The organism is Allosphingosinicella sp. (genome assembly GCF_036570505.1).
In the GTDB taxonomy this organism is placed as follows: Bacteria; Pseudomonadota; Alphaproteobacteria; order Sphingomonadales; family Sphingomonadaceae; genus Allosphingosinicella.
Map to the genome: position 1 here is coordinate 1 of NZ_DATCYB010000031.1, position 56,292 is coordinate 56,292.

52 protein-coding genes (1 of these 52 only partly in view) are annotated in these 56,292 nt (G+C 66.2%); 24 read left to right on the top strand and 28 right to left on the bottom strand.

Annotated elements, in window-relative coordinates; translation table 11 throughout:
* The 3 genes from VIR62_RS02225 to VIR62_RS02235 form a co-directional block, all read right to left on the bottom strand.
* The coding region (locus VIR62_RS02225) for a beta strand repeat-containing protein (RefSeq protein ID WP_431868321.1) at positions 1-4,236 on the bottom strand (4,236 nt) is incomplete at its 3' end.
* Complete coding sequence (locus VIR62_RS02230; protein ID WP_431868323.1) at positions 4,236-6,134, bottom strand: ShlB/FhaC/HecB family hemolysin secretion/activation protein; 1,899 nt, start codon at positions 6,132-6,134, stop codon at positions 4,236-4,238. The genes VIR62_RS02230 and VIR62_RS02225, both read right to left, overlap by 1 nt.
* A gap of 335 nt (positions 6,135-6,469) precedes the next feature.
* The gene (locus tag VIR62_RS02235) at positions 6,470-6,703 is read right to left on the bottom strand and encodes a hypothetical protein (RefSeq protein ID WP_431868324.1); all 234 of its coding nucleotides are present in this window, start codon (positions 6,701-6,703) and stop codon (positions 6,470-6,472) included.
* 276 nt (positions 6,704-6,979) lie between these two features.
* Here VIR62_RS02235 and VIR62_RS02240 point away from each other — a divergent pair, with 276 nt between their 5' ends.
* The 3 genes from VIR62_RS02240 to VIR62_RS02250 all read left to right on the top strand — a co-directional run bounded on the left by VIR62_RS02240 (position 6,980) and on the right by VIR62_RS02250 (position 9,837).
* Positions 6,980-7,978, top strand: coding sequence for a GDP-mannose 4,6-dehydratase (locus VIR62_RS02240; RefSeq protein WP_431868326.1), 999 nt, complete (start codon positions 6,980-6,982; stop codon positions 7,976-7,978).
* A gap of 457 nt (positions 7,979-8,435) precedes the next feature.
* Positions 8,436-8,663: a hypothetical protein gene (locus tag VIR62_RS02245; protein ID WP_431868327.1), complete on the top strand. Its 228-nt coding sequence runs from the start codon at positions 8,436-8,438 to the stop codon at positions 8,661-8,663.
* A 127-nt stretch (positions 8,664-8,790) separates the two neighbouring features.
* On the top strand, positions 8,791-9,837 hold the full coding sequence (locus VIR62_RS02250; RefSeq protein ID WP_431868329.1) for a M48 family metalloprotease: 1,047 nt from the start codon (positions 8,791-8,793) through the stop codon (positions 9,835-9,837).
* On the opposite strand, the gene VIR62_RS02255 is transcribed toward VIR62_RS02250, so the two are convergent.
* Positions 9,781-10,581 (bottom strand): tryptophan 2,3-dioxygenase, encoded by an 801-nt coding sequence (locus tag VIR62_RS02255; RefSeq protein WP_431868331.1) that lies wholly within the window; start codon positions 10,579-10,581, stop codon positions 9,781-9,783. The genes VIR62_RS02250 and VIR62_RS02255 overlap by 57 nt on opposite strands.
* A gap of 97 nt (positions 10,582-10,678) precedes the next feature.
* Here VIR62_RS02255 and VIR62_RS02260 point away from each other — a divergent pair, with 97 nt between their 5' ends.
* Positions 10,679-12,205 carry a PQQ-dependent sugar dehydrogenase gene (locus VIR62_RS02260; protein WP_431868333.1) on the top strand — a complete coding sequence of 509 codons (1,527 nt, stop codon included), beginning with the start codon at positions 10,679-10,681 and terminating at the stop codon, positions 12,203-12,205.
* A gap of 4 nt (positions 12,206-12,209) precedes the next feature.
* Here the strand turns inward: VIR62_RS02260 and VIR62_RS02265 are convergent, their stop codons facing one another.
* The 4 genes from VIR62_RS02265 to VIR62_RS02280 are packed head-to-tail and all read right to left on the bottom strand — an operon-like array spanning position 12,210 to position 15,117.
* Complete coding sequence (locus tag VIR62_RS02265; RefSeq protein ID WP_431868421.1) at positions 12,210-12,434, bottom strand: DUF411 domain-containing protein; 225 nt, start codon at positions 12,432-12,434, stop codon at positions 12,210-12,212.
* Entirely contained in the window at positions 12,374-12,682 is a 309-nt protein-coding gene (locus tag VIR62_RS02270; protein WP_431868423.1) for a DUF411 domain-containing protein, read from the bottom strand. The genes VIR62_RS02265 and VIR62_RS02270 overlap by 61 nt, the downstream gene beginning before the upstream one ends.
* Before the next feature lie 11 nt (positions 12,683-12,693).
* Positions 12,694-14,781 (bottom strand): RelA/SpoT family protein, encoded by a 2,088-nt coding sequence (locus tag VIR62_RS02275; RefSeq protein ID WP_431868335.1) that lies wholly within the window; start codon positions 14,779-14,781, stop codon positions 12,694-12,696.
* A 45-nt stretch (positions 14,782-14,826) separates the two neighbouring features.
* The gene (locus VIR62_RS02280) at positions 14,827-15,117 is read right to left on the bottom strand and encodes a CC_3452 family protein (protein WP_431868337.1); all 291 of its coding nucleotides are present in this window, start codon (positions 15,115-15,117) and stop codon (positions 14,827-14,829) included.
* 119 nt (positions 15,118-15,236) lie between these two features.
* Here VIR62_RS02280 and VIR62_RS02285 point away from each other — a divergent pair, with 119 nt between their 5' ends.
* A complete protein-coding gene (locus tag VIR62_RS02285; protein WP_431868339.1) occupies positions 15,237-15,698 on the top strand; it encodes a winged helix-turn-helix transcriptional regulator in 462 nt (153 codons plus the stop codon).
* Here the strand turns inward: VIR62_RS02285 and VIR62_RS02290 are convergent.
* Positions 15,695-16,267, bottom strand: a complete 573-nt coding sequence (locus VIR62_RS02290) for a methylated-DNA--[protein]-cysteine S-methyltransferase (RefSeq protein ID WP_431868341.1) — start codon at positions 16,265-16,267, stop codon at positions 15,695-15,697. The two genes, VIR62_RS02285 and VIR62_RS02290, sit on opposite strands and share 4 nt — an antisense overlap.
* 19 nt (positions 16,268-16,286) lie before the next feature.
* Positions 16,287-16,628 (bottom strand): DNA-directed RNA polymerase subunit omega, encoded by a 342-nt coding sequence (gene rpoZ, locus VIR62_RS02295; RefSeq protein ID WP_431868343.1) that lies wholly within the window; start codon positions 16,626-16,628, stop codon positions 16,287-16,289.
* A 118-nt stretch (positions 16,629-16,746) separates the two neighbouring features.
* On the opposite strand from rpoZ, the gene VIR62_RS02300 reads away from it, so the two are divergent.
* Entirely contained in the window at positions 16,747-17,928 is a 1,182-nt protein-coding gene (locus VIR62_RS02300; protein ID WP_431868345.1) for a phospholipase D-like domain-containing protein, read from the top strand.
* Here VIR62_RS02300 and VIR62_RS02305 read toward each other — a convergent pair.
* Positions 17,925-18,542 (bottom strand): class I SAM-dependent methyltransferase, encoded by a 618-nt coding sequence (locus VIR62_RS02305; protein ID WP_431868347.1) that lies wholly within the window; start codon positions 18,540-18,542, stop codon positions 17,925-17,927. The two genes, VIR62_RS02300 and VIR62_RS02305, sit on opposite strands and share 4 nt — an antisense overlap.
* A 173-nt stretch (positions 18,543-18,715) precedes the next feature.
* Here VIR62_RS02305 and VIR62_RS02310 point away from each other — a divergent pair, with 173 nt between their 5' ends.
* The gene (locus tag VIR62_RS02310; protein WP_431868349.1) at positions 18,716-20,017 is read left to right on the top strand and encodes an MFS transporter; all 1,302 of its coding nucleotides are present in this window, start codon (positions 18,716-18,718) and stop codon (positions 20,015-20,017) included.
* Here VIR62_RS02310 and VIR62_RS02315 read toward each other — a convergent pair.
* The gene (locus VIR62_RS02315; protein ID WP_431868351.1) at positions 19,980-22,286 is read right to left on the bottom strand and encodes a CDC48 family AAA ATPase; all 2,307 of its coding nucleotides are present in this window, start codon (positions 22,284-22,286) and stop codon (positions 19,980-19,982) included. The two genes, VIR62_RS02310 and VIR62_RS02315, sit on opposite strands and share 38 nt — an antisense overlap.
* A 405-nt stretch (positions 22,287-22,691) precedes the next feature.
* On the opposite strand from VIR62_RS02315, the gene VIR62_RS02320 reads away from it, so the two are divergent.
* The 4 genes from VIR62_RS02320 to VIR62_RS02335 all read left to right on the top strand — a co-directional run bounded on the left by VIR62_RS02320 (position 22,692) and on the right by VIR62_RS02335 (position 26,180).
* Positions 22,692-23,606 carry a LysR substrate-binding domain-containing protein gene (locus tag VIR62_RS02320; RefSeq protein ID WP_431868353.1) on the top strand — a complete coding sequence of 305 codons (915 nt, stop codon included), beginning with the start codon at positions 22,692-22,694 and terminating at the stop codon, positions 23,604-23,606.
* Positions 23,607-23,711: 105 nt separating this feature from the next.
* Positions 23,712-24,350 (top strand): glutathione S-transferase family protein, encoded by a 639-nt coding sequence (locus VIR62_RS02325; RefSeq protein ID WP_431868355.1) that lies wholly within the window; start codon positions 23,712-23,714, stop codon positions 24,348-24,350.
* A 122-nt stretch (positions 24,351-24,472) separates the two neighbouring features.
* The gene (locus VIR62_RS02330; protein ID WP_431868357.1) at positions 24,473-24,931 is read left to right on the top strand and encodes a hypothetical protein; all 459 of its coding nucleotides are present in this window, start codon (positions 24,473-24,475) and stop codon (positions 24,929-24,931) included.
* Positions 24,932-25,100: 169 nt separating this feature from the next.
* On the top strand, positions 25,101-26,180 hold the full coding sequence (locus VIR62_RS02335) for a DUF5694 domain-containing protein (RefSeq protein ID WP_431868359.1): 1,080 nt from the start codon (positions 25,101-25,103) through the stop codon (positions 26,178-26,180).
* A 13-nt stretch (positions 26,181-26,193) separates the two neighbouring features.
* Here the strand turns inward: VIR62_RS02335 and VIR62_RS02340 are convergent, their stop codons facing one another.
* The gene (locus VIR62_RS02340) at positions 26,194-26,655 is read right to left on the bottom strand and encodes a peptidylprolyl isomerase (RefSeq protein ID WP_431868361.1); all 462 of its coding nucleotides are present in this window, start codon (positions 26,653-26,655) and stop codon (positions 26,194-26,196) included.
* A gap of 139 nt (positions 26,656-26,794) precedes the next feature.
* Between VIR62_RS02340 and mgtE the strand changes: the two genes are divergently transcribed.
* Together mgtE and VIR62_RS02350 are read left to right on the top strand one after the other, a co-directional pair.
* On the top strand, positions 26,795-28,210 hold the full coding sequence (gene mgtE, locus VIR62_RS02345) for a magnesium transporter (RefSeq protein ID WP_431868363.1): 1,416 nt from the start codon (positions 26,795-26,797) through the stop codon (positions 28,208-28,210).
* Between the two features lie 40 nt (positions 28,211-28,250).
* Positions 28,251-28,655 carry a DUF1489 domain-containing protein gene (locus VIR62_RS02350; RefSeq protein WP_431868365.1) on the top strand — a complete coding sequence of 135 codons (405 nt, stop codon included), beginning with the start codon at positions 28,251-28,253 and terminating at the stop codon, positions 28,653-28,655.
* Positions 28,656-28,688: 33 nt separating this feature from the next.
* Here the strand turns inward: VIR62_RS02350 and VIR62_RS02355 are convergent, their stop codons facing one another.
* From VIR62_RS02355 to fdxA, 4 genes are all read right to left on the bottom strand, one after another.
* Entirely contained in the window at positions 28,689-29,384 is a 696-nt protein-coding gene (locus tag VIR62_RS02355; protein ID WP_431868367.1) for a head GIN domain-containing protein, read from the bottom strand.
* A gap of 46 nt (positions 29,385-29,430) precedes the next feature.
* The gene (locus VIR62_RS02360) at positions 29,431-30,168 is read right to left on the bottom strand and encodes a head GIN domain-containing protein (RefSeq protein WP_431868369.1); all 738 of its coding nucleotides are present in this window, start codon (positions 30,166-30,168) and stop codon (positions 29,431-29,433) included.
* 116 nt (positions 30,169-30,284) lie between these two features.
* A complete protein-coding gene (locus VIR62_RS02365) occupies positions 30,285-30,821 on the bottom strand; it encodes a CarD family transcriptional regulator (protein ID WP_431868370.1) in 537 nt (178 codons plus the stop codon).
* Positions 30,822-31,077: 256 nt separating this feature from the next.
* The gene (gene fdxA, locus VIR62_RS02370) at positions 31,078-31,416 is read right to left on the bottom strand and encodes a ferredoxin FdxA (RefSeq protein ID WP_431868372.1); all 339 of its coding nucleotides are present in this window, start codon (positions 31,414-31,416) and stop codon (positions 31,078-31,080) included.
* 142 nt (positions 31,417-31,558) lie between these two features.
* Here fdxA and VIR62_RS02375 point away from each other — a divergent pair, with 142 nt between their 5' ends.
* A complete protein-coding gene (locus VIR62_RS02375) occupies positions 31,559-32,479 on the top strand; it encodes a DUF2268 domain-containing putative Zn-dependent protease (RefSeq protein WP_431868374.1) in 921 nt (306 codons plus the stop codon).
* 7 nt (positions 32,480-32,486) lie between these two features.
* Here the strand turns inward: VIR62_RS02375 and VIR62_RS02380 are convergent, their stop codons facing one another.
* Together VIR62_RS02380 and VIR62_RS02385 are read right to left on the bottom strand one after the other, a co-directional pair.
* The gene (locus VIR62_RS02380) at positions 32,487-32,783 is read right to left on the bottom strand and encodes an RNA-binding S4 domain-containing protein (RefSeq protein WP_431868376.1); all 297 of its coding nucleotides are present in this window, start codon (positions 32,781-32,783) and stop codon (positions 32,487-32,489) included.
* A complete protein-coding gene (locus tag VIR62_RS02385) occupies positions 32,776-35,292 on the bottom strand; it encodes a helicase-related protein (protein WP_431868378.1) in 2,517 nt (838 codons plus the stop codon). The genes VIR62_RS02380 and VIR62_RS02385 overlap by 8 nt, the downstream gene beginning before the upstream one ends.
* A gap of 202 nt (positions 35,293-35,494) precedes the next feature.
* Between VIR62_RS02385 and VIR62_RS02390 the strand changes: the two genes are divergently transcribed.
* Positions 35,495-37,030, top strand: a complete 1,536-nt coding sequence (locus VIR62_RS02390) for a M23 family metallopeptidase (protein WP_431868380.1) — start codon at positions 35,495-35,497, stop codon at positions 37,028-37,030.
* 61 nt (positions 37,031-37,091) lie between these two features.
* Here VIR62_RS02390 and VIR62_RS02395 read toward each other — a convergent pair whose 3' ends face one another.
* The 3 genes from VIR62_RS02395 to VIR62_RS02405 all read right to left on the bottom strand — a co-directional run bounded on the left by VIR62_RS02395 (position 37,092) and on the right by VIR62_RS02405 (position 40,559).
* Positions 37,092-38,795 carry an ATP-binding protein gene (locus VIR62_RS02395; protein ID WP_431868382.1) on the bottom strand — a complete coding sequence of 568 codons (1,704 nt, stop codon included), beginning with the start codon at positions 38,793-38,795 and terminating at the stop codon, positions 37,092-37,094.
* Between the two features lie 91 nt (positions 38,796-38,886).
* Positions 38,887-39,642, bottom strand: a complete 756-nt coding sequence (locus VIR62_RS02400) for a TIGR02186 family protein (RefSeq protein ID WP_431868384.1) — start codon at positions 39,640-39,642, stop codon at positions 38,887-38,889.
* 2 nt (positions 39,643-39,644) lie between these two features.
* A complete protein-coding gene (locus tag VIR62_RS02405) occupies positions 39,645-40,559 on the bottom strand; it encodes a sulfite exporter TauE/SafE family protein (protein WP_431868385.1) in 915 nt (304 codons plus the stop codon).
* A gap of 507 nt (positions 40,560-41,066) precedes the next feature.
* Between VIR62_RS02405 and VIR62_RS02410 the strand changes: the two genes are divergently transcribed.
* Entirely contained in the window at positions 41,067-42,593 is a 1,527-nt protein-coding gene (locus VIR62_RS02410) for an FAD-dependent oxidoreductase (RefSeq protein WP_431868387.1), read from the top strand.
* Here VIR62_RS02410 and VIR62_RS02415 read toward each other — a convergent pair.
* Together VIR62_RS02415 and polA are read right to left on the bottom strand one after the other, a co-directional pair.
* Positions 42,553-44,085, bottom strand: a complete 1,533-nt coding sequence (locus tag VIR62_RS02415; protein WP_431868388.1) for a lipopolysaccharide biosynthesis protein — start codon at positions 44,083-44,085, stop codon at positions 42,553-42,555. The genes VIR62_RS02410 and VIR62_RS02415 overlap by 41 nt on opposite strands.
* Positions 44,082-46,862, bottom strand: a complete 2,781-nt coding sequence (gene polA / locus VIR62_RS02420; protein WP_431868390.1) for a DNA polymerase I — start codon at positions 46,860-46,862, stop codon at positions 44,082-44,084. Before polA ends, VIR62_RS02415 begins: the two co-directional genes overlap by 4 nt.
* A 176-nt stretch (positions 46,863-47,038) precedes the next feature.
* Here polA and VIR62_RS02425 point away from each other — a divergent pair, with 176 nt between their 5' ends.
* Complete coding sequence (locus tag VIR62_RS02425; protein WP_431868392.1) at positions 47,039-47,896, top strand: alpha/beta fold hydrolase; 858 nt, start codon at positions 47,039-47,041, stop codon at positions 47,894-47,896.
* A gap of 63 nt (positions 47,897-47,959) precedes the next feature.
* Entirely contained in the window at positions 47,960-48,847 is an 888-nt protein-coding gene (locus tag VIR62_RS02430) for an alpha/beta fold hydrolase (protein WP_431868394.1), read from the top strand.
* 3 nt (positions 48,848-48,850) lie between these two features.
* Here VIR62_RS02430 and nadB read toward each other — a convergent pair whose 3' ends face one another.
* The gene (gene nadB / locus VIR62_RS02435) at positions 48,851-50,461 is read right to left on the bottom strand and encodes an L-aspartate oxidase (RefSeq protein WP_431868396.1); all 1,611 of its coding nucleotides are present in this window, start codon (positions 50,459-50,461) and stop codon (positions 48,851-48,853) included.
* Complete coding sequence (locus VIR62_RS02440; protein ID WP_431868397.1) at positions 50,454-51,389, bottom strand: ABC transporter ATP-binding protein; 936 nt, start codon at positions 51,387-51,389, stop codon at positions 50,454-50,456. Before VIR62_RS02440 ends, nadB begins: the two co-directional genes overlap by 8 nt.
* 148 nt (positions 51,390-51,537) lie before the next feature.
* Here VIR62_RS02440 and VIR62_RS02445 point away from each other — a divergent pair, with 148 nt between their 5' ends.
* From VIR62_RS02445 to VIR62_RS02470, 6 genes are read left to right on the top strand one after another with little or no spacing between them, the layout of a single operon-like run.
* The gene (locus VIR62_RS02445; RefSeq protein WP_431868399.1) at positions 51,538-52,440 is read left to right on the top strand and encodes a hypothetical protein; all 903 of its coding nucleotides are present in this window, start codon (positions 51,538-51,540) and stop codon (positions 52,438-52,440) included.
* A gap of 44 nt (positions 52,441-52,484) precedes the next feature.
* On the top strand, positions 52,485-52,691 hold the full coding sequence (locus tag VIR62_RS02450; protein WP_431868401.1) for a zinc-finger domain-containing protein: 207 nt from the start codon (positions 52,485-52,487) through the stop codon (positions 52,689-52,691).
* A 19-nt stretch (positions 52,692-52,710) separates the two neighbouring features.
* On the top strand, positions 52,711-54,138 hold the full coding sequence (gene tldD, locus VIR62_RS02455) for a metalloprotease TldD (RefSeq protein WP_431868403.1): 1,428 nt from the start codon (positions 52,711-52,713) through the stop codon (positions 54,136-54,138).
* A complete protein-coding gene (locus VIR62_RS02460) occupies positions 54,135-55,091 on the top strand; it encodes a PLP-dependent cysteine synthase family protein (protein ID WP_431868404.1) in 957 nt (318 codons plus the stop codon). The genes tldD and VIR62_RS02460 overlap by 4 nt, the downstream gene beginning before the upstream one ends.
* A complete protein-coding gene (locus tag VIR62_RS02465) occupies positions 55,088-55,627 on the top strand; it encodes a DUF924 family protein (RefSeq protein WP_431868406.1) in 540 nt (179 codons plus the stop codon). The genes VIR62_RS02460 and VIR62_RS02465 overlap by 4 nt, the downstream gene beginning before the upstream one ends.
* Positions 55,627-55,836 (top strand): DUF2007 domain-containing protein, encoded by a 210-nt coding sequence (locus tag VIR62_RS02470; protein WP_431868407.1) that lies wholly within the window; start codon positions 55,627-55,629, stop codon positions 55,834-55,836. Before VIR62_RS02465 ends, VIR62_RS02470 begins: the two co-directional genes overlap by 1 nt.
* Here VIR62_RS02470 and VIR62_RS02475 read toward each other — a convergent pair.
* The gene (locus VIR62_RS02475; protein ID WP_431868409.1) at positions 55,808-56,221 is read right to left on the bottom strand and encodes a TIGR01244 family sulfur transferase; all 414 of its coding nucleotides are present in this window, start codon (positions 56,219-56,221) and stop codon (positions 55,808-55,810) included. The genes VIR62_RS02470 and VIR62_RS02475 overlap by 29 nt on opposite strands.
* A 2-nt stretch (positions 56,222-56,223) precedes the next feature.
* Positions 56,224-56,292, bottom strand: partial view of a DNA helicase RecQ gene (recQ, locus tag VIR62_RS02480; protein WP_431868411.1) — the final stretch only. The gene runs 1,695 nt beyond the window's last position; only the last 69 of its 1,764 coding nucleotides appear in the window; its start codon lies beyond the right edge, outside the window; the stop codon is at positions 56,224-56,226.

Below are 56,292 nucleotides of genomic sequence, written 5' to 3' on the forward strand. Positions count from 1 at the left end.
CGCGCCGCCGACCCCCGTCGCGGCCACCGTGGTGACGGCGCCGACGGTGACGCCGCCCGTGCCATTGGCATACAGGAGCGCCGTTCCGCCTTGACCCGAGCCGCCCGCCGTCGCGGCGCTGGAGCCGGCCCCGATGCCGCCGGCTTCGACGATGAGGTTGCCGCTTACATTCAACTGGCCCGCCGCCGCGGAAGCAGATGCCAGCCCGCCGATGCCGGCACCGCCGGTTGCGGTTCCCGCGCCGCCATGACCGTCAGCCTCGACGGTTACCGATATTTGGGTGCTCGTGCCGCCAAGAGCGGTGATCGAGCCGCTATCGGCGGCGAGGATCGCGCGACCGCCCGTGCCGCTGCCGCCGATCGTGCCGCTGCCGCCAAAAGCGGCGGAATCCACATAGGCATAGTCCAGAGACACCTGCCCACCCGTCGTCTGCAGCAGGGCTTCGCCCCCTGTGCCGGCCCCGCCGTCACCGCCGGCACCGTTGCCGCCGGGACCGGTTCCGCCATCGCCGCCCGCGCCTCCCGTGGCTCCGGCGTAGAGCCACAGGTCCGAGAAATTGGCCGAGCCGCCGACAATAACCTGTATCAAGCCGCCCGTGCCGATGCCCCCGTCGCCGCCAATGCCACCGGCGCCGCTCGGGCTGTCGGCGCCCGCGCCGCCGCTGCGGCCGATGCCGTCCGCAAAAGCGTCGAGAGTCCCGATTGCGAGCGTGTTGCCGCTGTCGACCATGATGGAGACGGTGCCGCCCGTGCCGTCGCCGCCGCTCCCCCCCGTCGCAACCGAGCCGGCATGATTGCTGGAGCCGAAGCCGCCGAAGCCTTCGGCGATGACTAGCGCGCTGGCCGCACCTATCTGGGACGGCGCTGAGCCGCTCCGGGTCGCGACCTCCGCGAGGCCGCCCGTGCCCGTGCCGCCGACCAGTGATCCGGCGCCGCCGGCGCCTTCGGCGATAAGGAAAAGATCGTTCGTGGCGGAAATGCTACCGCCGTTCACCGCAGAAACCGACGCGGTTCCGCCGAAACCAGCGCCACCCGTATTACCGTCCCCGCCGCTCGACAGCGCCTGGAGCGATGCGCGCAGGAGGTTGATCGAGCCGCCATCCGCCGCCAGGCGCGCCGAACCGCCCGTGGCGGCGCCTCCGGTGCCGGCGCCCCCCGCATTGCCGCCAAAGGCGTCCGCTGTGATGCTGGCGCCACCCGTGACGGTGAGCGAGCCGCCGTTGTTCGCGAAGAGAGTCGAAGCGCCCCCCATCACGACACCGCCATCCGCATCGATACTGTCGTTGAAGTTCGTATCGGCGAAGCTCGTCGTATTGGCCTGCGCATCGCCACCGATGGAAACCGTACCTCCATCGGCTCCGATGGACGCGCTTCCGCCGAAGGCGCCGCCGCCCGCCGTTCCGGTGTCGAGACCGCCGCCATAGCCGGAGGCAAGCACCTCCGCATCGCCCGATATCGACAGGATGCTACCGGCTTCGGCTAGGATCGAGCCCGACCCGCCCGTGCCGGTGCCGCTCGCGCCGGAGGTTCCGATATTGTCGCCACCGAAGCCGTCGCTGGCGAGGAAGGCGGAAGCCAGCGTAAGAGCCCCGCCTCCGGTCGCCAGCATCTCGGCCGTGCCGCCCGTGGCGTTCCCGCCGTTGTCGCCCGCGCCGCCAAAGCCATAGGCGGTCATATCCACGCTGGTCGCGTCGACGGAAACACCCCGTGCCGTCAGGAAGGCCGCGCCACCCGTGGCGGCTCCGCCATCGCTGCTGCCTGTGCCGATGCCTGAGCCGCGGTTGCCGCCTTCGGCATCCGAGCTGAGATCAAGGGTTCCAAAGCTCGCGCTGCCCGCCAGCGTCAAACCATCACCGTCGCCCAGAAAGGAGCCCGCCTGGGTTGTGCCGCCGAAGGCCGCGCCGCCCGGGCCGCCGACCTGCCCTGTCCCGCCGATGCCGCCCGAGCCGCCGATTCCCTCGGCCAGCAGCATGACGTTGCCAAGGGTGAGGGTACCCCGATCCGATTGCGTCAGAGCGAAGGCGCCGCCGGAGCCGTTCTGTCCGTCGAACAGTCCGCCGGTCCCTACGCCGCCCGCGCCGCCCGCGCCGCCGCCTGTCCCGCCGATTCCCGACGCATCGATGGTTGCATCGCCGCCGGTGATGGTGCCGCCCGCCGTCGCCGTCTGCCGCGCCTCGATATAGGCGACCCCGCCCGTGCCGGCGCCGCCGGCGCCGGCAAATTCCAGGGACGCATGGCCGCCGGTGCCGACCGCGGAAATATCGGCGGAGGTGAGATTGACGGTCCCGGCATAGGCCGTGATGCCGGCATTGCCGCCTTGTCCCGCGCCGCCGTCCTGGCCGAATCCGCCCAATCCGTCCGCATCGAGGGTCGTTGGTCCGGCGATGTCGATCTGGCCTGCGAAGCTTGTCACGCTCGCGAAACCGCCGGTGCCGGCCCCGCCGGTGCCGCCACCGCCCGGCGCGATGTTCCCGCCGCGGCCTTCGGCCCGCGCCACCAGATCGCCGTTGATGGTGATCGTGCCGCCGGCGATGGCGGAATCGAAGTCGCCGGTCGAAAGGGTCGCCTCGCCGCCCAGGGCTGGGGCAGCCACGGTCGTCGAACCGCCGAACAGGTCGGTCGAAATCCCGCTCGCGTCCAGCCCCGCATTGGCCTGAACGGTGACCGCCCCGCCGCCGTGCGCGAATATACGCGCGAAGCCGCCGGTTCCGTCCCCACCCTGCGCGGGAAGGCCCTCGGAGAAGCCGCCGCGCCCGATGGCCGTCACATCGGCACTCTGGCCTATGTCGACGGCGCCGTTCCCGGTCGCGTAGATGAACGCGCTTCCGCCGGTTCCGCTGCCGGCGGTGTTGGTTTCGAAGTCGATGCCGCCGGTTGCGTCGGCGGTGACCAGGGCGCTGCCCGTCACCGTCAGCGCGCCGCCACCGTCCGCATAGAGAAGCGCCTCGCCGGCAAGGGCGTTCAAATCCAGCGGATCGCTCGAAAAGCTGTTGTCGCGGTTGGCGTCGACCCAGACGTCGCCGCCGATTGTCACGGCCTGGCCGTTGACCGCACCGACATGCGCCCGCGCCCCGCCACTCAGAGTCAGGTCGCCCGCGAAGGACAAAGGACCAGCGCCGCTCGTCGCGAAGGCGTCCGTCGCGGCCCGGCCGAGCACGTCGGACGTCCAGTTACCGCTATTGATATTCAGGTTTGAGTCGCCCGCGGCGAACGCCTGGTCGGAAATGAAGTCGCCGAACACGTCGTGGCCGGCCGACAGGACGATCTGCCCGTTATCGATCGTCACATCGGTCGCGGTGTCGAAACCGACATTGCCCTCCAGCAACATGGTGAGCGCCTGATTCTTCGGCACGGCGACCATGTAGACGCGGTGATTGTCGCCGACACCGGTGCTGGCGGGACCGCCCGTCGAGCCGGTATGAACGACGCCGTTGGCATCAGTCGTTCCGGCGGAAATGAAGATGTCGAAAAGCCCCTGGTTGATCGACAGATCCACAGCCTCGGCGGCGACGTAGGCGGCGGCTCCGTTCACCGTGACCGTGCCGCCCTGCTCGATGCGGGGCGCCGCCATGGCGACATAGCTGCCTTCGTTCAGAGCATTGATCTGGGCTCCGGGAAGGATCGCGATCGTGGAACCTGGAGTGACCGCTTGGGTCAACCTGTAGGTGTTGTTGGCGAAGAACTCGCCGGTCTGCGGGTCGAAAGCCGGGTCGAGGGTCGTCAGAAGCAGATTGCCGACGTCGAAGGTGGCGTTCGCGCCGATAATGAGGCCCCCTGGCGTGTAAAAGGCCACGGTGCCGCCCCTGACTGCTCCCGCCTGCGTCTGCAGCTGGCTGACTACGGCACCATTAAGCTCGACAATCCGGCCAGTGTCCGATGGAAGAATTCGATTGAGGACGGAGAAATCCGTTAGGCTGCTGTCGCCATTCTCGAACGTGGCGGTATTTCCCACCGGAAGGAAGTCTATGTTGCCGGTCCCCTCACTGTCGTTCGGCGTCCAATTGATGACGACGCTGTCGCTGAAGAGCTGAATTGTTTCTGTGTTCGTGTCCGTGATGCGCTCGTAGCTTCCGCCTGCCGGCATATCCGTGCCCTGGAACGCCTGCGCGTCCGCCCGCTCCACGGGAGCCGCGAGAGCGAGGGCCGCTCCACAGGCGCTGCCCAGAAGGAGGTTTCGCCGCCGTGACCTGAGAAGAGGGGCGGAAGACCTGTCGAGCGCAATGCACTGAGCCGTCATCAGAAGCTCCATGGCCATAATGTGGTGGTAAGCGACACGAGCAGCCGGACATCCGGCTTTTCCGTCATCAGCAGGCCGGCGCGCTCGAGCGGCACCGCCAGCGCGACGTCGAACTGCGCTTTGTCGCCGTAGATGGCGCGGACGCCGCCGCCGATCGAAGTCAGATTCTGCCGCACATCGCGGGCATTCAGACGGTCCTCGTTCCAGACCCAGGCCTTATCGACGAAGAGATAGGGCTGGGCGGAAAGGCTGTCGCGCGTCCGGGGGACGATGCTGCCGAAGCGCAACTCGGCCTGGAAGCCCAGGCCGTTGTCGCCGAGCAGGGTGCCGGGATCGTAGCCGCGGCCGACCGTATAGTTGCCGACCGAATATTCCTCGAAGCTCAACAGCGGGTCGCGCGTCGCCTGCCCCTTCATGCCGAGCGCGAAGGTGATGTTCGGCACCGGCCGATACTCGCCATAAGCGTCGAAGCGGAAGACGGTGGCGGTCGGATCGCCTTCGAGCCGGCTGATCGGCACGGCGCCGGCCGCGCGGCAGCGCGTCAAGGCAGGACCGCAATCCTCGCTTGCGTCGAGGAGGTCGAGACCCTGGCGAAGCTCCAGCCCGCCGAGAAAGCGCCAGCGCGGCTCGGCGACGGAATAGCCGCCGATGCGGCCGATGCTGTCCGGATCGAACGCCTCGAGGTCGAGCCGGGCGTAGGCGACACGAAGATGGTCCCTGGTCAGCGGGAGCGCGTTGAAGCGCACGTTCTGGTTGATGAGGTCGAGGCCGAAGGCGCCCCGCAGGGTCTGCGTCTGGGTGCGGATGAAGGGATAGGATGCCTCGGCGGTCGCCAGCAGCGTCCGTGCCTTGACGTCGAATCGCGGGTCGCCGAGGTCCGGATCGGCCCAGGAATAGGTGAATTGGCCCGACAGCGTCAGGCCTTCGCTGCCGAGGCGGAAGTCATGGCCCAGCTGCAGCGTTTGCTGCTCCTCGAAATCGGCGGTGCTGAAGACCGCGATCGTGGTGCGGTCGCCAAGCCCGGTGAGGCCATAGAATTGACCGCGCAGCAGCCCGCCCCAGCGACCGAGATCCTTCGATCCGAAATTCTGGACGTTGAAATCGATTTGGCCGGGGGTCCGGATGACCGCCACCTCGCCGATCACTTCTCCCGGCCCCGCCTCGGCCGACCGAAGCGCCAGTCGGACATCGTAGCCCGGAAGGTCGCCAGCGAGCAGCAGGTAGCGTTCGGCGTCGTATCGGTTGAACACTTCCTCTTCGGTCAGCCGCTCCAGATAGCCGGCGATGGTGCGCTCAGCCCTGCCGGCATCGCCGCGTACGCGTACGCCGACCAGCTTCGCCATCAGGACCTGGAAGCGCACCGACCCTTCGGCGATCCGCTGCTCCGGGATTTCGACCGCAGCTATGTAGCCGGCGTCGCGCAGGATCGTGGCCGCCCGGTCACGGATGTCGCAGACTACGGCGATGGGTTGGGTGGTGCCGATATATTCGGCATAGGCCGGCCGCAGCATGGCCGGCGAAACCGCGCGCAGATCCTCGAACACGACCTCGTTCACCGTGAAGGTCACGTCGCGATAGGCGGGAGCGGACAGCGCACAGGGCGCTCGCTCGATGCCCCCCTCGACCGTCAGCCGCGGCGCCGTCTCCACCGGCGGCGCGAGCGGCGCGCGCTCCACCTCTTCGCGAGTCGGCGTGATCTGCCCGACGGGCACGTCCTGAGCCCCCGCGGGCGCCGGCACAATCGAGGCCATGGCGACGCAAAATACCGCCGATCTTGCATATTCGCGGATTGCGGCCCGTCCAAGACGACCTTCCTTGGCCGTGTTGGACGCAACGCCCGCCTCGCCCGCGCCCTGAAGATCAGGACGCCGGACGGCTCCCCCTTTTGCTTTGCCCATATCCACCCTGCAAAGAATTCCCCCTCCCGTTATCGATCCGTATCGACGACGAGAGTCGCGACCATAACGCCTTCGGCGGAATGGCAAAAGGAATTTTAAGGCACTGATCTATTTTGGGAAGAAGGCGGGACTTGGGTATCTTGACGGGCCGCCGTCGATACAGCCGCCTCGAAGGGAGGATGCAAGTCGATCGGCCTGCGGAACTTGCGTACAGCGCGGATGAAACCTCCCTGCGCCAAGTCGCGTCTGCTCCGGCGACCTTCTCGACACGCGCTCCGGGCAAAAAAAACGCCCCGGCCTAGACCGGGGCGCCATCAAACTCGTCCGTCAATCGCTTACGGGCTGACGGGACCTTCATCATCATCATCCCCGCCCACGAAAACGAACAGGCCGAGGGCGACGAGGACACCGCCGATGAGCAATGCGGTGGTGCCGTCCGACTCGCCAGTCCCGCTCTGGAGGAGCGCGGCGGTGTTGACGGAGGGTGAGCTCGCGGTTTGCGCGAACGCAGTACTCGTCGCGACCAGCATGGCGCCGGCAGCAAGAGCAGATACTAACTTGGAGGGCATTATTCTCTCCTTCGGCCAAGCAGAATTGCTGGGTGGCGCACCTTAGCGCGGCGAAATGAACATTTCCAGCCTTTAACGATACCGATCATGCCAAGGTCTACGGCATTGTTTTCAATGGACTAATGGCCGTACTGCGCTCCCTGCCAGTGAGGCGATTGTACAACAGGGCGTGCTTTTCCGGACGACAAGAAAAGGCGAGCTGAACTTGCCACGATCGCGTTGTGCCGAATCCCGGTCTCGCCTATGGGAGCAGGGCATTTGTCTGTACGGGGACCCATGAGCATTCTGGTTACCGGCGTCGCCGGCTTCATCGGGTTTCACGTCGCGGGTCGCCTGATGGAACGTGGCGAGAGCGTTATCGGCCTCGACAGTCTCGATGACTATTACAGCGTCGCGCTGAAGCGGGCGCGGATAAAGGAGTTGCGCGGGCGTCACGGCACCCGGTTTCACTTCAATCAGACGGATTTCGCGGACACTGTCGCGCTCGCCGAGGCTCTCGATCCTCTGTCCTTCGATCGAATTGTGCATTTGGGCGCCCAGCCGGGTGTCCGCTACTCAATCGAGAACCCTCATGCCTATGCCCGCTCCAACATTGTGGGTCACCTCAACCTGCTGGAGGTCGCGCGGCAACGAGATTCGGCGCATTTCGTCTACGCCTCCTCCTCATCGGTCTATGGCGGCAACGAAACCCTCCCGTTCAAGGTCGAAGACCGCGTCGACCATCCGCGCTCGCTGTATGCCGCGACGAAGAAGGCGGACGAACTGATGAGCGAATGCTATGCTCATCTCTACCGCCTGCCGCTGACGGGTCTTCGTTTCTTCACCGTCTACGGCCCCTGGGGTCGGCCCGACATGGCGGTATGGACATTTACCAAAGCCATCCTCGAGGGCCGCCCGATCGACGTCTTCGGGGAAGGCGACATGCGGCGTGACTTCACCTACATCGACGATATTGTGACCGGCGTTCTTGCAGCACTCGACAATCCCCCTGCCGACGATGGAGCCTCGAAGGCCGGCGGCAGCCGTGCGCCTCACCGACTATATAATATAGGCAACAACAAGAGCGAAGAACTCTCCCGTCTGATCGGGGTGATAGAGGCGGCGTGCGGAAGTCAGGCCGAGAAGAGACTCCTGCCGATGCAGCCAGGAGACGTGCGCGATACCTTTGCCGACATCACGGCAATAGAGCGCGATCTGGGCTTCAGGCCGACCACCAGCATCGAAGAGGGCGTTCCGCGCTTCGTCGCCTGGTATCGGGAATATTACGGAATCTGAGCTAGCCCTCCACATTCCGGAGGTCTGAGAATCGTTGCCGCATAGCGGAACCACTTATTGGATCAGGATCGTCCGTCGCTGGCCTTGCTGTTGCAGGAAGGCCACAATCGTCTAGTTTGCACAAGGCTCCGGCGTATCGCTCCCCGCCCTCTCGCCGTCGGGCACGTCAAGGCCGGGCTTGAATGGCCGCGACACCCCCTGAGGCACTGCCGTTTGCCGCCTATACCGCTTAGATTGTTGTGTTTCCCCAGCCTGGAGCATCGGTGAACGGACACTCTGCCCAACATTGTTGCAAGGTTGGGGAACGGCTTAACGAAGCGTCAACCAACGACCATCTATGGCTGTGATCGGCCTGATTTTCCCCGTTCCATTTCGGGGTGGACAGCAACTGGTGCCTCAGATAATTAGGGCGCGAGATCAAGAACAAATCTTATGCGTAACGAAGGGAGAAGCTGACGTGGTTTTCAAGGGACTTATCGCTGCGACGGCCGCTGTTGCTCTCGCGGCAACTCCGGCGATCGCCGCAGGCAACACCGCCAATATCGCTCCGGCGGCCGAAAAGGTTAGCGGTTCGAAGCAGATGGACAGCTCGGGCTGGATCGTCGCGGCTTTCGCCGTGCTCGCCGTCATTGGCGGCATTGTCGCCGCGACCGCCGGTGGTGGCGACGACCCCGTCAGCCCGTAACTAACGGTCTGTTCTACCGGAATTTTTGGCCGGGCGGGAGATGTCTCGCCCGGCCAATTCTTTTGTACCGGCGTCCGGGTCTCCCTCCTGTTGGTTCGGCCTGTCGGTAGCGCTATGAGCTAGCGGCATGATGTCCGGTCTCCTGATTGCGCTCGCGGCCGCGGCCGCCCAATCCTCGTCTCCCGCGCCGGCTCCCTTTCCCGCGACGCAACCGTCGGTCGACGGGACCTCGACCGCCGCGTCCGCTTCCTATCTTCGCGAGGCGGATTATCGGGTCGCGCGAATCGGTTATCGTATTGGTTTATCGGGCGCTCGTTACTGCCCCGATCCCTATCCGCTTACCGGGCTGCTTCTTCACCATCTCGCCGAATATGGCGCAGCGGACCGGACCGCGGCCGCCAAGCTCTACAGCCTCGATCGCGGACCCGGGATCCTGGCGGTGATCGAGGGCAGCCCCGCGGTCCGTGCCGGCCTCGTCGCCGGAGACGTGCTGGTCGCGGTCAACGGCCGGCCGTTCCCTTCCCCCGTCGCCATCGCGCGGGGCCGGGACAATGAGGAAGCTCGGCCGGCGATCGAGGCGACCGAAGCCCAGCTCGAAGCGGAGCTGCGAAAGGGCCCGGCGCGCCTGGCCCTGTTGCGCGACGGTCGAGAGATGTCGGTTCGGCTCGAACCTGTTGCCGGCTGCCCCGCCCGCGTCCGGCTGGCGCGGTCCCGCCAGGTCAATGCCTTCGCGAATCGCGGCTATGCCATCATGACCACCGCGCTTCTGGACTTTCTCCGAAACGATGACGAACTCGCGATTGTTCTCGGCCATGAGATCGCCCACACCATCTACAAGCATCCCGCCGAGCTCGAAGCCCGGGGCGTGCCGAGCGAGGGACTGCTGCGCGGCTTCGGCAAGAATGCGAGCCGCGTGCGCGCCACCGAGGAGGAAGCGGACCGGCTCGGCATCAAGCTGGCCTGGGCCGCCGGCTATGACGTGTCGGCCGCCATCCCCTATTGGCGCCGCTATTATTCCCAATATGCGACGCTGCCCCAGATCTTCAGGACCCATCCGAGCCTGGGCGCCCGCGAGCGGCTGATCCGGGAGGCGATCGCGGGTCTCGGAGCGGACGCCTCAGACCTTGGTGCGAAGCGACCAGAGTTCGGGGAAAGCCCGCTTCGACAGCGTTGACTGGAGATAGGGGACGCCTGCCGTCCCGCCCGTGCCGCGCTTGAAGCCGATGATACGCTCGACGGTGATGACATGCTTGTGGCGCCAGGTCGCCATCGCATCGTCGACGTCGACCAGCTTCTCGGCGAGCTGGTAGAGCGGCCACCATCGACCGGTGTCGCGATAGACTTCGGTCCAGGCCGCCTCGACAGCCGGGCTGGGCTCATAGGGCAAGCTCCAGTCGCGCTCCAGGATGTGCGCCGGAAGATCGAGCCCGGCTCGCGCGAGGGCCGCATTGGCCTCGTCCCAGAGGCTCGGCTCGTGGAGCGCGGCCTGGAGCGCGGCATGCCCCGCGGAACCTTCCTCCTGATAGCGCAGATGCGCCTGGTCCTTGATGCCGAGGAGGAACTCGACCTGGCGGAACTGCGCAGACTGAAATCCCGAGCTCGTGCCGAGCACGTCGCGAAAGCTGGTATAGTCGGTCGGCGTAAGGGTCGAGAGGACGTCCCAGCTGAGCGTCATCACCGCCTGGATGCGGGACACACGCGACAGGCTCTTATGGACCTGGACCAGCGAATCCCCCCGGACGAGGTCGCGAGAAAGCCTCAGCTCATGGATGACCTGCTTCAGCCAAAGCTCCTTGGCCTGGTGGATGATGATGAACAGCATCTCGTCGTGCAGCTCCGAGACCGGATGCTGTGCGGAAAGGATCTGGTCGAGGGCGAGATAATTGCCGTACGTGAGCGGCGAGGAACTGTCGGTCATTCACTGGCTCTACATGGGTAAGGCGATGTGAAAAAGGTCCTTGCGAGACAGGATCGTTACGGGGAAATATGGAAGAGGGGCCCTGGAGGTGCGGACGATGCTGCGCAGACGACCCCCGCCCATTCTTTCGATTGCGACGATTCTCGGGCTTTGCGCGTGCGACGGAGGCAACGGCGCACCCCCGCCGCAGCCGTCGAATCAGCCCCCCTCCTTCACGTCGGCGCCTTCAGTCACCGTTCCCGAAAATAGCGACGGCATTATTTACACCGCAACCGCGACCGACCCGGATGGCGACGCGCTCGCCTTCTCGCTGGCGGGTGGGGCCGATCAGTCCGCTTTCCGAATCACGGCCGCGGGCGCGCTCTCCTTTGCCATGGCACCGGACTTCGAAGCCCCGGCCGATGGCGACGGGAACAATGTCTATCTGGTGAGGATCGGCGTCAGCGACGGGACGACCAGCGATACGCTCGACCTCATGGTAACGGTCACCGACACCGGACCGGACGAGTTCGCGGTGACGCGGGTCGGCGTGGGCTTCAGCCAGCCGCTATTCGTGGCCCCGGTTCCCGATGGCAGCGGCCGGGTCTTTGTCGTTCAGAAGGGTGGGTTGATCAGGATATTGGACCCGGCGACCGGCGCTATCACGCCGACGCCGTTCCTCAATGTGTCGGCGGAAGTCTCGACCAACAGCGAGCGCGGCCTGCTCGGCCTCGCGACGGCGCCCGACTTCGCCAGCAGCGGCGTCTTCTACGTCAACCTGACCAACCTCAACGGCGACACGGAGATCCGGCGCTATCGGACACTGGCCGCGGACCGGAACCGCGCCGACCCCGCGAGCGCGGACCTGATTCTGGGCTTCGACCAACCCTTCGCCAACCATAATGGCGGCTGGATAGATTTCGGACCGGACGGCTTCCTGTATATCGGGTCGGGAGATGGCGGCAGCGCGGGCGATCCGCAGAATAACGGACAGAACAGCAATGTCCTGCTCGGCAAGATCTTGCGCATCGACGTCGGCGGCGATTCCTTCCCGGGCGATCCCGCGCGCGACTATCGTATTCCATCGGACAACCCGTTCGTGGGCGGCGGTGGGCGAGGGGAGATCTGGGCCCTGGGCCTGCGCAATCCGTTCCGCGCCAGCTTCGATCCTGTGACCCGGAACCTGCTGATCGGCGACGTCGGTCAGGCGGCGGTCGAGGAAATCGACCTGATGCGGCCCGGTGACGGCGGAGCGAATTTCGGCTGGTCGATCGTCGAGGGGACACAGCCGTTCAATGGCAATCCGCAGCCCGCCTTCGTGCCGCCCGTCACCGAATATTCGCACGGCACCGGCCCAAGGCAGGGCAATTCCGTCACCGGTGGCTATGTCTATCGCGGCCCCGTCGAGGCGCTGCGCGGCCATTATGTGTTCGGCGACTTCGTGGCCGGCGCGATCTGGTCGGCGCCGTTATCGAGACTGTCGATCGGCAGCACCTTGCCGAGTTCGCAATTCACGGTTCGCACCCAGGAGTTCGCGCCGGACCAGGGCGCGATCGACAATGTCAGCAGCTTCGGCATCGACGAGGCGAACAATCTCTACATCGTCGATTTCGACGGCGAGATTTTCCGGATCGAACCCCGCTAGGATCTCAGCCGTGGCTGGCGAAGAGGCCGCGCCTGCCGTCCGCGGCGAAGGCGTAGACCTTGTAGGGCTGCTTCTGGTCATGCCCGACGTCCATGCCCGGCGATCCGGCCGGCATGCCGGGCACGGCGAGGCCGCGGATGGCCCTGCTGCCGCTTTTCACCAGTCGCTTTATATCGGCGGGGGCACATGCCCTTCGACGACATAGCCGTGGATGAGGGCCGTGTGGCAGGAGCCCAGATCGGCCGGCACACCCTGCGCTCGCTTCACCCGCGCGATATCGTCGACCTCCAGGATCGGTAGCTTGCGGCCGAAGCTCGCTTCGATCCGCTTCGCCCATTCCAGGCAGCAGCCGCATCCGGGGCTGTGCCACATGACAAAGCCGTCATTGGCCGCAGCCTCGGCCGGGCGAACGAACCCGCCGAGCGCCGCGACGCCGAGCGCCCCCAGAAACGATCGTCGATCCATCGTCCCGTTCATGAGGCGGTCTCCTAGAGCCGCTCCGCCGTCGAGACCACATCCGTGGCCCTCAACGCGGCGAGAATGCGCATCAGATGCTGCACGTCATGCACTTCGATATCGAGGTGGAAGGTGTGGAAGCTGCCATCGCGGCTGACCTGGTCCAGGCTGACGATGTTGGCGCCGTGCGTGCCGAGGATGCCGGTGATCACCGCCAGCGAGCCCGGCTCGTTCTTGATCACCACGCACAGCCGCGCCGCGCCGCCATCGGTTTCGTCGCCCCAGGCGAGATCAACCCAGTCGGCATCGACGCCGTCGGCCAGGCGTTCGCAGTCGATCGTATGGACCTCGATGCCCGCGCCTTCGCGGCGGAGGCCGACGATGCGGTCGCCGGGAATGGGGTGGCAGCATTCGGCGAGGTCGAACGCGACGCCAGGGGTGAGGCCCTTGATCGAGATCGCCTGGCGCTGCGGCGGCGGCTTGACGCCGGCCTGACCTGCGGAGCCCGGCATCAGCGCCTCCATCACCGCGACGTCGTCGACCCGCTTCAGCGCGATCGCCTCCATAAGCGCGTCGTCGTCATGCAGGTTGAGGCGCTTCAGCGCCTCCGCCATCGCCTCCCAACCCAATGGCGCCGGCAGCCGCTCGACGATCTCATCGAATATTTTTTTGCCGAGTGCGATCGTTTCTTCACGTTCCTTCGATTTGACGAAGCGACGGATCTTGGCGCGCGCCTTGCCGGTGACGACAAAGCTCAGCCAGGAGGGCTGCGCGTGCTGCGCCTTGGATACGAGAATTTCGACCTGGTCGCCATTGGCGAGCGGCGTCCTGAGCGGCATCACCCGCCCATTGACCTTGGCCCCTACCGTCTGGTCGCCAAGATCGGTGTGGACGGCGTAGGCGAAGTCGACCGGCGTCGCGCCCTTGGGGAGCTGGATGAGTTCGCCCTTGGGCGTGAAGGCGAAGATCCGGTCCTGGTACATCGCCATCCGCGTGTGCTCGAGCAACTCCTCGGCGCTCCCCGCATGTTCCAGGATTTCGATGAGGTCGCTGATCCAGGGATGCTGGGTCTTCGCCGCGGCCTTCCCTTCCTTATAGGCCCAGTGGGCGGCGAGGCCGTTCTCGGCCTGGGCGTGCATTTCCTGCGTGCGGATCTGGATTTCGATCCGCATCTGCTCGTCGTGGATCACCGAGGTGTGGAGCGAGCGGTAGCCGTTGCGCTTCGGCGTCGAGATGAAATCCTTGAACCGGCCGGGCACCATCGGCCAGCGCTGGTGGATGAGTCCGAGCGTGCGGTAGCAATCCTCGACATTGCCGACGACCGCGCGGAAGGCCATGACGTCCGACAGTTGCTCGAAGCTGACATGGCGCTCGGCCATCTTGCGCCAGATCGAATAGGGATGCTTCTCGCGCCCCTGGACCTCGGCTTCGATGCCGTTCGCTTCGAGGTGCGCCTTGATGCCCCGCCCGATCCGCTCGATGAGGTCGCCGCCGCCCTTGTGAAGCTGCTCGAGCCGCTTGGAGATCGATTCATAGGCGTCGGGCTCGAGCTCGCGGAAGGCGAGGGTCTGCATCTCGGTCATGAACTCGTACATGCCGATCCGCTCGGCAAGCGGGGCGTAGATGTCCATCGTCTCGCGGGCGATGCGGCGGCGCTTTTCCTCATTCTTGATGAAATGGAGGGTCCGCATATTGTGCAGCCGGTCGGCGAGCTTCACCAGCAGCACCCGGATATCGCCCGACATGGCGAGCAGGAACTTCCTGAGATTCTCCGCCGCGCGCTGGCTCTCGCTCTGCGCCTCGATCTTCGACAGCTTGGTGACGCCGTCGACCAGCCGCGCGACATTCTTGCCGAAGAGCTTGTCGATCTCCTGCGGCGTCGCGACCGTATCTTCGATTGTGTCGTGGAGGATCGCAGTGACGATCGTCTCGTCGTCGAGGCGTAGGTCGGTAAGAATGCCCGCGACCTCGATCGGATGGCTGTAGTAAGGATCGCCCGACGCCCGCTTCTGGCTGCCATGCGCCTTCATCGAGAAGACATAGGCGCGGTTGATCAACGCCTCGTCGGCGGCGGGGTCGTAGGCCCTTACTTTCTCGACAAGTTCATATTGTCTCAGCACCGCTCCAACATGGGGTGCGGTGCGCTCTCGTTGCAATGCAAAAAACTAGTCGCCGGCGCGGGCGTTGCACTTTTCCAGCTGCTCGGGGGTCAGCGCCTCGCCTTCGACGCTGAAGCTCGTGAGGGAGCCGACTTCCCTGGCGAGGACCGCGCACACGATGGCGGGGCGGCTATTGCTCTTGCCACCGGTGCAGCCCGCATCGCCGCACGTCCACAGGACGTCCCGGAGGGCGAACCTGGCTTCGACCGGCTTTGCGGCGGGCTCGGCCGTATAATGGGCGGCGAAGGCCGGCGTCGCGGCAAGGGCAAAGGTAAGAATGGCGGCACGAAACAACATCGATGCTCCCGGAAATACGTTTCTGCGTGAAACCAGATATGGATTGTAGTTTCGATTTGCAACTGTTTTTCACTTCGGGATGACAAGGGTGAAAAAAGGCGTAGGTTGAACGCGCTGCCATGAAGATCGAAGACCACAAGGCTCTGTTGAGGGAATGCGCGCTGCCCGCTGCGCTGGAGGCGGTCGGCGAACGCTGGTCGTTCCTGATACTGCGCGGCGTGTTCAACGGTCTTCATCATTTCGAGGAGTTCCAGTCGACCCTGGGCATTGCCCGCAACATCCTCTCGAACCGGCTCACCCGGCTGGTCGAGAACGACATTTTGCAGCGCGAGCCCGACCCTTCCGACCGCCGCAAGGTCGCGTATACCCTCACGCCGAAGGGGCGCGAGCTGTTGCCGGTGCTGATCGCGCTCCGCCAATGGGGCGAGCGCTGGGTTTCGGGCGTGCCCAGCAACCCGGTGCTGGTCGACCGGCACAGCCGCCGACCCGTGGCCCCCATTGCCGTCAGGGCGGCCGACGGCCGGCCGCTGACGCTGAGCGAGCTGGACTGGGTCGATCGTTCGGATCTGGTGGCGGATTAGCCGGCGGGCTTGGCCGCCCAGGGCAGATTTTCGAACAATTCCGGCTCTGCGCTCCGCCGAGCTCCCTCGATCTCCAGCATCTTGAGCTTGGTCGAGACGCCTCCCGGCGCGGAAAAGCCGCCGCTGCCTCCGGCGCTCGCCAGGATGCGGTGGCAGGGAATGATGATCGGCACGGGATTTCTCGCGAGCGCCCGACCCACCGCCTGCGCCGCGCCGGGAGTCCCGATGGCCTGTGCGAGCTCGCCATAGGTTTGCACCGCCCCCGGCGGGATGGCCCGCGCGGCGGCATAAACCTGCCGCTCGAACCCGGGCGTGCCGGAGAGATCCACGTCGATGAAGGAAAGATCGGCGGGCGCCCCGCTCAAGAGCTCCCGAACGGCCTCGATCGCGGCGCGAACCCACGCCGGTGGGTCGCCTTCGCTGGCGTCGGGAAAGCGCCTCACCAGCCGCTGGCGCGTTTCCGCGTCCGAACCTTCGGGGAGCGCCGCGCCGACCACGAATGAGCCGCGCCAGACGAGGGCGCAGCGACCGATCGGGGTTTCGAACAGCGTGAAGACGGACCGATCCACGGGTCGCGCCTCCGCCGGCTTACTCGTAGTCGCCGGCGAGGTTGGTGTTGCGCGGCGGGGCGGCGGCGGTGAGGCGCAGCGCCTCGGCCGACTGACTCAGCGAGCCGACCTCGTCCGGAGCGTCCTCATCGTCGACCTGAACGCGCTGAAGATTCGACACCAGGGCTTCTTCGAGGTGCTTCGGCTTCACCGTCTGCTCCGCGATCTCGCGCAACGCGACCACCGGGTTCTTGTCGCGGTCGCGGTCGAGCGTAAGCTCGGCGCCACCCGAAATCTGCCGGGCGCGCTGGGCCGAAAGCAGGACCAGGTCGAACCGGTTCGGGATCTTGTCGACACAATCTTCGACGGTTACGCGCGCCATGAAGCAGCTCCGCTCATCTTGAGGCTGAATGGAAAGCGGGGCCGCTACCAGCCAAGGGCGCTCCTGTCAATGTTTTCGAGGGGTTGCGCTTGCCCGGGCGGCATCGCATCTCCCACTGATGGCCGACGCGAAGCCTCGGAAATCATCGCCCGCTTACTCCGCCACGGTGGAGGGCACCAAGCTTACCTTGCTTCCGGATGGGCCGGAGCGGCTCGATGCGCTGATCGCGCTCATCGACGGGGCCAAGGAATCGCTTCGCATCCTCTATTACATCTTCTGCGCCGATGAATCGGGAACGCGGGTGCGCGACGCGCTGATCGCCGCGGTCGATCGCGGCGTGAAGGTAGCGCTGCTGATCGACGGGTTCGGCAGCGACGACGTCCAGAAGGATTTCTTCGCGCCCCTCACCGACACCGACTGCGCCTTCTGCCGTTTCAGCCCGCGCTTTGGGCGGCGCTATCTGCTGCGCAACCACCAGAAGCTGGCGCTCGCCGACGGCCGTCGTGTCATCATAGGCGGCTTTAATGTCTCCGACGATTATTTCGGCACGATCGAATCCGGAGGTTGGCGCGACCTCGGCCTTGAAGTGGATGGCGACGACGTTGGCTACTTGGTCGGCTATTTCGACAGCCTCTTCAAATGGGCGAACGACCCCAACGGCAAGATTCGCGACCTTCGCCGCATGCTCCAGAAGCATAGCGAGACGAAGGGCCGGCTCCATTGGCTGTTTGGGGGGCCCACGCGTCGGCTCAGCCCCTGGGCGCGGTCCGTGCGCCGCGACATGCGCCGGGCGAAGAGGCTGGACATCATCGCCGCCTATTTCGCGCCGAGTCCGACCCTGCTGCGCCGTATGGCGAATGTCGGAAGGCGCGGCCGCGTACGGCTGGTGACCGCGTCCAAATCCGACAATGGGGCGACGATCGGCGCCGCCCGCCACAGTTACTGGCTGCTGCTCAAGCGCGGCGTCGAAATCTACGAATACCAGCCGACCAAGCTGCACACCAAGCTGTTCGTCCTCGACGACGTCGTCCACATCGGATCGGCGAATTTCGACATGCGAAGCCTCTTCCTCAACCTCGAGATGATGCTGCGAATCGACGACCGCGCGTTCGCGGACGCGATGCGCCGCTATGTCGAGGGCGAGGTCGAACAGAGCGTCAGGATCACGCGTGAAGCCCATCGTGCGAAGCGCACCTGGTTCAACCGCATCCGCTGGGGCATCGCTTATTTTCTGGTGGCGATCGCCGACTACAGCATCTCGCACCGCCTCAATTTCGGCGGCGAGCCGACGCCCTCCTAATCCTTCCAGGCCCAGAACAGCGTTGCGGGCGGAATGTTGATCCATTCGAAGCCCTTGTCGATGCGATCGAAGTGGGGGGAGATATAGTCGCGGACCTTGGGCGAGAATTGGTAGACGAGGAAGGCGCCGCCGGGGCGCAGGGCTTCGGCCGTCTCCTCGGCGATCTTCGGACCGACGCCGGGCGGCAGGGTCGAGAAGGGAAGACCCGACAGGACATAATCGGCGTGCTCGAACCCGCGATCGGCCATGACCTTGCGAACGCTCGCCGCGGATCCGGTCACCGCTTCCAGCCGCGAATCGGTGAACTTGCCGTTGAGGTAGGCGGTGAAATCGGGATTGGTATCGAGGGTGAGGAGGGTGGCGTCGGGCGACAGGCGGTCGAGGATATGCTGGGTGAAGGTGCCGACGCCGGGACCATATTCGACGAACAACCTGGTGTTCGCCCAATCCACCGGATCGAGCATCTTCTCGATCAGGATCTTCGAGGACGGGATTACCGATCCCACCATCACCGGATGCTTCAGGAAGCCACGCAGGAAATGCCAGAGCGGACCGCCGGGTGCGCCGTGCGTGAAGGCTCCTTCCTGTCGTGCTTGTTCGGCCGATAGTGTCATGATGGTCCCGTAGCTCCTGAGCAACAAGTTGCGTTGGCAAAACAACGCGGCAATGGCAAGGGCGAGGCATGGCCGGGCGCCGATTATGCCCGATCGGGGACAGGCCGATACTTTTCCGGGGCAGCCGCATGCCGCCATGTCGGATAGCCGGCTCATACTGGGAGAATCCGCCCTTGGCGACATCTCGCGACAACCCGATGAGGGTCTCCAGCCTTCCCCGGGGGCGGTTCGCCCTCTTGTTCGCGATCATGCTGGTGGCGGCGTCGGGCAACACGGCGATGCAGTCGTTGATGCCCTCGATCGGCCGCGAGCTCGGCGTTCCCGATCTGTGGGTGGCGGTGGCGTTCAGCCTTTCCGCGGTCGTCTGGGTCCTGACCGCGCCGCACTGGGCACGGCTGTCGGACCGGCGCGGTCGGCGGGCGCTGATGCGGCTCGGCCTCTACGGCTTCATCGTCTCGATGCTGGTCTGCGGCTCCGTCCTCGCCGCCGGCCTTGCCGGCCTGCTGCCGCCGACCATCGTCTTCATCGTCTTCGTGCTCGGCCGCGCCGTCTATGGTGGTTGGGGATCGGCCTCGCCGCCGGCCGTGCAGGCCTATGTCGCCGCCCGCACCGAAGGCGAGGAGCGCACCAACGCACTCGCCGCCATCGCCTCTTCCTTCGGTCTCGGTACGATCATCGGCCCAGCCCTGGCGCCCTTGTTCATCTTCCATCCGATGGGGCTGTCCGGGCCCCTGATCGTCTTCGCCTTCATCGGCGCCGCCGTCCTAGCAGCGGTAGTTACCCGGCTGCCGGACGACACGCCGAAAAGCCCCGCCAGGGGTCAGATCGTTGGCGAGCCTTCGATCGGCGGCGTCAACAACGGCGCCGCGCTGACCCGCGACGATCGCGCCGCCGGTCCCTTGCGCTGGCGCGATCCGCGCGTCTTCGCCTGGCACATGATCGGCGCGATCGGCGGCCACGGCCACGCCGCCTTGCTCGGCGTCATCGGCTTTCTCATCATCGACCGCCTGGCGCTCCCGCTCGACCGGGCCCAGCAGTCGATCGCTCTGGTGCTGATGGCCGGCGCCGGCGCGACCCTGCTCGCCCAGTGGGGGCTCATTCCGCGGCTGGCGCTCGACCCGCGCGCGCTTGTGGTCTGGGGCGCCTTGCTCTCCGCCGCCGGTACGGTGATCACAGGTCTCTCCGAAACCATTTACGGCATCACCATGGGCTTCGCCCTGGCCTCACTCGGTTTCGGCTTCTTCCGACCGGGCTTCACCAGCGGGGCTTCGCTGGCGGTGACCCCAGGGGAGCAGAATGCCGTCGCCGGCATGGTAACTTCGGTGAACGGCGTCGCCTTCATCGCGGCGCCCGCCGTGGGCGTTGGCCTCTACGGCCTCTGGATGCCGCTTCCCTTCCTCGTCACGGGCGTGCTGATGCTCGGCCTTGCCCTGTGGATCAGTCTCCGTTTCCACCCTTTGGTCCCCGCGGGGTGAGCATGCCTGGCGTGACGAAGCCGATGCCCGTCGGGCTGGCCGCGTCCTGCTTCAGCTTCGATTCGATCTGGGCATATTCCTTTTCCATCTCGGGCGTGACCGAAGCGCGCGTCTCCTTGAGCGCCCGCTCGAAATGGTCGGCGGTGACGGCCTTGACGTCGAGCGATTCGCGAAGGGCGAACAGGCCGGCGCGCCGCACCAGGTCTTCAAGGTCCGCGCCCGTGAATCGATCCGTGCGGGCGGCGAGATCGTCGAGATCGACATCGCTCGCCAGCGGCATGGCTTCAGTATGGATGCCGAGGATCGTCCGGCGGCCGCCCTTGTCGGGCACCGAGACATAGACCAGCTCGTCGAAGCGGCCGGGCCGGAGCAGCGCCGGATCGATCAGATTCGGTCGGTTCGTGGCGCCTATGACCACGACGGATTGCAACTCTTCCAGGCCGTCCATCTCCGCCAAAATCGTGTTGACGACGCGTTCGGTGACGTGGGGTTCGCCCAGGCCGCCGCCGCGGGCGGGGACGAGGCTGTCGAGCTCGTCGATGAAGATGACGGTGGGCGCGACCTGGCGGGCCCGGGCGAACAGGCGGGCGATCTGCTGCTCGCTTTCGCCATACCATTTCGACAGGAGGTCCGAGGATTTGGCGGCGATGAAGTTCGCCTCCGCCTCGCGCGCCGTCGCCTTGGCGAGCAAGGTCTTGCCGGTGCCGGGCGGGCCGTAGAGGAGGAAGCCCTTGGCCGGCCGGATGCCGAGCCGACGGAACGCTTCGGGGTCCTTCAGGGGAAGCTCGATCCCTTCGCGCAGCCGCTCGCGCGCGTCGTCGAGGCCGCCGATATCGTCCCAGCTTACGTTGGGCATCTGCACCATGACTTCGCGCATGGCGGAGGGCTGGACGCGCTTCAGGGCTTCCTCGAAATCCTTGCGGGTGACCGAGAGATTGTCGAGCACCTCGGGCGGAATCGTGCCTTCCTCGAGGTTGATCCGGGGCATGATCCGCCGCACCGCCTCGATCGCCGCCTCGCGGGTGAGCGCCGCCAGGTCCGCGCCGACGAAACCGTAGGTCTGCCGTGAAAGCTCCTTCAAATCGACCCCCACTTCCAGCGGCATGCCGCGCGTGTGGATGGCGAGGATCTCGCGCCGGCCATTCTCGTCGGGAACGCCGATCACGATCTCGCGGTCGAAGCGGCCGGGGCGGCGGAGCGCCTCGTCCAGCGCCTCCGGCCGGTTGGTCGCCGCGATGACGACCAGGTTCTGCCGCGGCTCCAGCCCGTCGAGCAGGGTCAGCAGCTGGGCGACGAGCCTCTTCTCCGTCTCGCCCTGAACCTGGCCGCGCTTGGGCGCGATGGAGTCGATCTCGTCGATGAAGATGATGGACGGCGCGGCCTGCGCCGCTTCCTCGAACAGCTCGCGCAGCTTCTTCTCGCTCTCGCCATAGGCCGAGCCCATGATCTCCGGCCCGGCGATATGGAAGAAGCTGGCGTCGCTTTCATTGGCAACCGCGCGGGCGAGGCGCGTCTTGCCGGTGCCGGGCGGGCCGTGGAGCAGCACGCCCTTGGGCGGATCGACGCCGAGCCGCTCGAAAATCTCCGGGTAGCGCAAGGGAAGCTCGACCATCTCGCGAAGCTGGTCGATGGTCGAGCCGATGCCGCCCAGATCGTCATAGGTGACGTCGGCGCGGCGGGCCTCCTTGGCCTCGGTATATTCGGGGCGAAGCTCGACCTCGGTGTTGGCGTCGATATGAACGATGCCCTTGGGCGTCGTCGAGACGACCGTCAGCCTGATCTCCTGAAGCGCATAAGCGGGCGCATTCAGCATCTGACGAAGCTCGGGCGGTATATCGCCGCGGTCGACGCGCTGCTGGCCGGTCGTGGCGACGATGTCGCCCGCCGTCACCGGTTTCATGCCGAAGCTGCGCTTGAGGGCGTTGGCAGAGCCCTGGAGCCGCAAATTCTTCTGCGCGGGCGCGAACACGACGCGCTGCGCGGGCTTGGTCTCGGCCTTGCGAATCTCGACGAAATCGCCCGAGCCGATCTCGGCATTGGCGCGCTGGAGGCCGTCGAGGCGGATGATGTTGAGGCCCTCGTCCTCGGGATAGGGCAGGATCGCGCGGGCCGGCGTCGAGCGCTTGCCGATCAGCTCGATGACGTCGCCTTCACCCAGGCCCAGCGCGTTCATCATCGTCCGCGGCAGGCGCGCCAGCCCACGGCCGCTGTCGTCCGGCCGCATGTTCGCGACCTGGAGCCGCGCCGGCTCTCGTTCTTCATCCGCCATGGAAATTCATCTCCTCATGCCCCCGGGACACATAAGGAGTGACAACGGCGCTTCCAGCCGCGGGTTCAAAAAAAGGTCGTGGCAACGGCTCCGGCCGCGCCGGCGTTCGATCTGCCCGGAGCGCGACAGAGCGGCGGTCTGGATTGATCTGCGGTCGTCTTCGGCTCCCGCCGTCGTGGGAATGAGGAGGCGAAAAAAAGGGCCAGCCCCGAAGGACCAGCCCTGAAGTTTTTAGGAGAGGATGCCTGAAAGGCAGGCTCTGTTTCGCCGAGTTCGGGTCATTGTGCAATTGCGAAGACATCTGCTACAGATGCAGTAAATGCAATCGGACTTTACCGGAAATCCGGTGCGGAAGCGGATGCGGCGTCAAAGCTGCACTGCAATATGGAGAGAGACGCGAGCGGCATGCGCAGGTTGCCACCCCTTACCGCCGTAGAGGCGTTCGTCCAGGTCGCGCGGCTGGGCTCGATCAAGGCCGCCGCCGAGGCGCTGGCCTTGTCGTCACCGGCGCTTAGCCGCCGCATCCAGGCGCTGGAGCGCTTCGTCGGCCATAAGCTGTTCGAGCGGCGGCATCAGGCGGTGCACCTCAACGCCGACGGCGAGCGGCTGCTGGCCGAGATCGCGCCGTCGCTCGACGCGCTGACCCTCGCGATGGAGCGCGCGACCGGCGCCGGCGAGCTGATGCGGCTGAGGCTCGGCGTGCCGCCGCTGTTCGCCTCGCAGCGGCTGATGCCGCATTTGCCGGAACTGCGCGCGCTCCATCCGTCGCTCCATATCGACATCGACACCGGCGCCCATGTCTTCGCCCGGCTGGACGAGGGACTGGATGCCGCCATCGCAATCGCGCCCGAGGTCGACCCCAGCCTTTATTCGCGGCGGATCGACAGCAACCGCGTCATCGCGATCGGCGCGCGGGAGATGGCGGAGGGGCCGGCGGCGCTCACTCATCCCTCGCAGCTCGCCCAGGCGACGGTTTTCGTCCACCGCGACATGCCCGACACGTTCGATTACTGGCGCGAGGCGGTCGGCCTGCCCGACCTCCAGCCCGCCGCCGTCGACCATTTCGATTCAGGCCCCCTCATCCTCGACGCCGCGGCGCAGGGCCTGGGCGTCGCGCTGATGCTGGAGAGTCATTTGAAGGAGGCGCACGACCAGCGCCTCGTCCAGCTCTTCGATATCGTGGTCGAAAGCCCCTACAGCTACTGGTTCGCCTGCCGCCGATCGGCGCTGAGGCGCCGGCCGGTGAAAATCTTTCACGATTGGCTGTTCGAGAGGGTGGCGAAGCGGGAGGCGGCCTGGATCGATACACCAAATCGGTGAACTGTGCCTGACAGCGCAACGCTGATATGCACAAAACAGGCAGGCTCGCGAGGTGCGAATGGAAAACGTTCATGCGGCAGCGATGATGAGGAGGATGGATGGATCATGGCACTGACTGTCTGGACGTATGACTGGGTGCCCGAGGGGCCTCGCGGCTTCGTGCGCGATCTTCGGCTGCGATGGGCGCTTCAAGAGGCCGGGCTCAGTTATTCGGTGCGCAGCACGCCGTTCGACGATCGAGGATCCGAGCACCTGAAGCGTCAGCCCTTCGGACAGGTGCCGTTCCTTACCGACGGTGACATTTCGATCTTCGAGAGCGGGGCGTGCCTGCTCCATCTTGCCAAGAAGAGCGACAAGCTGATGCCGCGAGATGCCGCCGGCGAGGCGGAGACGCTGCAATGGGTCATCGCCGCGCTCAACTCCATCGAAATGGTGAGCGTGCCCTGGTGGTTCCTGTCATTGTCCGGCGACAGGGAAAATGGCCTCGCCGGCTGGATGAGGATGCGCCTGGGCCAGCTCGAGAACGTGCTTCGGACACGCGAATGGCTCGCGGCTTCGCGCTTCACCGTCGCGGACCTCCTCATGGCGGACTTTCTTCGCGTACCGAAGGTGCGTGACTTCGCCGCTTCCCCCGTCATCAACGCCTATATCGATCGTGCTTGCGATCGCGAGGCGTTCAGGAAGGCGTTCGCCGATCAGCTCGCGCACTTTCAGGCCGCTGACGAGAGCAAACGCGGTTCTTAGTGGCGCTAGCGGAACGCTGAACGCCCGACATGAGTGAAAGCGGACGCTTGCCGACCGTCTCAAGGTTGCCTTACGAACGCCCGAGGTGCAGGCATTGGCGCTCACAGCAGGGAGGGAAGATCATGGCCGCTGCGTTGCCCTCATCGCCGCCCACCTGGTTCCGGATCGTCGCGCTGCTTGCCGTCCTTTGGAATGCGTTCGGCGTCGCCATGTATCTGAGCTCGGTGGGCATTTTCGGTGACCCTATGGCGGGGCTCAGCGAAGCCGAGCGCGCCGCGGCCTCCTCGATCCCGAGCTGGATTACCGGGGCGTTCGCGATCGGCACGTTCGCCGGTTTGATCGGAAGCCTCGGCCTGGTGCTGCGAAAGAGCTGGGCGGTGCCCGTGCTGATCGTCTCCCTCGTCGCCTTGCTGGTGCTCGAAGGCTGGATCATGTTCTTCAGCGGCGCCCTGGAAATTTTCGGCGTCGTCGTGCCTATCATGGTCAGCATCGGCGCGATCCTGCTCGCCTGGTTCGCGATTGAGGCGCGTCGACGCGGCTGGCTATCCCAGCCCGAGGCTCGCCCCGCACCCGACGCGTGACAGGGCCCGGAGTCGCGGCTTCGGATCGAACGCGGACGTCGGGCACCTGACCCCCCTCCTAAAGAGCGGGAGATCGTGCCGGGGTGCTTTGATTGGTCCGGGTCCGTACGGACTGTTGACCCAGCTGTATTATTCTACTAACTCACCTCGCCGACGAGAGGGAGAGGTTATGTTGCGTACAATGATCGCCGGCCTGTTGGCGGCCTGCTGCGCCGTCGGCGCGGCCGGCGCCCAGACCTACCATCCCGCGTTCGACCCGAGCGCGCTCAAGGGGCCGCGGTTCGGCGCGCCGAACGCAGTGATGATCCTCGGCTCCCCGCATCTTTCGGGCCTGCCGGAAAGCTTCGACCCGGCCACCCTCCGGCCGCTGCTCGACCGGCTGGAAGCGTGGCGGCCGCAGGCGATCGCGATCGAATCGCTGTCGGGGCCGCAGTGCGACTTCATGCGCCATTATCCGGCGCGCTATCGCGACACGGTCGAAGGCTATTGCTGGGATCCGGCCCCGGCGCGGGCGGCGACCGGTCTTGATGTCCCCGCAGCGACGGCAGAAGCGGAGCGGCTGCTGGCCGCCTGGCCGGCCGAGCCGACGCCGAGCCAGCGCCGGCGGCTGGCGGCCGTGTTTCTGGCCGGCGGGGATCAGGCCTCGGCTCTCGTCCAGTGGTTGCGTCTATCCGAAGCAGAGCGCCGCGCCGGCGACGGGCTCGACGAGGTTCTGGCCGCGCGACTCGACGAGCTTCGCGGGCGGCGCAACGAGACGATGCTCATCGCCGCGCCACTGGCCGCGCGGCTGGGGCTCGAGCGGGTCTATCCGATCGACGACCATACCGCCGGTGCGACCATCGCTGACGAGAAGGCCTATGGCGAGGCGATCACCAAGGCCTGGGACAACCCGGCGACCGCGCGGCGACGGGCGATGAGCGCGAGACTGGAGGAGCGGATCGGAACAGGGGAAGGCGTGCTCGCGATCTACCGCGCCTATAATGCGCCGGGAGAGGCCAGGCTGGCGTTCGACAGCGACTTCGGCGCCGCGCTCAACGAGCCCTCGCCGCAAGAATTCGGGCGCGGCTATCTGGGCTATTGGGAAACGCGCAACCTGCGCATGGCGGCGAACATCCGCGAGATGCTGGGCGCGCGCCCAGGCGTCCGTGCGCTGGTCATCGTCGGCGCCTCGCACAAGGGCTATATCGAAGCCTATCTGGACCAGATGCACGACGTGCACCTTGTCGACACCGACAAGGTGCTGCGCTGATCGCGCCCGCGCCCTAGTCCCGGAGCGAGGCCTTCACGATACGCCCCGGCTTGGCGGGGGGCTCGCCCTTGGGGAGGGCGTCGACATGCTCCATGCCTTCGCTCACCTCGCCCCAGACGGTGTATTGGCCGTCGAGAAAGCGTGCGTCGTCGAAGCAGATGAAGAACTGGCTGTTGGCGCTGTTGGGGCTCTGCGAACGCGCCATCGAGCAGACGCCGCGGACATGCGGTTCGCGGCTGAACTCGGCGGGCAAGTCGGGCTTGTCGGAGCCGCCCATGCCAGTGCCGGTCGGGTCGCCGCCCTGCGCCATGAAGCCGTCGATGACGCGGTGGAAGACGACGCCGTCGTAAAATTCCTCCTCGGCGAGCTCCCTGATCCGCTCGACATGCTGGGGGGCGAGGTCGGGGCGCAGGCGGATGACGACGTCGCCGCCGCTATCGAGGGTGAGGACGAGGGTGTTCTTTTCGTCGGCCATTATCATCTCCTGATCGGGAAGTCGGACGCGACTTAGGCGCGGCGCGGAAAAGACGCCACCCCAGGCGCCCGGAAATATCGACAGGCGCCGCGCCCGCGCCTAGGAAGCGCTTTCGGCACAGGGCTTTGAGGAGAGGGCGATGAGCGACAGCGAACTCGAAACGCCCGCCACCCCCGCACCCGAAGAGCCCGAGGACCGGCTCGACGAGGACGATCGGCTGCGGCCCGATTTCGTCCGCCGCGTGCTCGACCGGGTCGACGCGGGTGACACCGACGGCGTGCGCGAGCTGGTCGAGCCGCTCCACCCCGCCGACATGGCCGACCTGTTCGAGATCGTCGATCGCGACGAGCGCCAGGCACTGGCGGCGGCCGTCTCGGACCTGCTCGACGCCGAGGTCTTCTCGGAAATGAATGACTGGGTGCGCGAGGAGCTGATCGACGCGCTCGAGCCGCACGAGGTCGCCGACATCGCCGGCCAGCTCGAGACCGACGACGCCGTCGCCATCATCGAGGACATGGAGGAGGACGACCAGCGCGCCGTCCTCCGCGCCCTCGACCCCGATGATCGGGCCGCGATCGAGGAGGCGCTCACCTTCCCCGAGGAATCCGCCGGCCGCCTGATGCAGCGCGAGCTGATCGCGGTGCCCGAGCATTGGAATATCGGTCAGGTGATCGATTATCTCCGCGCCGGCGAGGGTCTGACGACCGACTTCTGGGAAGTCTTCGTCGTCGATCCGCAGCATCATCCGGTGGGGACGGTGCAGCTCTCCTGGATCCTGCGCACGCCGCGCCACATCGCCATGGCTGACCTCATGCGGCGCGAGCAGACCCTGATCCCGGTCGACATGGACCAGGAGGAAGTCGCGCTCCGCTTCCAGAAATATGCGCTGATCTCGGCCGCAGTGGTCGATGAAGCGGGCCGCCTGGTCGGCATGATCACCGTCGACGACATCGTCCACATCATCCAGGAAGAAGCGGGCGAGGACGTCCTCCTGCTCTCCGGTGCCGGCGAAGGCGACATCAACGAGCCGATCCGCGACAGCTATAAGGCGCGCGTGCGCTGGCTGGTGGCGAACCTCGGCACCGCGCTGGTGGCTTCGACTATCATCGCCCTGTTCGGCGCCGCGATCGAGGAGATGGTGGCGCTCGCAGTGCTGATGCCGATCGTGGCGTCGATCGGCGGCAATGCGGGCACGCAGACGATGGCGGTGGCGGTGCGAGCGCTCGCCGTGAACCAGCTCACCCGCTCCAACACCTGGCGCACTATCTGGCGCGAGATCAGGCTGGCGCTCTTGAATGGCGTCACCATCGCCATCCTGATCGGCCTCGGCGCCGGCTTTGTCTTCTCCAACGCGGCCCTGGGCGGCGTCATCGCCGCCGCCATGCTGATCAACATCGCCGTCGCCGGCCTCGCCGGCGTCATGGTTCCGGTCCTGCTCGAGCGACTCGACCAGGACCCGGCGGTCGCCTCGTCGGTGTTCGTGACGATGATCACCGACTCCATGGGCTTCCTCGCCTTCCTCGGCCTTGCGGTGGCGAGCGGCCTCGTCGGCTAGGGCCTTGCTCGCCTCTCGCCAATCCGGCAGAGGCTTGGCCATGTCTCCCCTCCATATCAGCAAGGTCGCGGTTGGATGCAGGACCTTCGAGGCGCTGAGGAAGCGGCAGGAGGCGAGGCTCTCGGATGGCGTGGTTCCCATCACGACACGCTTCCGGCCGACGCGGGCCGACGAGTTGATCGGCGGCTCGATCTACTGGATCGTCAAGCACCGCCTCGCCGCGCGGCAGACGATCCTGGGCTTCGCCGACGGCGAAGACCGGCGGACGATCATCCGGCTCGACCCAAAGCTCGTGCCCGTCCGGGCGCGGCCGAAGCGTGCCCATCAGGGCTGGCGCTACATGACGGCTGATGAGGCGCCGGGGGATTTCGACGGTGACGACGAAGGGCTCGCGGCGATGCCGCCCGATCTTGCCGTCAAGCTGGCTTCGCTGGCGTTGATCTAGGTCGGACCGGGAGCTTGCCGAGGCAGGCTCGACTCATTCGTCTCCGCAAACGACGCGTCCGATGCCCCGCGCGCTGACGTCGCAATCGGGCGATCCGTGGATGGTCGTGTCGCCGGAGCCGGTGGCGTTCACCTCGACCGTCTCCGTCACCGTCACGGCGATCGTGCCGGCGGTGTCGGCGTTCACCTCGGCCTGTTCGACGGTGAGCGCGCGGGCGTCGAAATCGCCGCTGCCGCTGATGGCGGCGGTGAGCTTTTCCGCCGCGCCGCCGACCGCGATACGACCCGAACCCAGCAGGCTGACGAAGAGATTGTCCGCCGCGACGCGGGCAACCTCGAGGCCGCCGCTTCCGGTGACGGCGACGTCGAAGCGCATGGCCTCGACCTCATCTATGACGAGACGACCGGACCCGTTGACCGACGCCGCGCGAAGATCGTGCCCAGTGACGACGATCTCGACCGGACCCCGCTGCTCTCCGGGATAGCCGCCCCAGGCGGAGCGGTTGGGGCTTATGCGGAGCGTCCGGCCTTCGACGTCGATCGCCACGCGCTCCAGCGCCCGGCTGCCGCCCGACGCGGTCGCCGACGGCGACTTGCCGGTGGCGAGCGTTACGACGAAAGGCCCGTCGACCCGGATGCGGTCGAAATCGGTGACGGTATAGCGCCGCTCGGCCGCCTGAGCCGGCGCGGTGGCGGTGAGGGCGAGGGCGGCGAGCATGATCCTGTTCATGGGATCGGGATCATGCCGCGCAATGGTTAACGGCTGATAAGCAAACTCAGCCGCCGCAGCGGACGTCGCCGGAACCCATCTTGCTGACCGAGCATTTGGCCGAGCCGCTGATCGCGACATCGCCCGAGCCCATGATCGACACGTCGGCGCTCTCCATCGCGCGCGCCCGGACGCCACCCGATCCCACGATCGACACGTCGGCCGACTGGCTTTCAAGGTCGGCGATCTCGACGTCGCCCGACCCGGCGATCGAGACGCTGGTGCGGGTGGCGGTGCCGGCGGCGTGGATGCCGCCCGAACCGGCGATCGAGAAATCGGCCGAGCCGACGCGGAGCGAGGCGATGTCCATGTCGCCCGAGCCGCCGATCGAAGCGGAGAAACTGCCGCCTTCGACGGCATCGATCCGCATGTCGCCCGAGCCGCCGATCGCGGCGCCGGCAAGTATCGGCGTCGTCACGTAGACGGTGACCGGCCGCCGGCTGCCCGAGGAGCCGAACCAGCCACGGTCCTTCTTCGTGCCGATATGAAGGTCTCCGTCCTTCACCTCGATCTTCAGCCGCTCGACCTCCGACGCCGGTCCCTCCGCGCGCACGGAGGCGGCGGGCCCTACCTTGACGACGACATTGTGATGGCCGCCGAGCGAGACGGAATCAAAGACACCGACATCGAAGGTGCGCTGCGCGGTCCGGTTGTCGGCTTCATTCGGCTCGCCTTCCTGGGCGTCGGCGCCGAAGCCGCAGGCGGCGATGGTGAGGGCGGGTATCAGAACATAAGCGGCGCGCATGGCGATCCTCCTGCTGTCTTAGTGGCGCAATACACCAGACCTTCATCGGTCGCAACATGAAAAAGGCGGCCCGTCGCCGGACCGCCTCTTCTGGACTGGATCGACAAGCGCGAGGCTTATTTCTCCAGCATCTTTTCCTTGTTGTAGACGGCTGCGGCCTTGTTGAGGATCTCGAGGATCTTCTCCAGGGCGGCGGGCTCGTCGACCTGCTCCATCGCGGCCAGCTCGCGGGCGAGGCGGCTGGAAGCGGCCTCGAAAATCTGCCGCTCCGAATAGCTCTGCTCGGGCTGGTCGTCGGCGCGGAAGAGGTCGCGGGTCACTTCCGCGATCGACACGAGATCGCCCGAATTGATCTTCGCTTCATATTCCTGGGCGCGGCGCGACCACATGGTGCGCTTCACCCGGGGCTTGCCCTTCAGGGTCGCGAGCGCTTCCTGCATCGTCTTGTCGGACGACAGCTTGCGCATGCCGACGCTCTCGGCCTTGTTGGTGGGAACGCGGAGCGTCATCCGCTCCTTCTCGAAACGCAGCACGTAGAGTTCCAGCTGCATGCCGGCGATATCCGTGCTCTGCAGCTCGACGACGCGACCGACGCCGTGCTTGGGGTAAACCACATAGTCGCCAACGTCGAAGTTCAACGCCTTCGTTGCCATGAATCAGACCTTCCCATGGAGAGAGCCGCAAAACCCGCCCAACCGCATCGGCCCCATCAGATGCGGTTCCAGTCGTGATTTTACGGCGGTTCAAAATTCAGATCGCCACGTGCGGACACAAGCGAGCATCCGCTTCGATGACAGTTATATAACAAGGATTGGCCCGAAAATCTAGGCCGGGAAGGCGTCTTTCATCCGGAATCCACGGGTATTGGCCGCCTTTGCGGCGAATACCGTATAACTTTTTCCAGTGGGCTCAGTCGCCCTGGCCGGGTTCCGCCGAGAAATATTTGTCGAACTTGCCTTCCTCGCCCTTATGCTCGTCGGCATCGGCCGGGGATTCCCGCTTGCGAGTAATGTTCGGCCATTCGGCGGAATAGGTGGTGTTGAGCTCCAGCCACTTCTCCAGCCCGTTCTCGGTATCGGGCAAGATGGCTTCCGCCGGACATTCGGGCTCGCAGACGCCGCAGTCGATGCACTCGCTGGGATTGATCACCAGCATGTTCTCGCCCTCGTAGAAACAGTCCACCGGACAGACTTCCACGCAATCCATATATTTGCAGCGGATGCAGGCATCGGTGACGACGTAGGTCATGGGACAAGCTTCTCCTGAGACGATGAGTCCCTAGTCTTCGGGCGGCGCGCTCGTCAATGCTCACGCGCCGGCGCCAGATATCAAGAGATGGTCACCTTGCTGGTTATAGCCAATGGTGTGTTGTTTTGCTAAGACACCTTCCATGAAACTCGATATTATCACCTCGGCCGCCTTCGTCTTGCTCCTTGGGGCCGCCGCTCCGCCGACCGCCGTTCGCCCGGAGATCGTCACCGGGGACGTCGACCGCTTCTTTGCCGTCTACGACACGGCCAAGGGCGAGCCGACGGCCGAGCAGCTTCAGCGCGACTATCTCGACAAGGGCAGCAACGGCCTCGACGAGTTCGCCAGGATCAGGAGAATAACAGGCGAAAGCATCGCGGCCGCGATCGCCAAGCGGCCGGAGATTTATGTGAACGCGAGACGATGCGCCGCCGTCCTGCCGGCGGTGAAAGCCCGGCTCACGGCCGCGTTGACGCGGCTGGGCGAACTCTATCCCCAGGCGATCTTTCCGCCGGTGACGCTGGCGATCGGGAGGACCAAGCCGGTCGGGGTGGGGAACGCGGCGGGCGGCGTCATGATCGGCCTGGAAGCGCTGTGCCACTTCGACTTCCTCAACCCGGACGCCGAGGACCGCTTCGTCTCCATCATCGCGCACGAATATGTCCATGTGCAGCAGCCGGCGGCCCAGGTCGAGGAGGCGGAAGTCACGGTGCTCGAGGCTTCCCTCATCGAAGGCGGCGCCGAATTCGTGGCGGAGCTGATCGGCGGGTCGGTCGGCTACAGCCACCTCGCGGCGGCGGCGAAAGGGCGGGAGAAGGCGCTGGAGACCGAGTTCGTGGCGGAGCAGGGCGAGACGGCCATGGGCTCCGACTGGCTCTATAACGGCATCGGAACGGCGGAGAGGCCGGGCGATCTTGGGTATTGGGTCGGCTATCGGATCGCCAAGGCCCATTATCAGGGCGCCAAGGACAAGAAGGCGGCGCTCAAGGACATCATCGAAATGCGCGACGCGCAAGCCTTCCTTGCCAAGAGCGGCTGGTACCCGGGCATCCCGCTGGATTGATCGTCGGCTACTCCGTCCCGGCGTCGGGCGCGGGCTCGGCGGGCAGCTCGACATAGAACGCCCGCGCCTCGGGGGCTGGACCTCGGCGCACAGGCAGAGCGTCGATCCGGATCACGCGCACGGTGCCGCGCTGGGCAAAGCTCAGCACGTCGCCGACCCGCACCAGGGCATGGGCGCGGTCGACGACGCGGCCACCCATCCGGATGCGGCCCTCTTCCGCCAGCGCCTGCGCCTGGACGCGTGTCTTCACGATGCGCGCGAACCAGAGAAACTTGTCGAGCCGAAGGCTATCCGCCTCAGCCATTGCGGCGAAGCTCCGCGAGGGCGGCGAAGGCGTGGCCGGGATCGACCTTGCGCTCGGTTCGCGGCCGTGCGCGGCCCTTCCAGATCCAGCCCTGCGCGTTGGCCGCTGGACGAAAGCCGATCTCCCGCATCAGCTGGGCGACCGCCTGTGGCTGAAGGCCGAGCGAGGTGGCGAGCCCCGCGTCGACGACGCTGGCTTGTTTGCCGCTCCGCGCCTCATGCGCGTGGCGCGCCAGCCGCTCGACCAGATCGACGCGCAGCATTTGTGGACCGAGCGGCCGAAAGCCAAGCTTGGCCGAAAGGAGGCGTCCGGGCGCCTCCGGCGTCGGCAAGACCACCGTTCCGGGAGGCGGAAGGGCTGGCATAGGCTCTTTCGATGCGGCGCAGCGGAGCGCCGTCCGCCAACGCATCGCCTCCGGCTTCAGCATGTCCGGCATGAAGAGGTCGAGCGCGCCGATCCGCACCTTGAGCTTAGAAAGCCGCCGCCGCTGCTCTCGCTCCAGGCTCGACAGCGGCTCGGCCAGGGTTCCGCGCGCGACGATCCCGCCCTCGTCGACCAGCAGAGCGAGGACCGAACGAACCACGGCCGGCGTCGAGGGATCGCGCGCCGCCAAGCCCGCCGCGCGCAGCGGCCCCAGCGATTGCTCGACGCGCGCCCTCACCCATGCCTTCAATCGCTCGATCACGGCCTCACGGCTCCGATCGGATACGCGCTCGATCCTTTTGTCGAGGAGCACGCGGGGGCTGAGCAGGTTTTTGCCGGGGCCGAGCCGCGCCACCTCATGGCCGCGCCAGAGAATGGCGACGGACTCGCCCGGCTCGGTGCGGAGCGAGAAGTGATCGTCGGTGTCGGCGACCAAGGCGCCGGCACGCTTTTCATATTCGCCGCCCAGGCGCCGCTCGGCGGTGGCGAGCAGCATCTTACGGTCGGAATGACGCGCGGCGGGATCGACCTGGAAATCGAAACCCTGCAGGCGGCCGATGGCATAACTGCCGACGCTGACCTCGCCTTCCTCGTCGATCATCACCGGGAACTCGCCGGCATTCTTGCCGCCGATGTCGCGCATCAGCACGGCCGTCCGCCGATCGACGAAGCGCTGGGTCAGCCGCTCGTGGAGGGCGTCCGACAGCTTCTCCTCCACCTCGCGCGTGCGCTCGGCCATGAGCGCCGGATCGGCGAGCCAGTCGGCGCGATGGGCTATGTAGGCCCAGGTCCTCACCCCCGCGATCCGGTCCGCGAGCGTCTCGATATCGCCCTGGACATGGTCGAGCCGCGCCACCTGCTCGGCGAACCAGCCTTGCGGGATGCGGCCGTCGCCTTCGCTCAGATGGCCGTAGAGCCGCGCGACCAGCCGGGCGTGATGATCCGCGCCGGTCTTGCGGAAGTCGGGGAGGCCGCAGGCGGCCCAGAGGCGGCGCACCCGATCGGGTCCGGTCGCGCGCCGGCGCACTTCGTCATCCTCGGCGACGCGCTTCAGCACGGCCAGGTCGACCGCTTCCGGCGCCGCCCATAATTGCTGCTCGCTCGGCCGGCGCTCCAGCGAGCGGATGAGGGCATCGACGCTGCGGAGATCGGGGTCGCCCTCGCGCCAGAAGAGGTGATCGAGCGGGGCGAAGCGATGCTCCTCGATCGCCTCTATCTCCTCGGGCCGGAACTCGGCGCCATGGTCGCCCTGGAGAGTCAGAGTGCCGAAGGTGCCGTCGCGCTGGTGGCGCCCGGCACGCCCGGCGATCTGTGCCATCTCGGCTGGAGTCAGCCGCCGGCGCCGGCGCCCGTCGAACTTGCCGAGGCCGGCGAAGGCGACATGGCTCACGTCCATGTTGAGCCCCATGCCGATCGCATCGGTCGCGACGAGATAATCGACCTCGCCGGCCTGATACATGGCGACCTGTGCGTTGCGGGTGCGGGGAGAGAGGGCGCCCATCACCACCGCCGCGCCGCCGCGCATCCGGCGCAGCATCTCAGCGACCGCATAGACTTGCTCGGCGGAGAAAGCGACGATCGCCGAGCGCGGTGGCAGGCGCGACAGCTTGGCCGGGCCGGCATAGGAGAGCGTCGAGAAGCGCGGCCGGCCGATAATCTCCGCTTTGGGAAGCAGGGCGCGCACCATCGGCTTAAGGCTTTCCGAGCCGAGGATCATCGTCTCCTCGCGGCCGCGCGCGTGCAGCATCCGGTCGGTGAAGACATGGCCGCGCTCCGGGTCGGTGCCGAGCTGCGCCTCGTCGATGGCGACGAAGGCGACGTCGCGCTCCATCGGCATCGATTCCGCTGTGCAGAGGAACCAGCGCGCGTCCTTCGGGACGATTTTCTCCTCGCCGGTGATCAGCGCGACCTGCTTTTCGCCCTTGAGCTTGACGACCCGGTCGTAAACCTCGCGCGCCAGCAGACGCAGCGGAAAGCCGATCATCCCGCTCGAATGGCCGCACATCCGCTCCACCGCGAGATGGGTCTTGCCGGTGTTGGTCGGCCCCAAGATGGCCGCCAGCGGCGCCCGGGCGAAATCGCTCATGCCCATTAGATTGGAACAGGGCCGTCGCTTGGCAATGTTCCGTCGCCGACTCGGCTCACCGACACGGCGGCGCGCTTCACCGCAACGGTGCGCCGGCGCGGAATCGCTTTACTTTACTTTAACCGTCTTTCCCCACAGTCCTAAGCTCCTGGCGCGCAAGCGTCGCGGGGTTATTTTTCCGGGGCCGCGGGGGCATCCGAACTTGTATCAGTTCAACGACATCGGTGCCGGGCAGGGCGGCGGAGCGGCGGCGCTCAGCCTCGACCGCGCGCTGGGCCGGCGGCCTATCGCCCCGGCGCGCGAAAGGCTCCGAGATTTCCGTGCCCGCATCGAAGAGGTCGACCTCGTCGTCGACCTCGGCGTCCGCATCGGCTCGCGCGAATGGATGCGCGGCTTCGCCACCTGTGCCGCGCTTTGCTATGCCGCCTGGTCGTTCGCACCGGGGATCGAGCCCTTGCAGGGCGCCGTGCCCGCGCCCATGCCCGACGCGCAATGGGAAGAAGCCCGCGCGCTGTCGATCGCGCCGCTCGCGCTCGGCGCCGACACCGGCCGCCGCATGGCGCCGAACGAAGCGGTCGAGGCACTCACCGACACGCCGGAGCGACCGCGCATCGATTTAGTCGCCACGCTCGGGCGGGGCGACAGTTTCGCCCGCGTCCTCGAGCGCGCCGGCGTCGCAGAGGCGGAGGCCCTGACGGTAGCCGAGATCGTGTCCGGGGCCATCGCAGTCGATGAAGTCAAGCCCGGAACGGCCGTCGACATCAGCCTCGGCCGCCGGCCGAACAAGGCCGTGCCCCGGCCGCTCGAAGCGCTGACCTTCCGCGCTCGCTTCGATCTTGAATTGGCCGTCGAGCGCGTGAACGGCGCGCTGGCACTGAAGCGCATCCCGATCGCCGTCGACGACACCCCGCTCCGTATCCAGGGCCGTGTCGGCTCCAGTCTCTATCGCGCGGCCCGCGCCGCCGGGGCGCCGGGCAAGGCGATCGAAGCCTATCTACGCGCCATCGCCACCCAGATCAGCATCGGCCGCATCGGCGCCGACGACGAGTTCGACATCATCATCGAGCATCGCCGCGCCGCGACCGGCGAGACGGAAACCGGCAAGCTGCTCTATGCCGGCCTCGATCGATCGCGCGGCGACGACGTCGAGTTGATGCAATGGGAATATGGCGGGCGAGCGCAATGGTTCGAGGCGTCCGGCGTCGGCAAGTCGAGCGGCATGCTCCAGCGTCCGGTTCCAGGCCGTGTGACTTCGGCCTTCGGCAAGCGCCGCCATCCGATCCTGGGTTACACCCGCATGCACAAGGGCATGGATTTCCGCGCCGGCCACGGCACGCCGATCCTCGCAGCCGCCGATGGACGCGTCGTTCGCGCGGGGCGGGCCGGCGGCTATGGCAAGCAGGTCCGCATCAAGCATGAGGGCGGCCTGGTGACGAGCTATTCCCATATGAGCCGGATCGCCGCCGACAGTGGCAACCGTGTGAAGAAGGGGGAAGTTATCGGCTATGTCGGCTCGACCGGCCTTTCGACCGGCCCGCACCTCCATTACGAGCTCTATCGCAACGGCGTTCCGATCAACCCCGCGTCGGTCAAGTTCACCACGCGCGCGGAACTGAGCGGCCGGGACCTCGCCAATTTCAAGGCACAGCTCCTCGAGCTGAAGGGGGTGCCGGTCGGCGGCGAGGCGGCCACCCGGTCCGCCAAAGCCGATGAAAAGGCGTCGGATACGATCGCCTGATCAATCCCTCTCAACCAGAACCTTCAACCAGAACTTCCAGCGAACGTCTTTCGCCTGAGACCTACCGCCCCTGTGCGCGCCAGCGCTTGACGACGCGGGCGACCATCGCCTCCTCTTCGCCGGTCTGCTTCCACAGTTCCGAGAAAGCGGGATCGGACGAGGCCGGGCAGCGGTCGCGCTCCAGATCGTCGAATGCGACCCGGATCGGGATCGACACACCTTCGCCGCAAATGATGCATTCGCGATTGCGGAGCGCCGGGATGACGTCGAGGAAGCCGCGCGCGCCCTCCGGCATCGCACTCTTCACGAACGCCTGGTCGCGATCGTTGTTAAGGCGCATGCAGACAATGGTGCCACACTGCGACAGCACGCCTTCCGCGAGATCCGAGGGACGCTGGGTGATGAGGCCGAGGGATATGCCATATTTACGGCCCTCCTTGGCGATCCGCTCGAGGATCTTGCGCACGGCCTGACCGCTCGAGGTCTTGTCCGCGGGGACGTAGCGGTGCGCCTCTTCGCAGACCAGCAGAACCGGGCGCTGGAGCTCGTTGCGCGACCAGATGGCGTAGTCGAAGACGAGGCGCGACAGCACCGCCACCACCACCGAAGTGATATCCGAAGGCACGCCCGACACGTCCACGATCGAGATCGGCTTGCCCCTGGCCGGCAGGCGGAAAATCTTGGAGATGAAGGCGGTCATGCTATCGGCGACGAGCATGCCCGAAAACATGAAGCTGTAGCGGGGGTCGGCCTTCAACTCGTCGATCTTGGTCTTGAGCCGCATGAACGGCGCGGTGTCCGTCGCCTTGTTCAAGAGGCCCATCTCGTGGGTGATGGCGTTGGTGAGGTCCGACAGCGTGTAGGGGATCGGCGAATCGACGGTGAGCTTGGTCAGCCCTTCGGCCGCCCGGTTCTTGGCTCGGGCGTGAAGCAGGCACTTGGCGAGGATGTCGCTGTCGCGCTGGCGATCGGCGCCCTGCGAGGTGACGAAGACCTCGCAATGCTCCTCGAAGTTCATCAACCAATAGGGCATGGCGAGGTTGTCGACGTTGAACAGCTCGCCATGGCCCTTGAACGCGGCCGAATATTCGCCGTGCGGGTCGACCATGACGATGTGCCCCTCGGGCGCCATGTCGCAGATGCGGTGCATGATGAGGGCGGCCGAGGTCGATTTGCCGGTGCCGGTGGAGCCGAGCAATGCGAAGTGCTTGCCGAGCAGTGCGTCGATATAAAGCGCGCCGCGTACGTCCCGTGTAGGATAGACCGTGCCGATCTCGATATGCGGCCGCTCATCGGCCGAGAACATCTGCTTCAGATCGTCGCCGGCCACCGGGAAGACGCGATTGCCGGGTATCGGATAGCTGGTGATGCCGCGCTTGAAGTTGACGAGCTTTCCGGTCTTGTCATCCTCGTCGCCCTCGCCAAGGAAGTCGACCTCGGCGGACACCATATCACCCTCGGCATCGATGATGCGAAGGTGACGGACATTGGCGAGCAGCCAGCGCCCGCCCGATTCGAGCTTCACCTGGCTGCCTACCTGCCCCGACATGGCGACACTGGGGTCGGCATCGGCCGCGAGTTCGCGCAGGCGAGGACCGCTTATCTGGATGCGAGCCCCGCCGCCGGAAACTTCGAAGACCGACCCGATAGCCTCATGGCGGGTCGGCAAGGGCCGAAGGGGCGACGCCGAGGTGGGCGTGGACTGAACGGCGGGCGCCGGCCGGTCGTCCCGTGGCAGGCTCTGAAAGTTCATCATGTCGGTCATGCGGGCGTGGTCTTTCCTGTTGGCGCCTTTCGTCGAGCCAACCACCTAGACCATAAGCGTAAAGAACTTCCTTGCGACGGGTCGCGGACCGTCACCGGCGACGGAAGAGCGCGCTCCCCGCCCAGCCGAGGAAGAGGGATACCAGCACGGCGACCAGGCCGTAGGCGAGCGACCAGCGCTCCGCCGCATCCGCCACGAACCGCTCGAAGCCCAGTTTCTCGATCCGGATCGCGCGCACGGCGGCCGCTATCACGCGGCCGTCCTGGATGAGGAAGGTCTCGGCCGTATAGTTGCCGACCGGCACCCGCGCGGGAATGTTGATCCTGGCGCGGTAAAGGACGCCGCCGGTGATCTCCACGCCGTCCGGCTTCTCGAAGTAGAGCTGCTGTCGCCGCATCAGATCGACGAGGCCCGTCTCGAACCTCTGCTGTTCGTCGGGCGTCGCGCCCGCGCCGGGGGAAAGCTGCAGATATTCGAGGCCCAGTTCGTAAATGGCCGCCATCCGCTCATCGACCAGCTCCGACAGCGGGCTGGACGAGGCGACCGCATAGAAGGACGGCGCGGAACGGAAGCGCTCGCTTTCGACATTCATCCAGATGCCGGCGACCTTCTGCTTCTCGCGCACGATGATCGGCTGCGACGGTCCTTTCACGACCACTGCGATGTCGGCCGGATCCTCCGGAACCACGCCGCCCGGATAGATGATCGCGCCGAACAGGAGCAGCTCGGCGCCGGTGAAGGAATATTGGATCTGGATTTCCCGCTGGGAAACATCCGGCACGAGCAGCGGCTCGGCAGCGCCAAGCGACAGCGGCGCCAACAGCAGCAGCGAAAGAGCTCTGGCCAACCTCAAAGCAGCTGCACCGTGTAGATTTCGGGCGGGCGCCAGCCGAGCCCCAGCGCCATGCGGAAGGCGACCCCCAGGACCATGATCGCCAAGGCCATACGGAGCATTTCCGGCTTCACCTTCTGCGCGAAGCGCGCGCCGAACTGGGCGCCGACGACACTCGCCAGAAGCAGCAATATGGCGAGGACGATATCGACCGACTTGGTCGTCAGGGCATGGATCAAGGTCGTCGCGGCGGTGATGAACAGGATCTGCAGCAGCGAGGTGCCGACCACGACGCTGGTCGACATGCCGAGCAGGTAGATCATCGCGGGGACGGCGACGAAGCCGCCGCCGACGCCCAGAAGGACCGTCAGCACACCCGTGAAGAAGCCGAGAGCGAGCGGTGCAAGCGGAGAGATGTAAAGTCCGGAGCGATAGAAACGCCAGCGCATCGGCAGCGCCGCGATGATCGGATTGTGCCGCCGCGCCGGCTTGCGAGATTTTTCCGGCGACTTGATAATCCCGAGAGAGGCGGCGGATTCCTTCACCATCAGGACGCCGATGCCGCCGAGCATGACGACATAGAGCAGCGCGATGACGGTATCGATCTGACCGCTATCCTGGAGGAGGCGGAACAATCCGCCGCCCGCAAGCGCGCCCAGGAATCCGCCCGCGATAAGCACGCCGCCCATCCGGTAATCGACGCCTTTCCGGCGCCGGTGCGCAAGCATGCCCGAGACGCTGGTGCCGGTGATCTGGGTGGTTGCCGATGCCACGGCGACGCTGGGGGGGATGCCGTAAAAGATCAGGATCGGCGTGGTGAGGAAGCCGCCGCCGACGCCGATCATGCCGGTCAGGAGGCCGACCACGCCGCCGAGGCCGATGATCACCAGTATATTTACGGACATTCCGGCGACGGGCAGATAGATATCCATGGGCGCGCGAAGCTAGCCGCTAAACGACAGGGGCGGAAGGCCGCGCGCGGCGCCCCGGTCAAAAATCCGAAGAGAGGGTAAGAGCTGGGCCGGAAGCCGGCGCGGCGTTCCCGGCGGCCCGAAACCGCCCCTCGGCAGCGAGGCGAAGAATGGCGCCCCCTGGACGGCAGGGCAATCGGCACCCGGGGCCCGACGTCGAGCCGCGACAATCCCGGCTTCGCGGCACCCCAAAGGCCCACGCCCGCCCTTAGCCTCTTTTTGGAGTCGATCGGGGCGGTCAGCTGCGCCGACCCCGTCCGCGAACAGGTCTCTTCGGCGCAAGCACACCGCGCCCGCCTGCGCATAGGCGTCGAGCCGCACCGGCCCGACGAGCCGACGCTCGGAGACATCGCCATAGGCGAGCAGTGCAGGAACATCCACGTGAAGCGGCTGAAAGCAAGTGCGCCTGCTGTGGCGGAACATCGCCGGGACCAGTCGGTTGCTTTTCGAAGCCTTTGAGGAACCCAAATGAACGTCGGCGACGAGCGAAGCATTTCATATTGGATGGAGACGGCGCCCGCGATCGACGCTCCGCCGCTGCCGTCGAACGCCAGTTGCGACGTAATCGTAATCGGCTCGGGAATTGCCGGCCTTTCCACCGCCTATGAGCTCAGCCGCTTCGGCCGTTCGGTGATCGTCATCGACCGCGGCGCGGTCGGGCGCGGCATGACGGCGCGGACGACGGCCCATCTCTCCACCGAACTCGATGATTTCTATTCGGAACTGATCCGGGTACGCGGCGAGGACGAAGCGCGGCTCTTCCATGACAGCCAAGTGGCGGCAGTGAACCGGGTCGAGACGATCTGCCGGGACGAAGGCATCGACGCCGATTTCGCGCGCGTCGACGGCTTTCTCTTCCCGGCCGAGGAGAAGCATCGCGCCGATCTGGAAGAGGAATATCGGGCGTGTCGGAGCCTCGGCATCGACGTCGAATGGGACGACTGCGCGCCCATCCCCGGTCTCGACACCGGCCGCGCGCTCCGTTTCCCCGACCAGGGCCGCTTTCATCCCACCCGGTATCTGGCCGGCCTCGCCCGCGCCATCGAGGCTAGCGGCGGCCGACTTCATGGCGATACCGCCTATATCTCCCATCGTGAGACGGGCGAGGGTGTCGAGATCATGACGGAAAGCGGTCCGGTCATTCGCGCGGGCGCGGCCGTGTTCGCGACCAATTCGCCGGTGAACGACAGAGTCGCGATCCATTCCAAGCAGGTGCCGAGCCGCACCTATGCCATTGCCGGACGGGTGGCGAAGGGATCGGTGCCGGACGCGCTCGTCTGGGACACCCATGAGGCCTATCATTATGTGCGCCTGCAACCTTTGGACGATACTGAAGATTTGCTGATCGTGGGCGGCGAGGATCATCGTTCGGGCGAATTGAACGACATGGGCGAGCGCTTCGGCCGCCTCGAACAATGGACACGCGAGCGTTATCCGGACTTCGGCTCGACCCAATATCGCTGGTCGGGACAGGTGATGGAGCCGATCGACTTCATGCCGTTTAGCGGTCGCAATCACGGCAGCTCCAACATCTACGTCCACACGGGCGATTCCGGGATGGGGATTACCAATGGCGTCGCCGGCAGCCTCACCATCCTGCCGCTGATCATCGGCGAGGACAGCCGTTATGCGCCCTTGTTCGATCCGGGCCGCAAGGCGGCGTCAATACCGGCCGCGACCGAATTCGTGAAAGGCCAAGCGGGGGCGGTGAGGAATTTCAGCGAATATCTGCGGCCCGGCGACGTCAAATCGGCGGACGACCTCGCGCCCGGCGAGGGAGCCGTCGTGCGCGAAGGGATGAGAAAGATCGCCGCCTGCAAAAGTGAGGACGGCACCATCGTCCGCCGTTCCGCCGTCTGCACGCATCTCGGCTGCCTGGTGCACTGGAACAGCTTCGAGAAATGCTGGGACTGCCCGTGTCATGGCTCCCAATTCGCGCCGGACGGGGAGGTGCTCAACGGTCCCGCGGTAACGGCCCTGGGATCGGCAGACTAGGCTCCTCGCCCGCCTTCATCCGGAACAGGACGCGGTCCTCATGGGTGAAGCCGCGCGTCCACAGGATGATGCCGAAGACGCCGAGGATGAAGGGGATGCCGAAGATCAGCTCCGCCCATTCGTAGCTGCGCGGCAGGAAGGTGAAGGCGGAGCCAACGACCGTCGCGCCCGCCGCGGCCCAGACGAGGGGCCAGCGCCATCCGGAGACGGGTGCGCCGAGAAGCCGCCCAAGCAGCCTTGCCTTCAGGACCGACGCGAGTCCGAGCGCCAGGGACAGCGCGATGGCCGGCCCAGCCGCCTGGAAGGTCGTCGGCCAATTGAGCGTCCGCATCGCCAGGATGAGCGCAATCGACAGGGCGATCTGGATGACGATCATCAGGGTCGAAATCATCAGATTGCGGTGGCGGGCGATATAGACGAGCGCGGCTTCGGACACCGCCGCCGTCGCGGCCACGACCTCTGCGGCCAGCAGGAAACCCAGGACGCCCGTGCCGCTGATGAACTCCTCGCCGACCAGCCCCATCACCGCCTCGCCCGGAATGCCGAGCGCCAGCGCCACGCCCGCCTGCGCGGCGATTATCCAGAAGCCGACCTGGCGCACCTGCTTGGCCACGGCGGCCTTGTCGCCTTCGGCCAGCTTCTGGGTGATCACGGGCCCGAGGATCGGATCGAAGCTAGTCTTCAATTTCTGCGGCAAGGAGGCGACCTGCTGGGCGACATAATAGACGCCGACGACAGCCGGCGAGAAGAAAAGGCCGAGGATGGCGATGTCGATCCGGCGCGAGCCCCATTCGATCGCATCGGCAGCGGCCAGCGGCGTGTTGCGCCGCGCCAGCATCCATAAGGTTCCGGGTTCGGGCCGCCAGCCTTGCGGCATGCCGTAGGCCCTGAACAGCGGCCAGAGCGAGGCGGCCAGCGCCGCCAGCATCGAAATCACATAGGCGATGATGAGGCCGTCGCGGCTGGACAGGGTGAAGTAGAGAACGGTCGCGGCGATGCTGATCGTCCAGGGTTCGATGATCGCCCTCGCGGTCACGGTCGCGCGGATGTTGTGGCGATAGGCGAGTGCCGCCAGCGCCACGTCCGACCCGGCGACCGCGAAAACGATCAGCGGCAGCAGCCATTCGACCCCGCGCACCTGGCTGTTCGGAAACATCGCTTGGGGGAAGAGGGCAAGCAGGGCGGTTCCCACCGCCGAAGCCAGGAAGGCGGCGAGCATCGCATCCCACACCACATTCACATGCGGCTTTTCGGTCAAGGAGAGCTGCTGGGCGAGGCCGCGCTTCAACCCCAGTGTCGCGATCTGCGCCGCGAATTCGACGATCAGCACCGCATAGGCGAAACGACCCAGCGCCTCCGGGCCGTAATAGCGGCCGGCGACGATCAGGAACGGTATGCGAGCGGCGAGTCTGAGCAGAAAGCCGAAAAAATTGGTGCGGCCGCCCTTCGCGAGCGCCGCGATATCTTCATTGCCCGGAGCCGGCTGGCTCAATGCGCCTCGCCCCAATTGGGGCCGGTGCCGATCTCGACTCCAAGCGGCACGGAGAGATTCACGGTCGGCTCGGCGGCACCCTCCATCACTCGGCGGATCACTTCGCTCGCCCGCGCCGCGTCGGCTTCGGGCACTTCGAAGACCAGCTCGTCATGGACCTGGAGCAGCATGCGTGTGGACCTTAGTCCCTCCGCTTCCAGCGCCGGCGCCATGCGCGCCATCGCCCGCTTGATGATGTCGGCGGCGGTGCCCTGGATCGGGGCGTTGATCGCGGCACGCTCGGCGCCCTGCCGCTCATGCTGGATATTGGCCTTGATGCGCGGGAAATGAGTCTTGCGACCGAATAGGGTCGTCGTGAACCCGGTCTCCCGGGCCTTGGTCAAGGTCTCGCCGATATAGGCGCGGATGCCGGGGAAGCGATCGAAATAGCGATCGATGATCGCCTGGGCTTCGTCGGCGGTGACGCCGAGCCGGCCGGCGAGGCCCCAGCGCGAGATGCCGTAGAGGATGGCGAAATTGATCGTCTTGGCACTCGCGCGGGTGTCGCGGTTCACCTCCCCGAACAGCTCCTGCGCCGTCATGTTATGAATGTCCGCCCCTTCGGCAAAAGCCTGCTTGAGCTGCGGCACGTCGCAGATATGGGCGGCGAGCCTGAGCTCGATCTGGCTGTAGTCGGCCGAGACGACGGCATGGCCGGGCTCGGCGATGAAGGCGTCGCGGATGCGCCGGCCGATCTCGGTGCGGATCGGAATATTCATCAGGTTGGGATCGGTCGAGGCGAGCCGTCCGGTCTGCGCGCCCGACAGGCTGTAGCTGGTGTGGACCCGGCCGGTGTCGGGGTTGATCTGCTCCTGAAGCGCGTCGGTATAGGTGGATTTGAGCTTGGTCAGCTGCCGCCAGTCGAGCACTAGCTGGGCGATCGGCACGCCGCCGCGCGCCAGCCGCTCGAGCTCGGTGACGTCGGTCGACCAGGTGCCGGACTTGCCCTTGCGCCCGCCCTCCAGACCCATCTTGTTGAATAGGATGTCGCCCAACTGCTGGGGCGAGCCGATGGTGAACTTGCAGCCTGCCTCGCCGCAAATCTTCTCCTCCAGATCGGCGATCTGCGCGTTGAATTCGGCGGAGAGGCCTTTCAACACCTCGCGATCGACTTTGACGCCGTCACGCTCCATGCGTCCGATCACGGCGACCATCGGCCGGTCGACCAGTTGATAGACTCGGGTGACACGCTCGGCCGGCAGACGGGTCTTGAACCGCGTCCAGAGCCTCAAGGTCACGTCGGCGTCCTCACCGGCATATTCGGTGGCGCGGTCGAGCGGGACCTGGTTGAAGGTGATCTGCTTCCGGCCCGTGCCGCACAGCTCCTTGTAGGTGAGGCACTGATGGTCGAGATGCTTCTTGGCGAGATCGTCCAGCGCATGGCTGTTGAGTCCGCCCGCGTCGAGGTTGAAGCTCATTACCAGCGTGTCGTCATAAGGCGCGATGTGGATGCCGCGCCGGTTGAAAACCACCCAGTCGAATTTGAGATTGTGGCCGATCTTGAGGACCGCTTGATCCTCGAGCAGCGGCTTCAGCTTGGCGAGGGCGAGAGCGGAGTCGATCTGCGGCGGGCGATCCGAAAGCAGGTCGTGCCCGCCATGCTCCAGCGGGATGTAGCAGGCGCGGCCGCAATCGGTCGCCAGGCTGATGCCGACGAGGTTGGCGGTGACGCAGTCACGGCCGTCCGTCTCGGTGTCGAAGGCGACGAGGCCCTTCTCGTAGGCCTCGGCGATCCAGCGATCCAGCGCCGTTTCGTCGGTGACGGTCTCATAGGCCGAACGGTCGATCTTCGGCTCCGGCCGCACCTGGGGTTGCGCAGGCACCGCCCGGCGCGCGGCGGCCTCTTGCGTAGCCGCCGAGGCGCTCCCGCCGCTGTTGAGCCGCGCGAGCAGCGACTTGAAGCCGTGAAATTCGAGGAACTCGCGCAACGGCCCGTCCGGGATGCCCTTTATCGAAAGATCCTCGAGCGGCTCCGGCAGCGGCGCGTCGCAGATCAGCCGCACCAGCTCACGACTGAGCCTCGCCATGTCGGCATGCTCGATGAGATTCGACTTGAGTTTGGGCTTAGTGATCTCCTCGACGTTGGCGATGACGTTCTCGACCGAGCCATATTGCTGGATGAGCTGCGAGGCGGTCTTCGGGCCCACGCCCGGCACGCCGGGCACATTGTCGACGCTGTCGCCCATCAGCGCCAGCACCTCGCCCAGCTGCTCGGGCGGCACCCCGAATTTCTCGATCACATAGTCGCGGCCGATGCGGCGGTCGTTCATCGTGTCGAGCATGTCGACGCTGCCGTCCTCGACAAGCTGCATCAGATCCTTGTCGCTGCTAACGATGGTGGTTTTCCATCCCGCCGCCTTCGCCGCCATCACATAGCAGGCGATGATGTCGTCCGCCTCCAACCCTTCCTCCTCGATGCAAGGGATGGAGAAGGCACGGGTGGCGTCGCGGATCAGCGGGAATTGCGGCACCAGCTCGGGCGGCGGCGGCGGCCGGTGCGCCTTGTACTGGTCGTACATCAGGTTGCGGTGCGTGCTCTCCGACTTGTCGAGGATCACGGCCAGATGCGTGGGGCCGTCCGACTTGTTGAGGCTGTCGGCGAGCTTCCAGAGCATCGTCGTATAGCCGTAGACCGCGCCGACATTGAGGCCATGCCGGTTGGTGAGCGGCGGCAGCCGGTGGAAGGCGCGGAAAATGTAGCTGGAGCCGTCGACCAGATAGAGATGCGGGGAGGACATGGGAGGGTGGTCTAGCCGATCCATTGTCCGCGACAAACCACTTCCGTCACTCCCGCGAAAGCGGGAGTCCAAACGACGCACTCATCTGGAAATAGCTCGGAATGGATTCCCGCTTTCGTGGGAATGACGGTAAATTGTAATCTGACGTTCAAGCCAGGCGTGGAATGTAGGCCCTCATGAAACGCAGGGATTTCCTCTTCACCGCCGCCGCGGCGAGCGTGGCCGCGCTCGTCCCGCCGGCCTTCGCGGCGCCGACGCGATTCGCCTCGAGCCGGATTTCGGTCGTTGTCCAAGGGAGCGGCCCGGACGTCGTCCTCATCCCCGGCCTCACTGCCTCACGCGACATGTGGCAGGGCACGGTGGCGGCGATGCCGGGCTATCGCTACCACCTCGTACAGGTCGCGGGGTTCGCCGGCACGCCGGCCGGGGGCAATGCTTCGGGCAAGGTGGTCGCGCCGGTAGCCGCCGAGATCGCCCGCTATATCGACGAGGCGAACCTCCGGACGCCCGCCCTCATAGGCCATTCGATGGGCGGCACGCTGGCGATGATGATCGCCGCGCGCCATCCCGCCGCGGTCGGTCGCGTGATGGTGGTCGACATGCTGCCGGCGCCCGCGGGCCTGCTGGGATCGAGCGCCGAAGCCATCCGCCCGCTCGCCGACGCACTCGCCGGCGTGCTGACGTCCTCGCCGGGCGGGCGCCAACTGCTCGAATCGCTGGTTGGCGGCTTCGGCGCCAGCGACGATGCAGCGCGAAGCGACAGCGACGTGGTCGCGAGAGCCATGCACGAACTCGCCCTGATCGACCTCACCGCGGAGCTGCCGAGGATCGCGGCGCCGATGACCGTGGTCTATGCGACGCCGCCGCCGGGGGGTGGAATCAATCCGGCCCAGGTCGTCCACGATTACACGCAAGCCTATCGCCCCGCGCGCACGGCCGAGTTGATCCCGATCGCCAACAGCGGCCACATGATCATGTACGACCACCCCCAGCGTTTCCGCGCCGCGGTGAAAGCGTTCCTTCAGGAGAGCTGAACGGTCTCGCCCCCGTCACGAACTGCGGCTATGGCTGGGGCTATAAAGTGGTGGGGAGCCGACATGTTCAGAAGGCAGTTTCTTCATGCGCTGGCGGCGTTCGCCGGGTTGTTGATCGCGACGCCCGGCCTGACCGAGGCGGAAAACTTCCAGTCCGACCGCATCATCGTCGTCGCCAAGGGCTCCGGGCCCGACGTGATGCTCATCCCCGGCATGACCTCCTCCCCCAGCGCCTGGCGGAGCGTGGCCGACATGCCCGGCTATCGCTTCCACTATGTCCAAGTGAAGGGCTTTGCCGGCACAAAACCTGAAGCCAATGCGCAAGGCGATGTCTCGGCGCCGGTCGCCGGCGAGATCGCGCGCTACATCAAGGCGACGGGCCTGGAACGGCCCGCCTTCATCGGCCATTCGATGGGCGGCACCATGGCGCTGATGATCGCCGCTCGTCATCCCGATGCCGTCTCGAAGGTGATGGTGGTCGACCAGCTTCCCTTCATGGGCATCGTCTACGGCCCTCCCGGCACGACGCCCGAGAGCGTCCGGCCCACCGCCGACAGGCTTCGCGCGGGAATGGTCGAGGCGACACCCGAAGAGTTCCAGAAGCGGCTGGAAGCGATGACTACCGCGATGGTGCGCAACGAAGAGCAACGCGCGCTAGTCCTCGCCGACGCCACGGCCAGCGACCGCCGGACCGTTGCCAATGCCTTCCACGAGTTGATCGTCATCGACCTCCGGCCCGAGCTTTCATCGATCAGGGTTCCGGTCACTGTCCTTTATGTGACGCCGGAAGGTGTGCCGCTGACGGACGCGCGGATCGACGCCATATATCAGGCCTCTTATGCGCCGCTTGCGGGCGTGAAGCTCGTGCGTATTCCCGACAGCGCCCACTTCATCATGTCCGACAATCCAGAGCGCTTCAAAGCGGAGATGAAAGCCTTGCTCGCCGAGTGAGGATCAGCTTTCCGGCGTCAGCACCGTGTCCAATGCCTCGGGCAGCATGCCGGGATAATCGAGCGTGTAGTGGAGGCCGCGGCTTTCCTTGCGCGCCAGCGCCGAGCGGACGATGAGGCCGGAAACCTCGACAAGGTTGCGGAGCTCGATGAGGTCCGGCGTGACGCGGAAATTGCCGTAATAATCCTCGGTCTCCTGCCGTAGCAGGTCGACGCGGTGGAGGGCGCGTTCGAGGCGCTTGGTGGTGCGGACGATGCCCACATAGTCCCACATGAAACGGCGTATCTCGCGCCAGTTATGGTGGACGACCACTTCCTCGTCGGAGTCGGTGACGCGGCTTTCGTCCCAGGGGCGGATGGGCGGCGGCGGGGGCAGATCATTCCAGCTGGCGTTGATGTGCCGGGCGGCGGCGAGGCCGAAGACCAGGCATTCGAGCAGGGAGTTGGAGGCCATGCGGTTGGCGCCGTGGAGGCCGGATTGGGTGACCTCGCCGGCGGCATAGAGGCCGTGGAGATCGGTCCGGCCGTCGAGGTCCACCATCACGCCGCCGCAGGTGTAATGGGCGGCCGGCACGACGGGGATCGGCTCCTGCGTGATGTCGATGCCGATGTCCGGCCGCGCCAGCCGTTCGGCGATGGTCGGGAAATGGTCGAGGATAAAGGTCGGATCGCGATGGCTGATGTCTAGGTGGACATAATCGAGGCCCAGCCGCTTCAGCTCGTGGTCGATGGCCCGGGCGACGATGTCGCGCGGCGCGAGTTCCTCGCGCCGGTCGAACTCCGGCATGAAGCGCCGGCCTGAATCGGGGCCCGTGCCGGGTATCTTCAGAAGCGCCCCTTCGCCGCGCATCGCCTCGGTGATCAGGAAGTTCTTGACGTCATGATGGTACAGGCAGGTCGGGTGGAACTGGTTGAATTCCATGTTCGACACCCGGCATCCCGCCCGCCACGCCATGGCGATGCCGTCGCCGGTGCTGCCGCGCGGGTTAGTCGAATAAACCCACGCGCGGCTGGCGCCACCGGTGGCGAGGATCGTGGCGCGGCCGGTGAACAGCTCGACCCGCCCGCTCCGCCGGTTGACCGCATAGACGCCCCAGACGCAATCCTCGCACTTGCCGTTGGCGGCGTGACGGCCGGTGACAAGGTCGATGGCGGCCATGTCGGGGACGAGCGTGATGTTGGGATGCTGGGCGGCCGCCTTCTCCAGCGCCTGCTGGACCGCCCATCCGGTGGCGTCGGCGACGTGAACGATGCGGCGGTGGCTGTGCCCGCCTTCCCGCGTCAGATGCCAGCGCTCGGACTCGCCGGGATTAAAGGGCACGTTCAGCTCCGCGAGCCGCTCGATCGCGGCCGGAGCGTTCTCGACGACGAATTCGACGGTGCGTCGGTCGTTGAGCCCGGCGCCGGCGATCATCGTATCCTCGATATGGCGTTCGAACGTGTCGCCCGCCTCCAGCACGGCGGCAATCCCGCCCTGCGCGCGGGCGGTTGAGCCTTCCGAAAGAGCGCCCTTGGCGAGGACGGCGACTTGCAGGTGCTGGGCGAGATTCAGCGCCGCGCTGAGCCCCGCCGCGCCGGACCCGATGACGACCACGTCATAGGCATGGTTAGCCATGCGCGTTGGCGGCCCGGGTGAGGTTCAGGAACACATCCTCCAGGTCAGCCTCGCGAGTGGATACGTCGACGATGCCGAGTCCGTCGCGCTGGAGGGCGGCGAGCACCTCGCCGGCATTCACCCGGTCCTTCCTGTAGGTGATGGCGAGGGTCCGATCGGCGATGATCTCGATCTTGTCGAAGCAGGACGCCTCGGGGACATGGTCGAGATCGCGGTCGACCGTCACTTCCACCGCCTTCTCCTGCGCCATCCCGACCAGCGCGCGAGTCGGCTCGTTGGCGATGACGCGGCCATTATTGATGATGGCGATGCGATCGCACAGCTCCTCGGCCTCCTCCAGATAATGGGTGGTGAGCACGATGGTAACGCCCTGGGCATTGAGGCTCCTGACATAGTTCCAGAGCTGCTGGCGAAGCTCGATATCGACGCCGGCAGTAGGCTCGTCCAGCACCAGGATCGGCGGCGAATGGACCATCGCCTTGGCGACAAGCAGTCGCCTCTTCATGCCGCCGGAAAGCGTACGCGAGTAAGCGCCCGCCTTGTCCTCAAGATGGACGGCGCGGAGCAGCTCCATCGTCCGCCGTCGCGCCTTTGGCACGCCGTAGAGACCCGCCTGCTGGTCGAGCGTCTCGGCCGGCGTGAAGAAGGGATCGAACAGGATCTCCTGCGGGACGATGCCGATCGAGACCTTGGCGTTGCGCGGATGCTGGTCGATGTCGAAGCCCCAGATCGAGGCGGTGCCGCCGCTCTTGTTAACGAGGCCGGCGAGGATGTTGATCAGGGTCGACTTGCCGGCGCCGTTCGGGCCGAGCAGGCCGAAAATCTGTCCGCGCGGAACGTCGAGGCTGACCCCGTCCAGCGCGCGCTTGCCGCCGGCATAGGTTTTCTGAAGGTCGTGGATGCTGATCGCGGGGAAGGTCTCGGCCATGCCGCACCGCATAGCGGCCTTCCGGGCGGCGGGGAAGCGCGCCGCCGATCGGCCCGACGAGCGCCTTTTCGATCAACCGCCATGAGCTTTCGACGGCGGCCCTGCGTCCACCCGGGGTCGCGGTCTATCATCGCCCGGGAGGTATCGGATGGCGAAACGGCTGTTCAGACTTGGCGCACTGCTCGCGGCATCGCTTATCGCATCGGTCGCGGAGGCGGCCGTGGCGGGCGACGCCCCGGATAACGAAATTGTCGTGACGGGTCTGCGCGAGTCCGAAGCAGCCGCGGCCGAGTTCGTCGGGGCGATCAGCGTCGACCACGACAATCAGATCGCCCGCTTTGAAGGCAGCATATGCCCGGCCGCCTTCGGGCTTCCCGGGGGCGAGAAGTCGGCGGTGGAATCACGGCTGCACGCGGTGGCGGAGGAGGTCGGCATCGAAGTCGGACGGCCGGATTGTCGTCCCAACCTGGTCGTCATCGTCGCTGCGGACCCAGTCGATTTCATCCGAACGCTCCACAGGAAGCGGCCCGGGTTGTTCCGTGACGCCGAACGAAGGGACATCGCGCGGCTGACGGCGGCGTCGACGCCCGGCCAGGCCTGGCATCTCCTCGAGAGACGCGAGTCGGATGGCCGCCGCGCGGAGCATTTCGTCGATACGCGCGGCGAGTTCATGGATGCCCATCTGACGCCGAGCCATCAATTCTCCCGTCTCAAGAAATCGATGCGGCCTGCTTTGACGCTCGCCTTCGTCGTTATCGACCTCGAGTCGGCCAAGGGGCTGACAGTCCCCCAGCTGGCCGATTACTGGGCGATGCGAACCCTCGCCATGACTCGTCCCGGCACCGCAGTCGCGGCGGAGGGCCGATCCATTCTCGGCCTCTTCGACGACAGACGCGCAGGCCGCGCTCCGGCGCAATCGCTCACCGCCCGGGACCTGGCCTATCTGAAGGCGCTCTATTCGACCAGGAGCGTGTCGACGGCCGCCCAGCAACGCGCGACCATGGCCCGCATCGCCGCGCGAGAGCTGGCGGGCCGGATGCACGAGCGCTGAGCGAACGGATTGTCGGCCGTGCCCGCCATTGCTAAGGGCGTGGCATGACAGACGACCCTTTCACGCCCGAGATCAGCTACGTTCCCACCCCCCGCGTCGCCTGCGACGGAGCGACCGACATTTCGCCCGCGCTTGGCCACCCGCGCGTCTGGCTGCAGATCGACGAGAAGGGCTTCGTCGACTGCGGCTATTGCGACAAACGCTTCATCCTGAAAGGCGGCCCCGCCGACCGGGGTGCAACGAAGGCGTAACGCCCCTATATCGGCGGACATGAACAGTCTCGCCGACCCCCGCCGCTTCCTTTACCGCAATGATCTGTCGCCCGAGGCCGCCCAGCGGCTCACCGCCGAGGCGCTCAAGCGCTGCGACGATGGCGAGCTTTATCTCCAATATACGGCGTCGGAAGCTTTCGGCTTCGACGATGGCCGGCTGAAGACGGCCGACTTCAACACCCATGCCGGTTTCGGCCTACGCGGCGTCTCCGGCGAGACCACCGCCTTCGCCCACGCCAACGACCTGTCGGAGGCCGCCATCCGCCGCGCCGCCGAGACGATGGCTATGCTCGATCCGGCCAAGGGCGCCAAGGCTCCGCCGCCACGCCGCACGAACGTCAATCTCTACACCGACGCCGATCCCCTGAGCCTCGTCCCGTTCGCGAAGAAGGTCGCGCTTTGCCAGCAGGTCGACGCCGCCGCCCGTGCCCGGGACCCGCGTGTGGTACAAGTGTCGGTGTCGCTCTCTGGGTCATGGAGCGTGATCGACATCGTCCGCGCCGATGGTTTCGTCGCCCATGACGTTCGACCGCTGGTGCGTCTCAACGTCCAGATCGTGGTCGAGCAGAATGGGCGGCGCGAGACCGGTTTCCATGGCCTCGGCGGGCGCAACCTCTACGACAATCTGTTCGAGCCGGGGACCTGGAACCGCGCGATCGACGTCGCACTCGCCCAGGCATTGGTGAACCTCGAATCCGTCGCGGCGCCAGCCGGCGAGATGACGGTGGTGCTCGGCCCCGGCTGGCCCGGCGTGCTGCTCCACGAAGCGATCGGTCACGGCCTCGAAGGCGATTTCAACCGCAAGGGCACCTCGGCCTTTTCCGGCCGCATCGGCGAGCGCGTCGCGGCGCCGGGCGTGACCGTGGTCGATGACGGCTCGATCGGCTGCCGCCGCGGCTCGCTGACGATCGACGACGAGGGCACGCCGACCCAGTGCAACACGCTCATCGAAGATGGCATCCTCAAAGGCTATATCCATGATCGACTGAACGCCCGTCTGATGGGCGTGGCTCCGACCGGCAACGGCCGCCGCGAGAGCTTCGCCCATGCGCCTATGCCCCGCATGACCAACACCTTCATGCTCGGCGGCCAGGACGATCCGGGCGAAATCCTTCAGCGCGCGAAGAACGGCATCTACGCCAAGAGCTTCGGCGGCGGCCAGGTCGATATTACCAACGGGAAGTTCGTCTTCTCCTGCACCGAAGCCTACAAGATCGAGAACGGCAAGCTCGGCGCCCCCATCAAGGGTGCGACCCTGATCGGCGACGGTCCCTCTGTGCTCACCCGCGTCAAGGCGATCGGCAACGACATGGCGCTCGACGAAGGCATCGGCATCTGCGGCAAGGGCGGTCAGTCCGTTCCCGCCGGCGTCGGACAGCCGACCCTGCTGATCGACGGAATCACCGTCGGCGGCACCGCGGCGTGAGCGAGGCGCCCGCGACCATCCTGGATCGCATCGGCGACACATCATTACTGCCCTTGCGCCACGTCGTTCCGGCGAACGGCGCACGCATCCTGCTCAAGCTCGAAAGCGAGAACCCCACCGGCAGCATGAAGGACCGCCAGGCGCTCGCCATGATCGAAGCGGCGGAAGACGACGGGCGGCTCGGACCGGACGGATCGGTCGTCGAATATACGGGCGGCAGCACGGGTGTGTCGCTGGCGCTGGTCTGCGCGGTGAAAGGACATCCGCTGCATGTCGTCACCTCCGACGCCTTCGCGCGCGAAAAGCTCGACCATATGCGGCTGCTGGGCGCGAGGCTCACGATCGTTCCCAGCGAAGGCGGAGGGATGACCGGCAAGCTGACGCGAGACATGATCGAGGCGGCGCGCAGCATCGCCCAGGACACCGGCGCCTATTGGACCGACCAGCTCAACAATGAGGATCAGCTCTCCGCCTATCATCAGATGGGCGAGGAGCTCTGGACCCAAACGGGCGGGCGCATCGACGGCTTCGTCCAGAGCGTGGGCACCGCCGCCTCGTTGCGGGGCATCGCCGCCGCGTTGCGCCGCCACCACGGAGCCATCGATATCGTCGCCGTCGAGCCGGCCGAGTCCCCCGTCCTTTCGGGCGGTGAGACGGGCGCCCACAAGATCGACGGCGTGGGCGCGGGTTTCGTCGTGCCGCTGTGGCGGGACGACATCGCCGACCGGATCGAGCGCGTCTCCACTGACGAAGCCGTTGCAATGGCGTTCCGACTGGCGCGAGAGGAGGGGCTGTTCGCGGGCACGTCCACCGGCGCCAATGTCGTCGGCGCCCTGCGCCTCGCCGAGCGGCTCGGACCGGATGCGACGGTGGTCACCGTCATGTGCGACACGGGCATGAAATATCTTGAGGGCTATGGAGCCCGGCTGGACGAAGGAGGCGCAGTAACGTGATCGTGGAAAACTGGACTGACGAGGTCCTCGATTTCTGGTTCGGGCTGACGCCGGTACAATGGTGGCGGGACGACGGCCTCGACACGCTCATCCGCGAGCGGTTCGAGGACCTTTGGCGGGAGCAGCGCACCCAGCCGGCTCAAAGCTTCCTCGGCTCCCCGCGGGAAGCGCTGGCGGCGGTGATCCTGTTCGACCAGTTCCCGCGCAACATGTTTCGCGATCACGCCGACAGCTTCGCGACCGACCATCTGGCGCTGGCGATTGCCAAGGCGGCCATCGAGCGGGACTATGACGAGGGGATGGGCCAGCCCGAACGCGGGTTTCTCTACATGCCCTTCCAGCATAGCGAGGATCTGGACGATCAGCAGCGCTCGGTCGCCCTGTTCACCGATCTGGGCGATACCGAGCAGCTCCGCTATGCGAAGCTCCACCACGACGTCATCGAACGCTTCGGCCGCTTTCCCCACCGCAACGCCACGCTCGGCCGGACCCCGCGCCCAGACGAGACCGCGGCCGGCGACGTTGTGCCCTGGTAATGGCGCTGGTCGAAGCCGCCCGTTTCCATAATGACCTCGAGGCCGACTTGGCGCGCTCGCGCCTCGCGGCCGAAGGCATTGACAGCGTCCTCTTCGACGTCGGCATGTCCTGGGTGGGCGCGGCGATCCCGGTTCGCCTGATGGTGGACGAGGCCGACGAGGATGAGGCGCGGCGGCTGCTCAGCCGAGATAGGGACGAATGGGTGTGAGGTCGTAGCCGGCCTCGGCGGCTTTCCTCACGATCGCGCCCGCATCGTCGCCCTTCCGGGCGCGAGCCAGCGCCCAGAGATAGGTGGAACGCGTGCCCGAACGGCAGAAGGCGAGCACCTTGCCGTCCGAGTCATCGAGAACCTCGCCCATCGCCTGAACCTGGTTGGCCGACAGGCCGGAGCTTCCCACCGGGATATGGCGATAGTCGAGGCCAGCCGCGCGCGCAGCCTCCTCAACCTCGGCGCTGGAGGGCTGGCCGGGCTCCTCGTCGTCCGGCCGATTGTTGACGATCATCGCCACCCCCGCGGCTTTCAATTCCGCCACGTCGGAGGGCTGGACTTGGCCGCCGACCAGCGTGCGTTCGTCGAGAGTGCGCATCAGCATGGCTATCCCTCGTGCGCCGCAACGACATCCACGAAAGCCTGTCCGTAGCGCTCCAGCTTGGCGGCGCCGAC

Excerpts from the sequence above, each read along its gene's own strand:
- VIR62_RS02270 (WP_431868423.1), bottom strand. The coding sequence starts at position 12,682 with ATGAACGGGACGATGGATCGACGATCGTTTCTGGGGGCGCTCGGCGTC.
- VIR62_RS02365 (WP_431868370.1), bottom strand. The coding sequence starts at position 30,821 with ATGGCAACGAAGGCGTTGAACTTCGACGTTGGCGACTATGTGGTTTAC.
- VIR62_RS02235 (WP_431868324.1), bottom strand. The coding sequence starts at position 6,703 with ATGCCCTCCAAGTTAGTATCTGCTCTTGCTGCCGGCGCCATGCTGGTC.
- nadB (WP_431868396.1), bottom strand. The coding sequence starts at position 50,461 with ATGGCTAACCATGCCTATGACGTGGTCGTCATCGGGTCCGGCGCGGCG.
- VIR62_RS02385 (WP_431868378.1), bottom strand. The coding sequence starts at position 35,292 with ATGAGCGATTTCGCCCGGGCGCCGCTGGCGGCCATCTTGGGGCCGACC.
- rpoZ (WP_431868343.1), bottom strand. The coding sequence starts at position 16,628 with ATGGCGCGCGTAACCGTCGAAGATTGTGTCGACAAGATCCCGAACCGG.
- VIR62_RS02260 (WP_431868333.1), top strand. The coding sequence starts at position 10,679 with ATGCTGCGCAGACGACCCCCGCCCATTCTTTCGATTGCGACGATTCTC.
- VIR62_RS02340 (WP_431868361.1), bottom strand. The coding sequence starts at position 26,655 with ATGGCCGACGAAAAGAACACCCTCGTCCTCACCCTCGATAGCGGCGGC.
- VIR62_RS02475 (WP_431868409.1), bottom strand. The coding sequence starts at position 56,221 with ATGCTGATGCGCACTCTCGACGAACGCACGCTGGTCGGCGGCCAAGTC.
- VIR62_RS02315 (WP_431868351.1), bottom strand. The coding sequence starts at position 22,286 with ATGGCGGATGAAGAACGAGAGCCGGCGCGGCTCCAGGTCGCGAACATG.
- VIR62_RS02240 (WP_431868326.1), top strand. The coding sequence starts at position 6,980 with ATGAGCATTCTGGTTACCGGCGTCGCCGGCTTCATCGGGTTTCACGTC.
- VIR62_RS02320 (WP_431868353.1), top strand. The coding sequence starts at position 22,692 with ATGCGCAGGTTGCCACCCCTTACCGCCGTAGAGGCGTTCGTCCAGGTC.
- polA (WP_431868390.1), bottom strand. The coding sequence starts at position 46,862 with ATGTCCTCCCCGCATCTCTATCTGGTCGACGGCTCCAGCTACATTTTC.
- VIR62_RS02470 (WP_431868407.1), top strand. The coding sequence starts at position 55,627 with ATGGCGCTGGTCGAAGCCGCCCGTTTCCATAATGACCTCGAGGCCGAC.
- VIR62_RS02230 (WP_431868323.1), bottom strand. The coding sequence starts at position 6,134 with ATGGGCAAAGCAAAAGGGGGAGCCGTCCGGCGTCCTGATCTTCAGGGC.
- VIR62_RS02395 (WP_431868382.1), bottom strand. The coding sequence starts at position 38,795 with ATGACCGACATGATGAACTTTCAGAGCCTGCCACGGGACGACCGGCCG.
- VIR62_RS02325 (WP_431868355.1), top strand. The coding sequence starts at position 23,712 with ATGGCACTGACTGTCTGGACGTATGACTGGGTGCCCGAGGGGCCTCGC.
- VIR62_RS02330 (WP_431868357.1), top strand. The coding sequence starts at position 24,473 with ATGGCCGCTGCGTTGCCCTCATCGCCGCCCACCTGGTTCCGGATCGTC.
- VIR62_RS02445 (WP_431868399.1), top strand. The coding sequence starts at position 51,538 with ATGGCGAAACGGCTGTTCAGACTTGGCGCACTGCTCGCGGCATCGCTT.
- VIR62_RS02380 (WP_431868376.1), bottom strand. The coding sequence starts at position 32,783 with ATGGCTGAGGCGGATAGCCTTCGGCTCGACAAGTTTCTCTGGTTCGCG.
- VIR62_RS02335 (WP_431868359.1), top strand. The coding sequence starts at position 25,101 with ATGTTGCGTACAATGATCGCCGGCCTGTTGGCGGCCTGCTGCGCCGTC.
- VIR62_RS02280 (WP_431868337.1), bottom strand. The coding sequence starts at position 15,117 with ATGTTGTTTCGTGCCGCCATTCTTACCTTTGCCCTTGCCGCGACGCCG.
- VIR62_RS02440 (WP_431868397.1), bottom strand. The coding sequence starts at position 51,389 with ATGGCCGAGACCTTCCCCGCGATCAGCATCCACGACCTTCAGAAAACC.
- VIR62_RS02350 (WP_431868365.1), top strand. The coding sequence starts at position 28,251 with ATGTCTCCCCTCCATATCAGCAAGGTCGCGGTTGGATGCAGGACCTTC.
- VIR62_RS02300 (WP_431868345.1), top strand. The coding sequence starts at position 16,747 with ATGGCCGACGCGAAGCCTCGGAAATCATCGCCCGCTTACTCCGCCACG.
- VIR62_RS02355 (WP_431868367.1), bottom strand. The coding sequence starts at position 29,384 with ATGAACAGGATCATGCTCGCCGCCCTCGCCCTCACCGCCACCGCGCCG.
- VIR62_RS02425 (WP_431868392.1), top strand. The coding sequence starts at position 47,039 with ATGAAACGCAGGGATTTCCTCTTCACCGCCGCCGCGGCGAGCGTGGCC.
- VIR62_RS02250 (WP_431868329.1), top strand. The coding sequence starts at position 8,791 with ATGATGTCCGGTCTCCTGATTGCGCTCGCGGCCGCGGCCGCCCAATCC.
- VIR62_RS02375 (WP_431868374.1), top strand. The coding sequence starts at position 31,559 with ATGAAACTCGATATTATCACCTCGGCCGCCTTCGTCTTGCTCCTTGGG.
- VIR62_RS02255 (WP_431868331.1), bottom strand. The coding sequence starts at position 10,581 with ATGACCGACAGTTCCTCGCCGCTCACGTACGGCAATTATCTCGCCCTC.
- VIR62_RS02285 (WP_431868339.1), top strand. The coding sequence starts at position 15,237 with ATGAAGATCGAAGACCACAAGGCTCTGTTGAGGGAATGCGCGCTGCCC.
- VIR62_RS02360 (WP_431868369.1), bottom strand. The coding sequence starts at position 30,168 with ATGCGCGCCGCTTATGTTCTGATACCCGCCCTCACCATCGCCGCCTGC.
- VIR62_RS02430 (WP_431868394.1), top strand. The coding sequence starts at position 47,960 with ATGTTCAGAAGGCAGTTTCTTCATGCGCTGGCGGCGTTCGCCGGGTTG.
- VIR62_RS02450 (WP_431868401.1), top strand. The coding sequence starts at position 52,485 with ATGACAGACGACCCTTTCACGCCCGAGATCAGCTACGTTCCCACCCCC.
- fdxA (WP_431868372.1), bottom strand. The coding sequence starts at position 31,416 with ATGACCTACGTCGTCACCGATGCCTGCATCCGCTGCAAATATATGGAT.
- VIR62_RS02305 (WP_431868347.1), bottom strand. The coding sequence starts at position 18,542 with ATGACACTATCGGCCGAACAAGCACGACAGGAAGGAGCCTTCACGCAC.
- VIR62_RS02410 (WP_431868387.1), top strand. The coding sequence starts at position 41,067 with ATGAACGTCGGCGACGAGCGAAGCATTTCATATTGGATGGAGACGGCG.
- mgtE (WP_431868363.1), top strand. The coding sequence starts at position 26,795 with ATGAGCGACAGCGAACTCGAAACGCCCGCCACCCCCGCACCCGAAGAG.
- tldD (WP_431868403.1), top strand. The coding sequence starts at position 52,711 with ATGAACAGTCTCGCCGACCCCCGCCGCTTCCTTTACCGCAATGATCTG.
- VIR62_RS02405 (WP_431868385.1), bottom strand. The coding sequence starts at position 40,559 with ATGGATATCTATCTGCCCGTCGCCGGAATGTCCGTAAATATACTGGTG.